Origin of the sequence: Novosphingobium sp., from assembly GCF_041905565.1 — a bacterium.
GTDB lineage: Bacteria > Pseudomonadota > Alphaproteobacteria > Sphingomonadales > Sphingomonadaceae > Novosphingobium.
Genome location: NZ_JAYRKX010000008.1, coordinates 84,371 through 139,647, shown reverse-complemented (window position 1 = coordinate 139,647; position 55,277 = coordinate 84,371). Strand labels below are relative to the sequence as shown.

The following is a 55,277-nucleotide window of genomic DNA, read 5'->3' as shown; positions in this document are numbered from 1 at the left end:
GGGGCAGGGGCGCCGCGCCCGCCCGGCTTCCACTCGCGCTGTTCGCGCCGGGGAAAGGCATAGGCGGAGAACCGTTCGAGCAATTCGCGGCGGTACAGCGCCTGAATGTCCTTGTCGGCGATGGTATCGACGTGGGCCATCAGCCGCGCCTTCAGGCCCGCCTTGTCTTCCGGCGTGGCGAGGGGGGCGGCATCGCGCTCGTGCTCCCACAGCACGTCGAGCAAGGTCGCGGGCTGGGCGAGCAGGGCTTCCATCGCCCGCACCCCGTCGCGCTTGATCAGGTCGTCCGGGTCCAGCCCGGCGGGCAGGCGTACGATCCGTAGGGAGTGGGCCGGGCGCAGCAGCGGCAGGGCGCGCGTGATCGCCCGCATCGCCGCGCGCTGCCCGGCGGCGTCGCCGTCGAAGCACAGCACCGGGGTTTCGACCAGCCGCCACAGCATCTCGATCTGCCGCTCGGTCAGCGCGGTGCCGAGCGGGGCGACCGCATCGGCGATCCCCGCCGCTGCCAGCGCGATCACGTCCATATAGCCTTCGACCACCACGATCCGCCCGGTCTGGCGGCTGGCCGGGCCGGCGCGGTGCAGATTGTAAAGCGTGCGCCCCTTGTCGAACAAAGGCGTGTCGGGGCTGTTGAGGTACTTGGGCGCATCGGTCTTGTGCGCATCCAGGATCCGCCCGCCAAACGCGATCACCCGCCCGCGCGCATCCTCGATCGGCAGCATCAGGCGGCCGCGGAACCGGTCATAGGGCTCTTTGTCGTCGACCGCGATGCGCAGGCCGGCCTCGATCAGCTGGGCTTCGGGAAAGGCCTTGAGCGCCTCCTTCAGTGCCTGCCTGCCTTCCGGCGCATAGCCGAAGCCGAAGCGCTGCACCGTATGCGCATCGAACCCGCGCGTGGCGAGATAAGTGCGCGCCCGCTCGCCCTCGGGCGCGGCGAGCATGGCGGCGAACCAGTCCTGCGCCGCCTTCATCACGTCATGCAGGCCGCCCAGCTGCTCGGCCTGCTTGGCCGCGCGCGGATCGGGGGCGGGGACTTCCATCCCGGCCTCGCTCGCCAGTTCCTTGACCGCGTCCATGAACGACAGCCCGCGCTGATCGGTCATCCAGCGGATCACGTCACCATGCGCGCCGCAGCCGAAACAGTGGTAGAACCCCTTCTGGTCGTTGACCGTGAAGCTGGGGCTTTTCTCGTTGTGGAACGGGCAGCAGGCCTTGAATTCATGCCCCGCCTTGGTCAGCCGCGTCGTCCGGGAAATGACGCTGGACAACGTCACCCGGGCGCGCAGTTCATCAAGCCATTGCGGGGTAAGCGCCATCAGCCAAGGGCAGCTTTGACCAGCCCGCTCGCCTTGCCCATATCAAGCTGACTGCCGTGCTTCGCCTTGAGCGCGGCGACGACCTTGCCCATGTCCTTCATGCCGGCAGCGCCGGTTTCGGCGATGATCGCGGCGATTGCGGCCTTCACTTCGTCCTCGCCCATCTGCTGGGGCAGGAATTCCTCGATCACGGCCAGTTCGGCCTTTTCGACTTCGGCCAGTTCCTGGCGGCCACCCTGTTCGTAGAGCGTGATCGACTCGCGGCGCTGCTTGGCCATCTTCTGCAGCACGTCGACCACCAGCACATCGTCATCGGGCAGCTGCGCGGCGGTGCGCAACTCGATGTCCTTGTCCTTGAGCTTGGCAAGGATGAGTCGCACGGCGGCCAGGCGGGTCTTTTCGCCGGCCTTCATCGCGGAAACCTGTGCGGACTTGATCGAATCGCGGATCATTGTTGGGACTGTTCCTCAAAAGAAAATCGGATGCGGTTGGGGAAAGCTGCGTCCTAGCCCAAAGATTCGCGTTTTGATAGGTTGACCTTGGCGGCCCACCGCTCTAGCGGCGGCGTCTTAGCGACATTGCTGGAAACCCTTCGAACGGAGCGCCCCTACCATGGCTGACGCCGCCACCTCGCACGCGCAGCAACCTGCTGGCGCGACGGGAGTCCTTGTGCTGGCCGATGGCCACGTGGCCTGGGGCCACGGTTTCGGCGCGGAAGGCGAAGCGGTGGGCGAAGTCTGCTTCAACACCGCGATGACCGGGTATGAGGAAGTGATGACCGATCCGTCCTATGCGGCGCAGATCGTCACCTTCACTTTCCCCCACATCGGCAACGTCGGCGTGAACGAGGAAGACCTCGAAAGCCACGTCGATGGCGCGGTCGGCTGCGTGGTGCGTGAAGACGTGACCGCGCCCAGCAACTTCCGCAGCCAGGGCACCTTTGGCGAATGGCTGGCGGGCAAGGGCAAGATCGGCCTGGCCGGGATCGACACCCGCGCGCTGACCCGCCGCATCCGCCTGTCCGGCGCGCCCAACGCGGTGATCGCCCATTCGGCCAGCGGCAAGTTCGACATTCCCGCGCTGCTGAAGCGCGCGCAGGACTGGCCGGGGCTGGAAGGCATGGACCTTGCCCGCGTGGTCAGCCGGACCGAAGTTGAAGGCTGGGAAGGCGGCACCTGGACGCTGGGCAAGGGCTATGCCCGCAGCCCGCGCGATGCCCGCCCGCATGTCGTGGCGATGGATTTCGGCGCAAAGGACAACATCTTCCGCAACCTGGTCAAGGCCGGGGCGCGGGTGACGGTGGTTCCGGCGCAGACCCCGCTCGACGGCGTGCTGGCGCTTGAGCCGGACGGCGTGTTCCTCTCCAACGGTCCGGGCGACCCGGCGGCAACCGGCAGCTATGCCGTGCCCGTGATCCAGGGCCTGCTGGAACGCGACATTCCGGTGTTCGGCATCTGCCTTGGCCACCAGATGCTGGCGCTGGCGGCGGGAGCCAAGACCACCAAGATGCACCAGGGCCACCGCGGCGCGAACCACCCGGTCAAGCGGCTGGAAGACGGCGTGGTCGAAATCACCTCGATGAACCACGGCTTCGCGGTCGATAACACCGCGCTGCCCGCCAATGTCATCGAAACCCACGTGTCGCTGTTCGACGGCAGCAACTGCGGCATCGCGATCAAGGGCAAGAAGGCCTTCGGGGTGCAATATCACCCCGAAGCGAGCCCCGGTCCGATGGACTCGTTCTACCTGTTCCAGAAATTCATTGAGGCCCTCGCGTAATGCCCAAGCGCACTGACATCTCGTCGATCCTTGTCATCGGCGCCGGGCCGATCGTTATCGGCCAGGCTTGCGAGTTCGACTATTCGGGCACGCAGGCGATCAAGGCGCTGAAGGAGGAGGGCTACCGGGTGGTCCTCGTCAACTCCAACCCCGCCACGATCATGACCGACCCGGACATGGCCGACGCGACCTATATCGAGCCGATCACGCCCGAGATTGTCGCCCGGATCATCGAGAAGGAACGGCCTGACGCCGTCCTGCCGACCATGGGCGGGCAGACCGCGCTCAACACCGCGCTGGCGTTGTTCAACGATGGCACGCTGGAAAAGTTCGGCGTGAAGATGATCGGCGCCGATGCCGATGCGATCGACAAGGCCGAAGACCGCCAGCGCTTCCGCGAGGCGATGGACAAGATCGGCCTCGAATCCGCGCGCAGCGGCGTGGCGCACACGGTGGAAGAAGCCTTCGCGGTGCTCGAACGCACCGGACTGCCCTCGATCATCCGTCCCAGCTTTACCCTGGGCGGCACCGGCGGCGGCGTGGCCTACAACAAGGCGGAATTCGAAGCGATCGTCCGTTCGGGGCTCGATGCCTCGCCCACCACCGAAGTGCTGATCGAGGAATCGCTGCTCGGCTGGAAGGAATATGAAATGGAGGTCGTGCGCGACCGCCATGATAACTGCATCATCATCTGCTCGATCGAGAATGTCGATCCGATGGGCGTGCATACAGGCGATTCCATCACTGTCGCCCCGGCGCTGACGCTGACCGACAAGGAGTACCAGATCATGCGCTCGGCCAGTATTGCCGTGCTGCGTGAAATCGGCGTCGAAACCGGCGGCTCGAACGTGCAGTTCGCGGTCAATCCCAAGGATGGCCGCCTGATCGTGATCGAAATGAACCCGCGCGTTTCGCGTTCGTCGGCGCTGGCATCGAAGGCCACCGGCTTCCCGATCGCGCGCGTCGCGGCCAAGCTGGCGGTAGGCTATACGCTGGACGAGCTGACCAACGAGATCACCGGGGCCACCCCGGCGAGCTTCGAGCCGAGCATCGACTACGTCGTCACCAAGATTCCGCGCTTTGCCTTCGAAAAATTCAAGGGTGCGCAGCCGCTGCTGTCGACCGCGATGAAGTCGGTCGGCGAAGTCATGGCGATTGGCCGCAACTTCAAAGAATCGATGCAGAAGGCCCTGCGCGGGCTGGAAACCGGGCTCGACGGGTTCAACCGTGTCCTGCACCTCGAAGGCGCGGGGCGTGACGAAATCACCGCCGCCCTGTCGAAGCAGACTCCGGACCGCCTGCTGATCGTCGGCCAGGCGTTCCGCGAAGGTTTCACGGTGGATGAAGTTCACGCGATAACCCATTACGACAAATGGTTCCTACGCCACATCCATGAAATCATCGCCGAAGAAGCGGCGATCATGGAAAACGGCCTGCCGACCGATGCGGCCGGGCTGCGCCGCCTGAAGGCAATGGGCTTTTCGGACAAGCGGCTGGCGGTGCTGGCTGTGCGCGGAATCCACGTGGCGGGCGGGCTGGGCGAAACCAGCGCGCGCCGTTCCGGCCTGCTCCACGATGCGCTGAAGGCGATGGCCGGCGCGACCAGCGAGGACGAGGTCCGCGCGCTGCGCAATCGCCTGGGTGTCCATCCGGTGTTCAAGCGGATCGACAGCTGCGCCGCCGAATTCGAAGCGGTCACGCCCTACATGTATTCGACCTACGAAGGCCCGCTGTTCGGCGAGCCGGAGTGCGAGGCCGCACCGTCTACCGCCAAGAAGATCGTCATCCTCGGCGGCGGTCCGAACCGGATCGGGCAGGGGATCGAGTTCGACTATTGTTGCTGCCACGCCTGCTTCGCGCTGGACGAGGTCGGGTTTGAAACGATCATGGTCAACTGCAACCCGGAAACGGTCAGCACTGACTATGATACGTCGGACCGGCTCTATTTCGAGCCGCTGACCGGCGAGGACGTGCTCGAAATCCTGCGGGTGGAACAGCAGAACGGCCAACTGGTCGGCGTGATCGTCCAGTTTGGCGGGCAGACCCCGCTGAAGCTGGCGCAGGCGCTGGAAGATGCGGGCATCCCGATCCTCGGCACCTCGCCCGATGCGATCGACCTCGCCGAAGACCGCGAGCGGTTTTCCGCGCTGGTCAACAAGCTGGGGCTGAAGCAGCCGCTCAACGGCATCGCCCGCAGCCGCGACGAGGCGGTCGCGGTGGCCAACCGCATCGGCTATCCGGTGTTGATGCGTCCCAGCTATGTGCTGGGCGGCCGCGCGATGGAGATCGTCGACAGCGAAGCGCAGCTCGATGACTACATCGCCACTGCGGTCCAAGTGTCGGGCGATTCGCCGGTGCTGATCGACCAGTACCTGCGCGATGCGATCGAATGCGACGTCGACGCGCTGTGCGACGGCGAGCAGGTCGTCGTCGCCGGCGTGATGCAGCACATCGAGGAAGCCGGGATCCATTCGGGCGACAGCGCCTGCACCCTGCCGCCCTACAGCCTGCCGGCCGAGATCATCGCCGAAATGGAACGCCAGGCCGAAGCCCTGGCGATGGCGCTGGGCGTGCGCGGGTTGATGAACATCCAGTTCGCGGTCAAGGACGGGGACGTCTACCTGATCGAAGTGAACCCGCGCGCCAGCCGCACCGTGCCGTTCGTCGCCAAGGCGATCGGCCAGCCGGTCGCCAAGATCGCGGCGCGGGTCATGGCGGGTGAAAAGCTCAGCACTTTCCCGCCGTTCAAGCGCGACCTCGATTACATGGCGGTCAAGGAAGCCGTGTTCCCGTTTGCCCGCTTCCCGGGGGTCGATCCGGTGCTCAGCCCGGAAATGAAGTCCACCGGCGAAGTCATGGGCATCGATAGCAATTTTGCCACGGCCTTTGCCAAGAGCCAACTCGGCGCGGGCACCCGCCTGCCCGATGGCGGGGTGGTGTTCGTCTCGGTCAAGGATACGGACAAGCCGGTGGTGCTACCGGCCGTGCGCAAGCTGGTGGAACTGGGTTTCACCTTGATCGCCACCGGCGGCACGCAGCGCTATCTGGCCGAAGCCGGAGTGCCGGTGGAGCTGGTCAACAAGGTGGCCGAAGGGCGCCCGCACATCGTCGACAAGATCATCGATGGCGATGTGGCGCTGATCTTCAACACCACCGAAGGTTGGCAGAGCCTGAAGGACTCGCAGTCGATCCGCGGTTCGGCGCTGACCGGCAAGGTCCCGTACTTCACGACCGCGGCCGCTTCGGTCGCGGCGGTGGAAGCGATTGCGGCCTTGCGCGGCGCAAAACTTGAAGTGCGCTCGCTCCAAGACTATTATGGGTAAGTAATCGCGCCTCCCCGACAATCGCGATAGCCTGAACCCGCGCCATGTCCGGCACGGGGCGGGCGACTAGTCGCTGGGGCGGCCCAGGAAGGAAATTGCGGACATGGCAAGTGTCGAAAAGTTGCCGATGCTGGCGGAAGGCTACGAAAGGCTGCTTTCCGAGCTGAAGGCGCTGCGCGAGGAGCGTCCCCGGATCGTTGACGCGATCGAGGAAGCGCGCGCCCATGGCGACCTGTCCGAAAACGCGGAATACCACGCCGCCAAGGAGCGGCAGGGCCAGGTTGAAGCCACCATCGCCGACCTTGAGGACAAGGTCAGCCGCGCCCAGATCGTCGATCCGACCACGCTGTCGGGCGACAAGATCATTTTCGGCGCAACCGTGACCCTGCTGGACGACGATGACAAGCCGGTGCGTTACCAGATCGTCGGCCCGTACGAAGCGGACGCCAAGATCGGGCGGATCAGCTACAATTCGCCGCTGGGCCGCGCGCTGATCGGCCGCGTGGTGGGGGATGAGGTCGAGGTTTCGGTCCCCGCCGGCGACCGGTTCTATGCGGTCGAGAAGATCGAATTCATCTGATACGAAAAGGCCCCGCGATTGGCGGGGCCTTTTCAGTTTGGCGGATCAGCGCTTCAGCATGTCTGGCTGGAGCAGGCGGTGCAGGTGCACCACCACGTATTTCATTTCCGCATCGTCGACCGTGCGCTGGGCGCGGTCGCGCCAGGCTTCCTCGGCCTCGGCGTAGTCGGCATAGACGCCGACCAGTTCGATCTTGGACAGGTCCGCGAATTCAAGGCCCTGGGGGTCCTTGACCCGACCGCCCATGACAAGGTGGAGTTTCTGTTCGCTCATGGTGTTCCCTGGGAGAGAGGAGCACCGCCCTTATGCAGAATGCGCCAAAATCGCAAGTTCGACCTTGGTGGCCCGCTATTCGAAAAGGCTAAGCCTTGCGCTTGCGGGTCGCCAGCTTGAGCGCCTCGCGGGCGATGACCAGCCCGGCGCCGCGCGCGCTTGCGCCGCCGCGGGCCGCACGCTGGCGCAGCGGCGCGGCGGCTTCGCCCATCCGGCGCAGCCCTTCGCGGCCGCTTTCACCGGCGGCATCGCCCGCCTTGCGCGACAGGGCCAGGCCCAGTTCCGCCGCGATCGAGGCGGCGGCGAAGGCGCGCTTGCCGAATTTGCCGCCAAGGCCCTTGGGTAGCATTGCCCCCACCAGCAGACCGGCGCCCAGTCCGGCGGCGACGGTCAGCCAGGGGTATTCCCCGGCCAGGCTGCGGTAATCTTCGGGCGGATAGCGATCTGGCAGGGTGGCGCGCGCCGGCAGCACCGGCGCATCGCGCTCGGCCTGGTTGTCGATCTGCTGGTCGGGCTGGTCTGCTGCGCTCACTCTGCGGGCTCCTCGAAGCTGTCTGGTTCGGCGGCGCTATCAGCCTGTTCCTGAACCGCGGCTGGCTTGAAAAGGCGGGCGGTGAGGGCGATCACCTGGTCGCGCAGGAACCACAGCGCCAGCGCGCCGACCGCGCCAGCAATGATCCCCTTGCTTTCGCGGGCCACGGCCACGGCCTCGCCTGCCAGGTCCAGCGCATCGTCCCGTGCCTTGTCGGCGATCCGGCCGCCAATGCTCCGCGCGGCAAGGTCGGCCTTGACCTGGGCGAGGTTGGCATCATGCGCCGCGCGCGCGGCGTTGCGGGCGGCGCGATCCTCGGCCAGGCGGCTCGCAAGTTCGCTCATGGCTGGGCGGCCTCGTCAGTGAGTTGGCGGGCAGTGGCCGACCAGCGCCGCGCCGCGATCCAGCCCGCCAGTGCGGCCCCGGCCAGCAGCACCGCGACCGTGATCAGCGTTGCCCACCATGGCCCCACCACACTGGCGAGGCCCAGGACCAGGCCAAAGGTCAGCGCCATCAACGCGAACAGCACCAGCACCAGCGCCAGCGCTCCCCAACCGGCCACGGCTTTCGCGCCCTGGCCAGCCACGGCGGCGCGGCTTTTCTGGTAGGCGAGTTCCGCCTCGAGCAAGGTGCGGCCATCGGTGACGAGCTGGCGCACGTCATCCACCAGCGAGCGGTCGGCCGCATCGCCGGGCTGATCCTTCACAAGGGGCGGTTCGCCATCGGTCATGGGCTAGAGACAGCAGTCCGGCAGCCCGGCGTCAATCTTCCGACGATCCACCCTTGAACAGGCGCGACAGCAGGAAGCCGGCCACCGCGGCCAGGCCGATTGCCAGGCCCGGGCTCTTGCGGACGAATTCCTTCGCGTCCGCGCTCAGCTCGTTCAGGTCCTTGGCCTCGATCTTCGCGGCGGTTTCCTGCATCGAGCGGGCGGCGGTGCGGGCATAGTCGCCATACTTGGCGCCCAGCTTCTCGTCGATCGTCCCGGCGCTGTCGGCCACGACCTTGCCCAGCGTCGCGATGGCGTCGCTGGTCTTGGCCTTGCCTTCGTGGGCCAGTTCGGCGGCGCGGTCCTTGGCCTGGGCGGCCAGGTCCTTGGCGTCGGCGGCCCAATCCCCGCTCTTGGCGGCGAGCTGGTCCTTGTAGGCACCAGCGCGGTCCTGCGCCTGCGAGGCGAGCGCCTGCGCACCGGCGCGGGCTTCCTCGATCGCCTTGGTGAACTTCGCCTTGGGATCGGCCGGGGCGGGGGCGGCGGCCGGCTCGGGCGCGGCCTTCTTCGCGGCGGGCTTCTTGGCGGGGGTGGTCTTGGCGGTAGCGGCGGGTGACTTGGCCATGGCTTTACCCTTTCTGCGCCCGGACGATCGGGCCATAACTATATCTGGTGTCACAATAGACCGGCTGCAAGGCCCTGTCATGCTGCATTGCAACTTGCCAGAGGGGCTTGCCCTGCTAAGGAGCCTGCCAACTGGCCCGCAGGAGATGAACCCGCCATGACCGCGATCATTGACATCCACGCCCGCGAAATTCTTGACAGCCGCGGCAATCCCACCGTCGAAGTCGACGTGCTGCTCGAAGACGGCAGCTTCGGCCGCGCCGCCGTGCCTTCGGGCGCATCGACCGGCGCCCACGAAGCGGTCGAACTGCGCGATGGCGACAAGTCGCGCTATCTCGGCAAGGGCGTGCTCAAGGCGGTTGCCGCCGTGAACGAGGAAATCCGCGAGGAACTGATCGGCCTGGATGCCGAAGACCAGCGCGACATCGACCTGACCATGATCGCGCTCGACGGGACCGAGAACAAGGGCCGCCTGGGCGCCAACGCCATCCTCGGTACCTCGCTCGCCGTGGCCAAGGCGGCCGCCAATGCGCGCGGCCTGCCACTGTACAGCTACATCGGCGGGGTTTCGGCCCATGTCCTGCCGGTGCCGATGATGAACATCATCAACGGCGGCGAACATGCCGACAACCCGATCGACTTCCAGGAATTCATGATCATGCCGGTCGGCGCCGGCAGCATTGCCGAAGCCGTGCGCTGGGGCGCGGAAGTGTTCCACACCCTCAAGAAGGGCCTGCACGACAAGGGCCTGGCCACCGCCGTGGGCGACGAGGGCGGGTTTGCGCCCAACCTGTCGAGCACCCGCGCCGCGCTCGACTTCGTGATGGAATCGATCGCCAAGGCCGGGTTCAAGCCGGGCGAGGACATCAAGCTGGCGCTGGACTGCGCGGCGACCGAATTCTTCAAGAACGGCAAGTATGAAATCAGCGGCGAAGGGCTGTCGCTCTCGCCGGTGCAGATGGCCGATTACCTGGCCGACCTGACCGCCGCCTACCCGATCATTTCGATCGAGGACGGGATGAGCGAAGACGACTTCGAAGGCTGGAAGGCGCTGACCGACAAGATCGGCGACAAGGTCCAGCTGGTTGGCGACGACCTGTTCGTGACCAACCCCAAGCGCCTCACCATGGGCATTGCCAAGGGCCTGGCCAATTCGTTGCTGGTCAAGGTCAACCAGATCGGCTCGCTGTCGGAAACGCTCGACGCGGTCAGCATCGCCAACCGCAATGGCTATACCGCCGTCATGTCGCACCGTTCGGGCGAAACCGAGGACGCGACCATTGCCGACCTGGCGGTGGCCACCAACTGCGGCCAGATCAAGACCGGCTCGCTCGCCCGTTCGGACCGGCTGGCCAAGTACAACCAGCTCATCCGCATTGAGGAAGAACTGGGCGATGCCGCGCATTACGCTGGCGCCGGGGCTTTCGGGCGCCTGGCCGGCTGACGCCGCAGGCACGCAGGCATGCTTCAGGCCCGCGCCGGCATCGCCGGGGCGGGCCTTTTGCGTTCGGGGGCAATCAGAAGTTGACCACGCCTTCGTTCAGCAGGGCGCGAAAATAGCAGGCCATCTTGCCGTAGCCATCCTCGGTCAGCTTCAGGAAGACGCGGCGCGCATCGGTGGGGTCATTCTCCCGCAGGACCAGGCCGCGATCTTCCAGGATCAGCAGCCAGCGCAGCGCGGTGCTGGTCGGCACGGCAGCGCCGATGCAGGCCGCGGTCACCGACAGGTGCTTGCCATCGGATTGGGCCACGAACAGATCGAGCAGCAGGTCCCAGGCCGGTTCGCCAAACAATTGGTCATCGCCGAACAGCCGCGATCGCATCCGCCGACTGCGATAGAAGCGCCGGGCCAGATCGACGATCCTTGGTAAGTCATCCGTCGCGGCCCGGGTGTATTCGCTCACGTCATTGGCGGGTGAGGCAATATCTTCGGTCGGAAACTGGAGATTTAACGCCGAGGCGAGGTTCTGCAGTTCTTCAGCGAGACTGCGTAGCTTTTCGGCTTCAATGCCGAGGCCCTGAGATGCCAGCAGTTTCGCCATGGTTTCCTGACGATAACAAGAATCGACCAAACGAAAATCAGGGCAAACCCCTATTCGTTTTTTAGGTAGATGCTGCGAATACTGATCCCGCCGATAAACAACGGGTCAGGCTATTAAGGTCAGGGTTTCCGAAACGGCCAGAAGAAACAGGCGTATTTCCGCCATTCTGGATCAATTTGCGCCCGCGTTTTACTCGGCTTCGGGGCGTGCTGAAGGTTCGGCGCGGTCGATCAAGGCATGGATTGCCGCATCGACATGGCAAGCGGCCAATTTTTCGCCAAGCGAATCAAGTGCTTTCAGGCATTGGACCAGTTGGTCGAGCACCGGGACAGACATTGCGACTTCCGTTTGTTTTGTTTGCAAGGCTGCTATTAACAGCCGTGTAACCAGCGATAAAGGGCCGAACCTGGTTAACCCCGGCCAATGGCGCACCAGTCCAGCAATGGGACACACGGCCAACAAGTCGTAAACTGCCCTGTGCATGCTGCGGCCGATCGTGCCGTCGCGGTGTCTGGGTTGCCAGTCGCATCGCCGTGCTTTAACCGTTCGCTTAAATAACAATGGGCGAGGGTGATGATGGCCGGGATTCCGACGCATCCGGACGAAATCGATGCCGCGTGGCTGACCGAGCGGCTGCGCGCCGCTGGCGTGATCGACGACCAGACGATCACCGGCTTCACCTGGGTGCCGATCGGCACTGGCCAGGTGGGCGATTCGGCGCGGCTGACGCTGAAATACGACCGCCCGGGCAAGGGGCCGGCCACCCTGGCGGGCAAGTTTCCCGCCGCCGATGCCACCAGCCGCCAGACCGCCGGCGCTCTGGGGCTCTATGCCAAGGAAGTGGGCTTTTACCGGGAACTGTGCCGCCAGGCCGCTGTCCGCGTGCCGGTCGCCCACGTGGCCGAAGTGGATGAAGGCGGCGCCGATTTCATCCTGATCTTCGAAGACCTGGGGCCGGCGCGCGGCGGCAACCAGCTGGCCAGCTGCAGCGCGGCCGATGCCCGCGCCGGGGTCCGCCAGGCTGCGGCGCTGCACGCGCCGACCTGGGAAAACCCGCAGGTCGTCGATCTGCCCTGGCTGGTCACGCCGCAGGCGGTGGTGGATCATATCCGCGCTGCTTACGATGGGGCGCAGGCGATCTTCCGCGGCCGCTACAAGGACCAGCTTGAACCCGAATTCATGCGCCTGTGCGATGAACTGAACGACATGCGCGAGCTGTGGTACGGCCGCGAACCGGGGGCGCGCTGCCTGATCCATGGCGATTTCCGGCTGGATAACATGCTGTTCGACATCCACGGCGGGGCCGAGGAAATCGCGGTGCTGGACTGGCAGACCGCTGGCGTCGGTAACGGGCTGACCGACATCGGCTATTTCCTCGGCACGGGCATCGGTGACGAGCTGCGCCGCGCCCACGAGGATGAGCTGCTTGACCTGTACTGCGCGGAAATGACCCGGCGCGGGGTGGCGATGACCCGCGATTCGATCTGGGACCAGTATGTGATCGGCGCGCTGCACGGGGTTTCGACCGCCGTGTTCAGCGCCGCCTTTGTCGAGCGCACCGCGCGCGGCGACGAGAATTTCCTGTCGATGGCCAGGGGCGGCTGTGCCCTGGCGCTGCAACATGGCAGCCTCAGCAAGCTCAAAGGATGAATGGCGATGGTCCTGACCAAGGGTGACGATTTCCCGCTCCACCAGACCCCCGAACCGGTCGCCTATGCGGGCACCGACCGGAATTTCTACGACCGCTATTTCTTCAACGGCTATGCGCCGGACGGCTCCGGTTTCTTTGCCGTAGCGCTGGGGATCTATCCGCATCTCAACGTGGCGGACGCGCATTTCAGCACGATCCGCGATGGGGTGCAGTACAACGTCCATGCCTCGCGCGAGCTCAACATGGAGCGGTTCGACCTGCAGGTCGGCCCGATCCGGATCGAGGTGCTGGAACCGCTGCACAAGCTGCGCGTCACGGTGGACGGGGAAGGGCTGAAGGCCGACCTGACCTTCGCCGGCCGCGCCTTTCCGATCGAGGAACCGCGCTTCATCCACCGCATCGGCCCGCGCACTTTCATGGATTACACCCGGCTGACCCAGAACGGCCACTACGAGGGCTGGATCGAGGTGGACGGCGTGCGCGAAGCCTGCGCCCCCGGCACGGCGGGCACCCGCGACCGCAGCTGGGGGGTGCGCCCGGTGGGGGCGAGCGACCAGCAGCCGCACGGCAGCGGGGTGGTCCACGGCTTCTTCTGGCAGTGGACGCCGATCAACTTTGCCGACCGGAGCCTGTTCTTCCACGTCAACGCCGATGCCAAGGGCAACAAGTGGAACACCCGCGCCGTGATCGCCCCTGATGGCGCCGGGGCGGACCAGCATTTCGACACCGATGGCGACATGACGTCACCGCTCGCCCCGGGCACTCGCTGGCCCGATGGCGGCGAACTGACGGTCGAGGGGCCGGACGGACCGGAAGTGCTGCGCCTTGAACCGCTCGGCCGGTTCCAGATGCGCGGGATCGGCTACACTTCGCCCAAGTGGGGCCACGGCCTCTACCACGGCCCGTTGGCGGTGGAGCGCGAGGATTTTGGCCTGGGCCAGTGCAACCCCGGCCAAATGGATAATTTCCACGTCCAGCTGCCATGCCGGGTGATCAGCGACAAGCATGGCGAAGGGATCGGCGTGTTCGAACAGCTGATCATCGGGCCTTACCAGCCCTATGGCCTCAAGGAGTATCTCGACCTTGGCTGAGCGATCATTCTCGCGCCGGGTGATGGCGCTGGTGGTGGTGGCCGGCCTGCTGGTCGGCGCCGGATCGGCCTGGCACACGATGAAGCGCGGGGGGCTGCGCGGCGCGGGCAGCACGGGCTGGGTCGGCAACACCTCGGCCGGCTCGGTCGATGCCGATCCCTGGACCCGCGCCCGCATCGCGCTGACCGGGCTGCTGGCGTTGACCCGCAGCCAGGCGATCTATTTCACCACCCAGACCGACAGCGCGGGCGCGCGGCTGACCGAAGGGTGCCGCTACCGCGTCACCGGCGGACCGATGCCGGCGCGGTGGTGGTCGGTGACGGTCTATGCCGACGATGATTACCTGCCGCAGAACGAGGACGACGCGCTGTCGTTCGACGCGACCGAGGTCAGGCCCGATGCGCAGGGCCAGTGGTCGGCGCTGGTCGCGAACAAGCCCGAGCCCGGGCAGCCCTGGGCGTCCAGCAACAAGGCGGGGCAATATACCCTGACCCTGCGGCTCTATAAGCCGGCGCAGAGCGCGCAGGACGATTTCGCCTCGATCCCGATGCCCAAGGTGACAAAGCTCGATTGCGGAGGCGCGGCATGAACCGGAAGGTGATCTATCTGCTGGGCTTCGCCGCAGCCGTGGGCCTGGGCCATGTCGGGACGATCCTGGGTGCCCCGCGCGCGATCATGCATGTGGCCATCCAGAAGATGTCGGACGGGGGCAAGCAGGTGAACCAGTTCACTTTCGGCCCGCGCACCACGTCGCATTCGCGCGGGGTGGTGCGGCCATCGCCGGACCTGCTCTATTCAAGCTGCGTCTACGATGTGTCGCGGGGGCCGATCCGCGTCAGCGCCGCCCCGTCGCCGGACAATGGCTATGTCTCGCTATCGGTGTTCGATGCGCGGACCGACAATGTCGCCGTGTTCGATTCGAACCAGTTCCCGCAAGGGATCGCCTTCGTGCTGGCCAAGGCGGGGCAGAAGGTGCCCGAAGGCATGCCGGTGGTCATTTCGCCATCGGACCGGGGCGTGATCCTCGACCGGCGGCTGGCGCCCAGCGCCGAACTGTTCGCCAAGGTCGATCCCGCCCGCCGCGCCGATAGCTGCGCGCCGCTGTGAAGCGGCGCGCAAGCCTGGCTTACCAGGCGGCGCTGAGCCGGGCGAGCTGATCGGGCGTCAGGTCCAGCTTGGTGGCGGCGCACAATTCGCGCACCTGTTCGGCACTGGTCGCGCTGGCGATCGGCGCGCCGATTCCGGGTTGCACACGCAGCCAGGCCAGCGCCACCTGCGCGTGGGTCCCGCCGGTTTCCTTCACCACCTCGTCCATCACCGCCAGCATCGGCGCGCCCTTGGTCAAAAGGTCGCCCATCCGTGCCCCGCGCGGCGATTTGCCGAGGTCCGCCTCGGTCCGGTACTTGCCGGTGAGGAAGCCCGAGGCAAGGCCGAAGAACGGCAGCATCGGAATGCCGCGCTGCTGGCACAGCGCCTGCAAGTCGGGCCCGTAGGCCTGCCGCGCGACCAGGTTATATTCGTTCTGCAGCACGCTGAACGGGGTCGCGCCTTGTGCCGCTGCGGCATCGAGCGCTTCGCTGAGCCGCGCGGCCGAGAAGTTCGAGGCGCCGAGCGCGCGAACCTTGCCACTGCGCACCGCGCCGTCGAACGCGGCGACGATGTCCGCCATCGGCAGTTCCTCGTAATCGCGGTGGGCGTAGTAGAGGTCGATGTAATCGGTCTGCAGCCGGTCGAGCGAGGCGTTGAGCGAGGCCAAAACGCGGGCCGGTTCGTACAGTTCCTGGCCGCCCAGCATCCCGGTCTTGGTGTGAAGCTTCATGTCGGCGCGCTTGCCGCTGGCGGCGAACCACTTGCCCAGCACGGTTTCGCTTTCGCCGCCCTTGTGGCCCGGCACCCAGGCCGAATAGACATCGGCGGTGTCGATCATCCGTCCGCCGGCGGCGTAGAAGGCATCAAGCACCGCGAAGCTGGCGTCCTCGTCCGCGGTCATGCCAAAGACGTTGCCGCCCAGCACCAGCGGAATGCCCGCGATGGCGCTGTTCTGGCTCATGCGAACTTTTCCTTCAGCGCGAGCAGGGCCATCGCCGCCTTGGCCGCTTCGCCGCCCTTGTCCTTCTGCGCGGGGTCGGCGCGGACGAGGGCCTGCTGCTCGTTCTCGACCGTCAAGATGCCGTTGCCGATCGCCACGCCGTCCATGGTCAGGGCCATGATCCCGCGCGCGCTTTCCCCGGCGACGATTTCGAAGTGATAGGTTTCGCCGCGGATCACCACGCCGATCCCGACATAGCCGTCATAATCGCCCGACTGGTCGGCCAGGGCGATGGCGCCGGGAATTTCCAGCGCGCCGGGGACGGTGATCACCTCCACCTGGTGCCCGGCAGACTTGAGCGCGGCGGCAGCGCCCGCGACCAGCATGTCGTTGAGGTGATCGTAGAAACGGGCTTCGACAATCAGGAACTTCGCCATCTCAATTCTCCGGGATCGGCCGTTCGCCGACAATGTTGATGCCATGCCCTTCGATGGCGACGATATTGCGGTGCGAATTGGTCAGCAGGATCATGTCCTGCACGCCAAGGTCGGTCAGGATCTGGGCGCCCAGGCCATAGGAGCGCAGGTCCATCGCCGGGCCATCGACCCCGCCGACTTCGGCGCTCAGTTCGCCCGGGGTGGTCGGCATCAGCAGCACGATCACGCCCGAACCGGCCTTGCCGATTTCCGCCATGGCGCGCTGCAGGATGCGCTTGCGCGGCCCCGGCTGGCCCAGCACGTCCGAGAAGATCGAGATGCCGTGCATCCGCACCAGGGTGGGTTCGCCCTGCTTCACGGCGCCCTTTTGCAGCGCGATGTGGACCGTGCCGTCAACCTTGTTGCGATAGGTCTTGGCGATCCAGTCCCCGCCGTAGTCCGAAGTAAAGGGCGCCTGCGCAACGCATTCGACCAGGTGGTCGTGCTTGCGGCGGTATTCGATCAGGTCGCGGATCGTGCCCATCTTCAGCCCGTGGCGGCGGGCGAAGGGGATCAGGTCATCCATCCGCGCCATGGTCCCGTCCTCGTTCATGATCTCGCAGATCACGCCCGAGGGATTGAGGCCGGCGAGCCGCGAGATATCGACCGAGGCTTCGGTATGGCCGGCGCGGACCAGCACGCCGCCGTCGCGGGCAATGAGCGGGAAGACGTGACCGGGGGTGACGATGTCGTCGCGGGTCTTGGTCGCGTCGATTGCCACGGCCACGGTGCGGGCGCGGTCACCAGCGGAAATCCCGGTGGTCACGCCTTCGCGCGCCTCGATCGAGACGGTGAAGGCGGTTTCGTGACGGGTGCCGTTGTTGCGGCTCATCAGTTCGAGGCCCAGCTGTTCAGTGCGCTGGCGGGTCAGGGTCAGGCAGATCAGCCCGCGGCCATAGGTGGCCATGAAGTTGACCGCATCGGGCGTGGCCATCTGCGCCGGGATGACCAGGTCGCCCTCGTTCTCGCGGTCCTCGTCATCGACGAGGATGAACATGCGGCCGTTGCGGGCTTCCTCGATAATGTCCTCGATCGGGACCAGCACCGGAGCCTCGTCGCTGTCCCACAGGAACGCTTCCAGCTTGCGCAGGGTGTCGGCGGTGGGGTTCCAGCCGTCCTCGGTGCAGTCGCGCAGGGTGTTGGCGTGAAGGCCGGCGGCGCGGGCCAGGCCCGCGCGCGACATGCCGCCATCGGTAACCAGCCGGCGGACGCGATCGATGATGTTCGTGCTCATGACTCGTCAATATCACACCGAAATGTGATTTCAACGATTATCACACTGCAATGTGATCAATCACCCTTGAACACCGGGGTGCGTTTTTCGAGAAAGGCGTTCACCGCTTCCTCGTGATCGCTGGTGGCATGGGCGACGGCCTGCATCGCGGCCGACATTTCCAGCACGGTGGCAAGGTCGCTGCGGCGGCCTTCCCACAGCAGGCGCTTGGCCATGCGCACGGCGAAGGGCGGATTGACGGCAACCCGTGCGGCGAGGGCGCGGGCGGCATCGAGCAACTGATCGTCCGGCACGACCTTGCTCACCAGGCCGCAGGCCAGCGCCTCGGCCGCGTCGATGGTATCGCCGGTCAGCGACATTTCTGCCGCCTTGGCAAAGCCGACCGCGCGTTGCAGCAGCCAGGCTCCGCCATCGCCAGGAATGATCCCCAGCTTGACGAAGCTTTCCGCGAACTTGGCGCTTTCATTGGCGATGCGCAGGTCGCACATGCAGGCTAGGTCCAGCCCCGCACCGATCGCCGGGCCGTTGACCGCCGCGATCACCGGCACTTCCAGCGCCGCGAAAGCGAGCGGGAGGAGCTGGATGCCGCGCTTGTAGTTGCCGCGCGTGCGCGCCGGCAGCCCGGCATTGAGCCCCGCGCCGGGCTTCATCTTGTTGATGTTCCCGCCCGAGGAGAACGCCTTGCCCGCGCCGGTCAGGATCGCCACGCGCGCGCTGGCATCGCCTTCCAGCCGATCCAGCGCGGCCAGCAGCGCCTCGACCACGTCCGGGTCGGAAATGGGATTGCGCATTTCCGGGCGGTTGAGCGTGATGGTGACGATGCCCTGGGCATCGGCTTCATACAGGACGGGGCTATCCATCTGGTCGAATCCTCTCGTTGCTTGGCCACGGCCATAGGGCCAAGCCGAAGGTCAGGGCAACAGCCGCTGCAGGAACCAGAAGCTGGCGGTAATGCCGATGCCATAGGTTGCGGCCAAGGTGGCCGGGCGCAGCAGGTGCGGGGCCAGACGGCGCAGCGCGGTGATGATTGCCAGGCAGGCGGCGATGATCACCAGCTGGCCCAGTTCCACCCCCAGGTTGAAGGTCAGCAGTGCCATCGGTACATCGGTTTCGGGCAGGCCGATCTCGCGCAGTGCCCCGGCAAAGCCAAAGCCGTGGAGCAGCCCGAACAGGAAGGCGACCACCCAGGGGATCCGCTCCGACAGGCGCGGTGCGCCTTCGCGCTGCTTGGCGATTTCGACTGCCAGGAACATGATCGACAGCGCGATCAGCGCTTCGACCGGGGCCTGGGCCAGCCCGATCAGCCCAAGGCTGGACCCGATCAGCGTGATCGAATGGGCCAGGGTAAAGGCGGTGGCAGCGCGCACCACCACCCATGGCCGTCCGAGCAGCAGGACCAGCGCGACGACGAACAGCAAGTGATCGTAACCCGCCAGGATATGTTCCACCCCCAGCACCAGGTAAGTCTGCGCCACCTGCCAGCGGTCGGGCCGGGCGGTGACGGTGACCATCGGGCGGTCCTGGGTCAGCCGTTCCGCCTGGACCGGACGGCCCAGCGGGGCAATGCGCAGCAGGGCGTCGGTAAAGCCCGCCTCGATCCCGGCCAGTCCCACCTGTTGCCCCTCGACCGGGGCGGTGCAGGTGAACCGGCCGGTCACGATCACGCTGCCGCCGTCGAGCCGGCTTTCGCCCGGTTCCAGCTTGCAGAAGGCGGGCATCGTGGGCCGCGCGCGGGTGGCGAGTCCGCCCAGGATCGGGGCCTTCCACACCATCTTCCAGTGGCTGGCGTCCTGCTGGGTCAACTCGAGATAGCCGGGGCGCAGTTCATCCGCGCGGGCGGGGGATGCGCCCAGCAGTGCCAGCGCCAGCAGCAACAGGAAGGCACGCAGGCTCATTTCGGCTGCTCGATCACCACGTCGTAATTGGCCAGCACCTTGCGATAGGCCTCATCCTCGGCCTTGCGGCGCTGGGTGTTGTGCCAGTCGTTCGTGACTTGCTGGCGGACCTTGTCGAGGCTGGGCGGGGTGGGGGTGGAGCGCGCGCCGATCTTGACCAGGTGCAGCCCCAGGCCCGAGGCGACCGGACCGCTCCATTGCCCCAGCGGCAGGCCGCGCAAGGCATCGGTAAACGGCCCGCCGAACTGCGCGGCAACATCGCTGGCCGCATTCTGGCTGTAGCTGGCGGGGATCGGGGCGGGTTGGGTCAGGTCCGTGGCCGGCTTGCCCGCGCGCAGCAATTGCAGCGCGGCCTGGGCGGCGGCGCGGGCCGGGGGTGTGTCCGCCCCCAGGTAAACCTGATCGAAGCTGTAGGTCACTTCCGGGGCATAGCGGGCCGGGTCCTGGTCGATCAGCTTTTGCAGGTCGGCATCGCTGGGCGTCGCCGCCTCGGCCTCGCTGGTGGCCAGTGCGATCATCTTGTTGCGCATGCGCCGCATGACAACCTCGTCGTCCTGGTCCAGCCCCAGCCGCAAGGCTTCGCGGTAATAGACCTGGTCGCGCACATATTCGCTGATGATCCCGTCCAGTTCCTGCTGGCTGGGCGCGCGGCGGAAGCTTTCGGTCCAGCGGTTGGCCAGCCGCGCGACCACCGCTTCGTTGACCACGATCCGCCGTTCCCCGACATCGGGCGCGCGGCCGGCCATCGCGACATAGACCAGCGCGCCCGCCAGCATGAATTGCACCAGGGGTTCGCGCAGCAGATGGGCCGCGCCGATTCGCCAGTTCACTTGTAGGTTTCCGTCAGCTTGGGTTGAACCAGATCGGCGAGGTATAGGCGCGTTCCTGCTGCTTGAGCGGGATATCCGCCGGCAGCGTCAGGTTGAAGCGCACCTTGTCGAAATTGACCCAGGTCGGCGTCGGGATTTCCAGCACGCGCAGGTAGTAGAACGCGCGCTGGCCCGGATCGAAGCTGGGGTCGGTCCACACCGTGGTCAGCGCCGGGGCGCCGATGGTGTTCTGGTAAGTGGCGTTGGCGGTGTTCACCGTATCGCCGACCGGGGCCAGCTTGCCGCCCGTCAGCTTGCGGGCTTCGGGGCTGGACCAGACCACGTCGAACACCTGTTCGTGGCTGGCGCCGGCCTGGTCGACCCAGCCCTTGACCACCTGGACGCGGTCAAGGTTGGCGCCGATCGGATCCTTCAGCGCGGAAATGAGGAAGCTGGGCTTGGCGCCCGCCTTGGCGGTCAATTGCCCGCCCATCGGCACGCCGCGGGTGTAACCGGCCTTGACCCAGTCACCCTTGAAATCGGCTGCGGTGAAATCCCATCCGGCAAAGAAGCGCACGACCATGCGCGGGCCGGTCGTGGCATAGACTTCGCGCCGCTTCAGCGCGTCCCAGATCGAACTGCGGGTGTTGGCCTTGGCCCAGACCGCCGCATAGCCGCTGGCCAGGTAGTTCCATCCGAAGCGCCCCTCACGCGTGCCCAGGTTCTGCGCTTCGGCCGCGCGGTCCGGGCGCGGTTCCACGCCCGAATGCTTGCCGAAATAGTTGTTGTCCTCGATGGTAGAGAGGCCGGTATGGCTGTCGGTCGAACCGATCACCCCGAACTTGTAGGGGTTCTCGCCGGTGCGCTGTTCGATCTGCAGCCCGCGCTTGAGCGCTTCGCGGACATAGGAGCCAGCCTGCATTTCCGGCGTGGTCTTCTCGGTCATCATCAGGTTGCCGAGTTCCCACCCGGCCACGCCGTAACCGGCGAATTCGTCGCTGGCGGACATGAAGGGGTGAGCTTCGCTGTCACCCTTGATCTGGGTGATTTCGACCACCGGTTCGTGCGCCGCACGGCGCTTGGCATAGGCGGCGGTCATCGGCCCGCCATTGGGTTCGGTCAGCATGAACATCTGGCCGTTCGACATGTTCGAATTGTGCGGGATCGCCAGCACCTTGCCGCCGGTCTTGCGCTCGTACCCGTCCATGTAGTTCCACAGATCGTCCGGCCGGATCGTGCCGAAGGAATCGATCGGGAAGGTCTGGCGGACCTTGTCCGGCCCGTCGCGGAAGATGACGTTGCGGTGCAGGTTGTTGCCGCCGTTCATCAGCGTGTATTCGAAGCCGAAGAAGGCGGTGAACTTGCCCGGGTGGTTATACCGCTCGACCGTCTTGATGTGGCGTTCCCAGGTCGAGACGATCCGGTCGTGGTTGCCTTCGGGGTTGAGCAGTTCGGGCGGCAGCGAATTGTTGGCCTTGGCGTCGATGATTTCGGCCACGGCTTTCTGGCTGCCTTCGCGGCCCGAATGCATCATGTCGTACCAGCGCACCATGGTCTTGTGCGGGATCAGCATGCGCGGGGCATTGTAGAGGTCGAGCATCGAGCCCAGCCCGTCCGAGTGATCGGCGATCACCAGGAAGTCGAGCGGGCGTTCCAGCTTGGCCTTTATCCCGGTCGAGGAAGTGACTTCCTGCCCCAGGGCAAAGCGCAGCGCATCTTCGGGCGAAAGCCGCGCGCCGAACCCGAAGGCGTCGGGCGAATTGGCGGTGTGAAGGTGCGTGTCGCCCCAATAGACCCGCTCGGGATAGGCCGCTTCCGGCACGTCCGCCTCGGTCGTCTTGCCGAACAACACGTGCCGGGCCTGCTCGCACCCGCCCAGCAGCAGGCTTGACCCCAGCAGCAAGGCGGCGGCCAGTTTCATCTTGCGCATGACTTGCTTTCTCTCCCGCAGTTCAGCCCGGCGTGAACCAGATCGGCGAGGTATAGGCCCGTTCCTGCTGCTTGAGCGGGTAGTCCGCGGGCAGCTTGGTCTTGAACTTGACCATGTCGTAGTTCAGCCAGGTCGGCGTCGGGATTTCCAGCACGCGCAGGTAGTAGAAGGCGCGCTGGCCCGGATCGAAGCTGGGGTCGGTCCAGACCGTGGTCAGCGCCGGAGCGCCGATGCTGTTCTGGTAAGTCGCGGTGGCAGTGTCCACCGTGTCGCCGACCGGGGCCAGCTTGCCGCCCGCGATCTTGCGGGTTTCGGGGCTGGACCAGACCACGTCGAACACCTGTTCGTGGCTGGCGCCGGCCTGATCGACCCAGCCCTTGACCACCTGGACGCGGTCAAGGTTGGCGCCGATCGGATCCTTCAGCGCGGAAATGAGGAAGCTGGGCTTGGCGCCCGCCTTGGCGGTCAACTGCCCGCCCATCGGCACGCCGCGGGTGTAACCGGCCTTGACCCAGTCACCCTTGAAATCGGCGGCAGTGAAATCCCACCCGGCAAAGAAGCGCACGACCATGCGCGGGCCGGTCGTGGCATAGACTTCGCGCCGCTTCAGCGCGTCCCAGATCGAACTGCGGGTGTTGGCCTTGGCCCAGACCGCCGCATAGCCGCTGGCCAGCGACTGCCAGTTCATTTTACCGGTGTTTCGGCCCGGGATGAACCCATCGGTCGCGCGGTGCGAATTGGGCTCAACCCCCGGGTGTTTGCCGAAGTAGTTGTTTTCTTCCACCCCGGCCAGGCTGGTGTGGGCGTCGGTCGATCCGATCAGACCGAACTTGTAAGGATTTTCGCCGGTCTTCGCCTCGATCAGCAGACCGCGCTTGAGCGCTTCGCGGACATAGTTGCCAGCATATTGTTCGGGCTTGGTCGGTTCGTTGCCGATCAGGTTGTTCGTGTCCCACCCGGCCGTGCCATAGCCCGAGAATTCGTCGTTCGGAGACAGGAACGGGTGGGCTTCGCTGTCACCCTTCATCTGGGTCACTTCGACCACGGGTTCATGCGCGGCGCGACGCTTGGCATAGGCCGCAGTCATCGGGCCGCCGTTGGGTTCGGTCAGCATGAACATCAGCCCGTTCGACAGGTTGCTGTTATGCGGGATCGACAGGACCTTGCCGCCGGTCTTCTGCTCGTAGGCGTCCATGTAGTCGTACAGCTTGTCCGCCCAAAGTTCCTTCTGCGGGTCGAGCGGTTCGACCTGCCGCACCTTGTCCGGTCCGTCGCGGAAGATGACGTTGCGGTGCAGGTTGTTGCCGCCCTGCATCAGGGTGTATTCAAAGCCGAAGAAGGCGGTGAACTTGCCCGGGTGGTTATAGCGTTCGACCGTGGTGATGTGTTCCTGCCAGATCTTGGCAGTGCGTTCGGCGCCCTTGACCGGATCGTTCATCGCCGCCGGCAGCTTGTTCGCGCCGCGCGCCTGGAGGATTTCCGACATCGCCTTGAGCGATTCGGCCGGGCCCTGGTGCATCATGTCGTACCAGCGCAGCATCATCGGGTCTTTGACCATCATCCGCGGCGCATCATACAGCGCCTTGGTCGAACCCAGCCCTTCGGCGTGGTCCGCGATCACCAGGAAGTCGAGCGGGCGTTCCAGCTGGGCCTGCAGCCCGGTCGAGCTGGTCACTTCCTGCCCCATGGCAAAGCGCAGTGCCTCTTCCGGCCCGAGCCGGGCGCCAAACCCGAACGCATCGACCGAATTGGCGGTGTGGAGGTGGGTGTCGCCCCAGTAGACCCGCTCGGGATAGGCGGTTTCCGGCACGTCCGCCTCGGTTGTCTTGCCGAACAGCGTCCGCTTCGCCTGGTCGCAGCCCGCCGTCAACGTGGTTCCGGCAAGCAGCACGGCCGCCAGCATCACTTTGCCCCGCATCCTATCCTCCTGTCCCCCAAAATGCGTTTTACTTCGCAATCGACCTACAATGACACGGCGCGCGCCCCCGTCAACTAGCTCAATTGTCGCAATCGCTTCGGACCTGAACTTTTCCCCGTCGCGGTCGTTCTTCGCGCGTGCCAGGCAAAGGAAGGGAACCCGGATGGCCAAGTTCGATTTCGTGGTGCTGGGCAGCGGCCCGGCCGGTCGCCGCGCGGCCGTGCAGGCAGCCAAGCTGGGCAAGAGCGTGCTGGTGATCGACAACCGCGAGCGGGTCGGCGGGGTCTCGGTCCATACCGGCACCATCCCCAGCAAGACCCTGCGCGAAACCGCGCTGAACCTGTCGGGTTGGCGCGAGCGGGGGTTTTATGGCCGCTCCTACCGGGTCAAGCGCGATATTGAGGGCAGCGACCTGACCGAACGCCTGGGCAAGACCCTGGGCCACGAGATCGAGGTGCTGGAACACCAGTTTGCTCGCAACGGGGTGCGCACCATGATCGGCGCGGCGCGCTTTGTCGGCCCGCACATGCTGGCGGTGCGCAGCGGTACCGGCAGCGCCATGTCCGAACAGCAGGTCGAGACCGAGCGCGTGCTGATCGCCGTGGGGACCGAGCCTTACCGGCCCGAGGGCATCCCGTTCGATGGCCGGCGCGTGCTCGACAGTGACCAGTTCATCCTCGCGCCGCGCGTGCCGCGCAGCCTGACGGTGGTTGGCGGCGGGGTGATCGGGCTGGAATATGCCACGATCTTCGCCGCGCTGGACGTGCCGGTGACCCTGGTCGAACCGCGCCCGCGCCTGCTGGAATTCATGGACCAGGAAGTGGTCGATCACTTCGTCTACCAGCTGCGCGACCACGGCATGACCCTGCGCCTGTCGAGCGAGGTCGACCGGATCGAGTTGGGGGACGACGATTGGCCGGTCTGCGTGCTGTCCGACGGGCGCGAGCTGCGCAGCGAGATGGTGCTTTACACCGCCGGGCGGCGCGGCGCGACTGCCAGCCTGAACCTGGGCGTCACCGGCATCGAAACCGACGAGCGCGGGCGGATCCGGGTCGATTCGGGCACCTTCCAGACCAGCGCGGCGTACATCTATGCCGCTGGCGACGTGATCGGCTGGCCGAGCCTGGCCTCGACTTCGATGGAGCAGGGCAGGGCGGCGGCGTGCCACGCCTTTGACCAGCCGCTGCCGAAAAGCGGTTCGAACTTTCCGATCGGGATCTACGCCGTGCCCGAATTGTCGAGCGTGGGCCTGACCGAGGAGGAGGCGCGGCGGCTCGGGATCGCGGTGGAATGCGGCATCGCCCGGTTCCGCGAAACCTCGCGCGGGCACATCATGGGGGTCGAATCCGGGATCGTGAAGCTGGTGTTCGAATTGGCCACCCGCCGTCTGCTGGGCGTCCACATCATCGGCGAAGGCGCGACCGAACTGGTCCACATCGGCCAGGCAGTGATCGAGCTGGGCGGCACGATCGACTATTTCATCGACAACAGCTTCAACTATCCGACCCTGGCCGAAGGCTACAAGGTGGCCGCGCTGGATGCGTGGAACCGCCTGCGCCACCGGGAAGGCGCGGTGCTGGCCTTCCGGGGGCGCGCGGCCGGCTAAACCCGGGCGATCACATCGTCGGCAAACCGCTTCATCAGGTCGATCTTGTCCTGCAGCGGCTGGCTGTCTTCCTCGACCGCGTAGAGGTTGCGGAAGGCGACCGGCATGTCGGTGACCCCCAGGTCCTCCATCCGCTTGACCGTATCGGGCGTCACTTCGCCCATTTCGGTGGCGAACAGGCGGAACGGCTTGGCGCTGGTGCCCAGTTCGTCGCGGTAGCGGTTGATCTCGGCCACCATCGGCGCGAGCACTTCGTGGCCGCCGCCGGCGAACATGAAGCCGTCATGCTTCGCCGCGCGCTTGAACGCGGCGTCGGAATGGCCGCCGATCAGGATCGGCAGCGGCTTGCCCGGCAGCGGGTTCAGCTTGACCGGCGGAATGTCATAGAATTCGCCGTGGAATTCGAAATAGCCGCCCGCGCACAGCCCCTTCACGATGGCGATGCATTCATCGAAGCGCTTGCCGCGCTTGGCATAGTCCACGCCCATCGCCGCATAGTCTTCCGGCCAGACCGACAGGCCGACGCCGAAGTTGAACCGGTCCCCGGTGATCGCCGCGACCGACGCGGCGAGCTTGGCCGAATAGAGCGGCGGGCGGACCGGCAGCTTGACCACGTTGGTGGTCAGTTCCAGCGTCTTCGTGCTGGCGCCGATCGCGGTCGCCAGGATGAAGCTTTCGACGAAGGGCTTGTTTTCGAGGAACGTGCGCCCGCCATCGTCGGTATAGGAATAGTTGGTGTCCGACGCCTTGGGATAGATCAGGCTGTCGGGAATGGTGAACCCGGCGTAGCCGTTGGCTTCGGCCGCCTGGGCGAGGGGGACGTAGTTGGTGATCGCCGTCATCGATTCGGCATAATGGAAACGCATGGGGCATCTTCTCCGCAAGATCCGTTGCCCAAGGGGTAGCAGCGGCCCGCGCCGAGGCAAGGGAGCGCTGGCGCTCATGGCCGAAGCTGTTCCTTGCCGTCAGCAGGTGACTTGGCCGCCGCATCGGCTAGGATCGCATCATGGCTGATCCGCAATCCGATCCCGATCGCGGCGTTTCCCCCTCGGTCTGGCGCTTTGTCCGCGCCAGCCGCGCCCACGTGGTGATCGATGCGGCGGACTATTTCGAAGTCATGCAGGTGGCGATGCGCCGCGCGCGCCAGCGGATCATGGTGATCGGCTGGGATTTCGACACCCGCATCCACCTCGGCCCGGGGCGGCGCTGGTGGCACCGGCCAAGCAAATTGGCCATGCCGGCGCGGCTGGGGGCGTTCATCGTCTGGCTGTGCAAGCGTACGCCCGATCTGGAAGTGCGGCTGCTGAAATGGAATTTCGGCGCGCTGAAGTTCATTTTTCGCGGCTCGATGGCGCTCGACCTGCTGCGCTGGCTGTTCCACCGCCAGATCACGATGAAGTTCGACGCGGCCCATCCTTTGGGGTGCAGCCATCACCAGAAGATCGTGGTGATCGACGACAAGTTCGCGGTGTGCGGGGGGATCGACATGACGTCCGACCGCTGGGACACGCCCGAGCACCGCGAGAAGGATCCGCGCCGCCGCCTGCCCTATGCCAAGCGGATCCACGAACCCTGGCATGACCTGACCATGCTGGTCGAAGGGGAAGCCGCCGCCGCGCTGGGCGAACTAGGCCGGCAGCGCTGGGCCATGGCGGGGGCGGGGACGATGGAGCCGTGCTGGCCGCAGTCCGCCTCGCCCTGGCCGGCGGAGCTGAAGGCCGAGTTTACCGATGTCGAAGTGGGCATCGCCCGCACCCGCGCGGCGTGGAACGACTATGCCGAGCAGCGCGAGGTCGAGGAGCTGTTCGTCGAACATATCGGCCGCGCCCGGCGCTTCATCTATGCCGAAAGCCAGTATTTCGCCGCCCGCGCCGTGGCCGAGGCGATTGCCCGCAAGGTGGCCGAACCGGACCCGCCGGAAATCGTCCTGATCAACCCGCTGACCGCGTTCGGCTGGCTGGAGCAGAAGGCGATGGACGGCGCGCGGGTGCGGCTGAGCCATGCGATTGCCGAGCGCGACCACCGGCAGCGCTTCCGCATTTTCGTGCCGCGCAACGCCGCCGGCACGCCGATCTACGTCCATGCCAAGATGATGATCGTCGATGACGAGGTGGTGCGGATCGGCTCGGCCAACATGAACAACCGCTCGCTTGGCCTGGATAGCGAGGCGGACCTGTTCATCGATGCCGCGCGCCCGGGCAACGGCCACGCCCGGGCGGCGATTACCCGCCTGCGTCACCGCTTGCTTGCCGAACATCTTGGCATGCGGATGGAGGACGTGAAACAGGCGCTGGACGCCGACCCGTCGATGGTCGCGCTGATCCAGAATGCGCCAAAAAGCGGCAAGCGGCTCGACGCTTTGGACTTGCCTCCGCTTAGCGAAGCGGAGAAAGCGGTGGCCGACAACGCGCTGCTCGATCCCGAGCGGCCGGAAGAGCTGTTCGAACCGCTCAGCAGGCGGCGCGGGCTGTTTCGCCGGGGCGGCTGGCTACGCCGCCCGCGCTGAGGGAGATCTGGGCGAATGAGTTGCGATTCCGATGTGGGCGATGGCGGTCCGATGGCCAAGCTGCCGGTGCCTGACGACGTGCAGGATGCGATCCGCACCCTGATCCGCTGGTCGGGCGACGATCCGCAGCGCGAAGGGCTGATCGACACCCCGGCGCGGGTGGCGCGCGCCTGGCGCGAATACTGCCAGGGTTACGGCGATGATCCCGCCATTCACCTGTCGCGCCAGTTCGAGGAAGTGGGCGGCTATGACGAGCTGGTCCTGCTCAAGGACATTCCGTTCCAGTCGCACTGCGAACACCACATGGCCCCGATCACCGGCAAGGCGGCAATCGCCTATATGCCGCGCGATCGGGTGGTCGGCATTTCCAAGCTGGCGCGCGTGCTGCACGGCTTTGCCCAGCGCCTGCAGATCCAGGAACGGCTGACCGCCGAAGTGGCGCAGTGCATCTGGGACAACCTCAACCCGCACGGCGTGGCCGTGGTGATCGAGGCACAGCACGGCTGCATGACCGGGCGCGGGGTCAAGACCCCGGGCGTCGGCATGGTCACCAGCCGCCTGCTGGGCTGCTTCCTGGACGATCACCGCAGCCGCAAGGAAGTGCTCAGCCTGATGGGGTATTGATCGTGCGCAAGGGCTTGCTGGGTGCGGGACTGGTAATGGCGCTGGCGGGCGGAGCCACGCTCTATGCCGCCGCCGCATCGCCGATGGCGGGCCTGGCCGGCTCCTATGCCCGGACCTGGCAAAGCGGCGACATGGGCGGCGGCAAGTTCGATGTCACCGATGAAGTGACGATCGAACCGATCGACGCCCGGCACGCGCGCATCACTTTCGGGCTCAATTTCTTCAACGGCCACACCTGCGATCTGGAAGGCACGGCGGAACTGAAGGGCAACAAGCTGGTCTTTACCGACCCAGACGGCTGGGACGGCAAGGTCTGCCGGCTGGAAATCTGGCGCCAGGGCAAGGACCTGCGCTGGACCGACCGCGACAACGGCTGCCATTCCTATTGCGGGATGCGCGGGAACCTGACCGGCGGGCGGATGGCTCTGAAATACCGCCAGCCGCTGCCGCAGCCGCACAAGGATTGACCCGGCGCGCTCAGCGCCTGTGTCAGCGCGGCCTTAGCTGCGCGTCCAGCGCAGACCCGGCGCGCTTAGCGCCTGTCAGCGCGGCCTTAGCCGCGCGTCCAGCGCAGACCCGGCGCGCTCAGCGCCGGGTGGCCATGTCGTACCAGGCGTCCAGATCGTCCTTCATCGCGCCCAGCGCCGGCTGGCTGAGATAGATCATGTGCCCGCTCTGGTAATATTTGAAGCTGATGTTGCGGCGCAGCTCCGGCGTCAGCCCCATGTGCGCGGCGTCGAATTCGGTGCTGTAGAACGGCGTCGCGGCGTCGTAATAGCCGTTCAGGAACAGCACTTTCATGTGTGGGTTCGTGCGCATGGTGTAGGCGAGGTCCACGCCGGTATTGGGCGAGGTCTGCACGCCGCGTTCACCCGGCGCGCGGTGGCGCCAGTCCCAGTCGAAGCCGCTGTCGCGGGCCGACAGCTTGTAGGGCATGTCGGTCTTGTAGCCCAGCGTGCGCGCCGCATAGTCATGGAAGCTGGCGATATAGGCGCCGGTGATCGCTGTGCTGGCCGGATCGTCGTCCGGGCTGTCGGCATTGGCATCGCCCACGTTAAGCAGGTAGCGCGTGTCGAGCCGCCCGGTGGCAAGGCCCCGGTCGCGCAGCAGCTCGGTCTGGAAATGGCCCAGGCTGACCCGCAGCCGGGCGCGCAGGATGAATTCCTCGGACAGGCCGGTAAAGCGCGCGATTTGCGCCGCCACCCGCTTCGCCTCGTCCGGGCCGATCTCGTCGCCCTTGGCCAGCGCGGCGGCATAGGGACCGGCCACGAAGGCGCGGACCTGGGCCATGAAGGCATCGAAGCTGGCCGGGCGGTCGGGCACACGGTTATGGTGCCAGGCGGTGGCCGCGAAAGTCGGCAGCAGGATCATCGTGTTCTGGTCATAACCAGGCTGGCGCACGCCGTAGTTCATGATGGTGGAGAGCAGGACGATGCCGTCCAGGCTCATCCCCCGGTCCTCCAGCAGCGCGCCCACCGCGCCCGAGCGCAGCGTGCCATAGCTTTCGCCGAACAGCACCTTGGGGCTGGTCCAGCGGTTGTTCTTGGCGACATAGCGCATGATTGCGCGGGCAAAGGCATCGGCGTCCTGGTCCACGCCCCAGAAATCCTTGCCGGTCTTGTCGCCCAGCGGGCGCGACCAGCCCGCGCCGATCGCGTCGATGAACACCAGGTCGGTCTTGTCGATCAGGCTGTCGGGGTTGGGGCGCAGGGCATACTGGGAAGGCGCCACGTAAACCGGATCGTTGGTCTGGACGCGCACCGGGGCAAAGCTGCCCATGTGCAGCCAGATGGTGGGCGAACCGGGACCGCCGTTATAGAAGAAGCTGACCGGGCGGTTGCCGCCGCCATCCTTGGTATAGGCGGTGTAGAACAGGCTGGCGGTTGGCTTGCCTTCATCGTCGCGGATCGTCAGCGTGCCGGCGGTGGCGGTATAGGCGATCTTCGCCCCGCGCACGGTGACGCTGCCTTTGCTGATGGCGCTGGCTTCCTCGACCGGGGGCTTGACCCAGGCCTGCTCGACCTCGGCGACCATCGCTTCCTTGCGGGGCTGGGGCTTGGCGGCGTCGGGCTTCCTGTCCTGCGCGGCAAGCGGCATGGCAATGGCGGCGGTGAACAGCAGCAGGCTGGCGGCAAGGCGCATGGTTCTAAATTCCCCCTTGGTGGCGTTGCGCCAGCGATGCCGCGTTGTGGCGCGCATCGCAAGGTATCGGGGCGGGGCGATCCGCGAACCGCCGATCCGGCTCGACGCAGGGCGTGGCCTTGGCCATTGCCGATCGGACGCTGCGCGGCCTATGCAACGCGCATGACACCGATGATGACGATCGAGCAACTGGCGGCCTTCTTCGTCGAGGCCTTTCCCGGCATCGCGACCGAACGCCATGCCGGGATCGTCGAAATCGCGCCGGGCCGGGTGCGGCTGCGGCTGGAGCCGGACGATGCCAGCCTGCGTCCCGGCGGGATCGTCTCCGGCCCGACCCAGATGGGCCTGGCCGACCGCGCCGCCTATGCCGCGATCCTCGCCCATATCGGCCCGGTCGCCATGGCGGTGACCAGCAACCTCAACATGAGTTTCCTGCGCGCGGTGGAATATGCGCCGGTGATGGCCGATGCGGAATTGATCAAGCTGGGCCGGCGGCTGGCCACGGTCGACGTGCGGCTGTGGCAGGACGATCCTGGCAGGGTGCTGGCGCAGGCCACCGTGACCTATGCCATTCCGGGCTAAAAGTTAGACTGGCAGGCCCCAGCGCCGCCCGGCCCAGATCAGCAGCAGGTAACCTGCGATTGCCGCCAGGCAGCCCAGCGCGAAGGCGGGGGCAAAGCCCAGGCCGCGCCGCAGCAGCGCGGCAATCAGCAGGAACGAGGGCAGGGCGGCCGCCACGTAAAGAGCGGTGCCGGTGAGGAAATCGGCGGCCCGCGCCGGGTCATGGGTGTCGCGCCACAGCCACAGCAGCGCGACCAGGCTGGTCAGCGGCAGCGAGGCGACCAGCCCGCCCCAACCGGGGTTGCGGCGGGCCAGTTCGGAGGCGGCGGCAATCAAAAGGCCCGAAAGCGCGGCCTTGATCGCCAGTTGCCCCCACATCATCAGACTTACAGCTGGTCGATCATGTAGTCGGCCGCGCTGACCTTGAATTCGCCCGGCGCTTCGACGTGGAGCTGTTCGACCACGCCGTCGTTGACCACCATCGAGAAGCGCTGGCCGCGCTTGCCCAGGCCAAAGCCCGAACCGTCCATGGTCAGCCCCAGCGCTTCGGCCAGATCGCCGTTGCCATCGGCCAGCATGGTCACATCGGCGCTGCCGGCTGACTTGCCCCAGGCGCCCATCACGAACGGATCGTTGACCGCGGTGCAGGCGATTTCGTCGATACCCTTGGCCTTGAGGTCCGCAGCATGTTCGACATAGCCCGGCAGGTGCTTGGCCGAGCAGGTCGGGGTGAACGCGCCCGGGACCGAGAACAGCGCAACGCGCTTGCCCTTGAAATAGTCTGCCGACTGGACCTGTTCGGGGCCGTTTTCGCCGGCCTTCACCAGCTTCACGTCGGGCAGCTTGTCGCCAACAGCAATCGTCATGGTCACTCTCCTGTGTGGAATTTGCGAGTCTCTCGCAGGATATAGGCACGCTGCGCCGCAGGGCAACGCCCGGACATGGTAAAATTCGCTTTACCGGGCCACTTTAAGAATGAGTAAAGCGATTGGGCGAGCATGTCTTTCGCGGGGGTCGCCCCGCCGGGAGACTGCGAGATGAAGATTGCACAGACACTTGCGGCCGGGTTGGCCGCCTTCGGCCTGCTGGCCTCCGTGCCGGCCAGCGCCGCGCCGATGAGCAGCGCCGAGAAGCTGCGCCGGCTGGACATCATGCTGATGGTCACGGGCCTGCGCTGCCGGACCACGGCGGACAATTTTCAGGCCGATTACGGACGGTTCACCACCAACCACATCGCCGAACTCAACGCCGCCAGCAATGCGATGAAAGCCGAACTGGCCGGTCGCCACGGGGCGGCCGGGGCCACCCGCGCGCTTGACCGGCTGAGTGTGATCATGGCTAATTCCTATGGCCAGGGGCATCCCTGGCTCGATTGCCGCCAGCTCAAGCAGGTCACTCGCGGGCTGGCCGATGCGCGCGGGTCCGAACCGCTGGTCGCGGCGGCAGACCAGCTGCTGGAAAGCACCGGCACCCCTCAATTCGCCTGGTTGCGGCGCTAGGATAGCGAAAGCGATATAAAGGCAGCTCTATATTTGCCTCCACCCGGATGAGCAGGTAAGGGGCGGCGCAGACCAGGCGCTGCCCCTTATTGCTGCGGGCGGCGCTTCCCGTGACAGGAGTTGCCGCGTGACCACCGCCCAGACCGAACATGACTATGTGATTGCCGATATTGGCCTCGCTGATTTCGGCCGCGCCGAAATTGCCATCGCCGAAACCGAAATGCCCGGCCTGATGGCGCTGCGCGAGGAATTCGGCGCTGCCCAGCCGCTCAAGGGTGCGCGGATCACCGGCTCGCTGCACATGACGATCCAGACCGCGGTGCTGATCGAAACGCTGGTCGCGCTGGGCGCCGAAGTGCGCTGGGCAACCTGCAACATCTTTTCCACCCAGGACCACGCCGCCGCCGCTATCGCCGCGCGGGGTATCCCGGTGTTCGCCGTCAAGGGCGAAAGCCTGGCCGAATACTGGGACTATGTCGGCCGGATCTTTGACTGGGACGACGGTTCGGGCCGCACTGCCAACATGATCCTGGATGATGGCGGCGACGCCACCATGTTCGCGCTGTGGGGCGCGCGGGTTGAAGCGGGCGAAGACCTGTTCGAACCCAGCAACGCCGAGGAAATCGAATTCGTCCGCGCGCTGAAGGAATTCCTCAAGCGCAAGCCGGGCTACCTCACCATGTCGGTCGCCCACATCAAGGGCGTGTCGGAAGAAACCACCACCGGCGTCCACCGCCTTTACCAGATCGCCAAGGACGGCAAGCTGCCGTTCCCCGCGATCAACGTGAACGACAGCGTTACCAAGTCGAAGTTCGACAACCTGTACGGCTGCAAGGAATCGCTGGTCGACGCGATCCGCCGCGCGACCGACACCATGCTGGCTGGCAAGGTCGCCTGCGTGGCGGGCTTCGGTGATGTGGGCAAGGGCAGCGCCGCTTCGCTGCGCAACGGCGGCGCGCGCGTAATGGTCACCGAAATCGACCCGATCTGCGCGCTGCAGGCGGCGATGGAAGGCTATGAAGTCGTCACCATGGAAGAAGCCGTGCAGCGCTGTGACATCTTCGTCACCGCCACCGGCAACGAGGACGTGATCACCGCCGAGCACATGAAGGCGATGAAGCCGATGGCGATCGTCTGCAACATCGGCCACTTCGACAGCGAAATCCAGATTTCGGCCCTGTCGAACTACAAGTGGACCGAAGTGAAGCCCGGCACCGACCTGGTCGAATTCCCCGACGGCAAGCAGATCATCATCCTGGCCAAGGGCCGCCTCGTGAACCTGGGCTGCGCCACCGGCCACCCCAGCTTCGTGATGAGCAGCAGCTTCACCAACCAGACCCTGGCGCAAATCGAACTGTTCACCAAGAACAGCGAATACAAGAACGAGGTCTATGTCCTGCCCAAGCACCTCGACGAGAAGGTTGCGGCGCTGCACCTCGAAAAGCTGGGCGTGAAGCTGACCAAGCTGAGCCAGAAGCAGGCCGACTATATCGGCGTTTCGGCGCAGGGCCCGTTCAAGCCGGACCACTATCGCTATTGATTGTTCACGAAGTGCGATTAGGTTGCCCCGCGTGATGGTCGATGATCAAAATCCTTATCCCGCTTGGGCTGAGAACGCGACAAAGGGCGACTTAATTCGCGCGGTTGTATACATGCGGTCAAATATGACGGCTCTCGCGAGTGTGGTCATAGCCTTGGCGGCGAATAATGAGGAAGAAGCTCGATCACGCATGAGCACGTACTTCACTACGAACGCAGAACTTGATCGCGTAATGAATGAGATTGCGGGAAGGCCCTGATGGCTACGAACCCGATTGACGATCTTGCGGCGGTGAGAAAACTGAAGGCAGAAAATGAAGCGCTGATGCGCGAGAATGAGACCTTGAAAAATGGGAGCGGAGGGGGCACCTCTGGTGGCATGGAAGGCCGCGTAGCCAAACTTGAAGCGCTTGTTGAGACGCTTCGTTCCGACGTCACGTCGATCAAAAAAGACGTTGGCGATATGCGGGTTAGCATCGCCACGCTTGTTGAACGTGTTGCCCACCTCCCCGGGAAGGGTTTCGTTATAACTGCGACTACAACGACCATTGCAATGTTGACTGGCGTTGTTGTTTTTGGCGAAAAAATTCGATCACTTCTCGGGCTTGGTTGAGGCAATTTCAATCTAAAGCCTCTTGCGGCATTGTAATCTAGCTGCAGCCCGAATAGCTGGAAAGCATGACGCTGACCCCCACCGCCGCGATGCTGATCGCCCTGCTGCTGGCGGGGTGGACGATCGCGGCCGCCTGGGCGTGGCAATCCGCGCGGCGGCGCGAGCGCAAGGCCGAGGCCGGGCAGCGCCAAGCCCGGCGTCTCGCCAAGATGGTCGATGAAAGCCCGGCGTTGCCGCTGCTGGTCCGCGCCGACGGCAAGATCGAGGCGCCGCAGCGGCTGGCCAACTGGCTGGGGCTGGAACGCGTGCCCCAGTTCCTGACCGAGCTGGACGGCGGGCGGATCGACGGCGGCGGCGGCGGGCTGACCCGCGAGCAGCTTGAACAACTTAGCGAGGCGGTGCGCCGCACGCAGAAAACCGCCGCGCCGTTCCGCATGGTCGTCACCCCGCGCGGCTCGAACCGCAGCCTGGCGCTGCGCGGCCACCTGGCCGATCCGGCGGTGTCGCCGGGCGGGGCGGCGCTGGTCTGGGTGTTCGATTTTTCCGACAGCGAAAGCGAACTGGTGCAACTGCGCGCCGAAGCTGCCCGCGCCCGCAGCGATTTTGCCGCGCTGGTCGGCCTGATCGAAGCCGCGCCGATGCCGATGTGGTTCCGCGCCCCAGATGGCGCGCTGCAGCTGGTCAACCACGCCTATGTCAGCGCCGTCGCCGGCAAGGACGCCCGCGCCGTGGTGGCCGACGGGGTGGAACTGGTCGAAAGCGTCGACGGGCTGACCGCCAAACAGGTCGCCCTGCAAGCCGCCGCCAAGCAATTGCCGATCGAACGGATCGTCGCCGCGACGATCGACGGCGCGCGCCGGGCGCTGCGCGTGTCCGACCTGCCGCTGGGCGAGGAAGGCATCGCCGGTTACGCCGTCGACATCGAGGACATGGAGGAACAGGCCCGCGCTTTCCGCGCCTTCCGCGATGCCCAGCGCGCGATGCTCGACCAGCTGTCCGCCGGGGTCGCCCAGTTCGATGCCAAGCGCCAGCTGACCTTTGCCAACCAGCCATTCCAGCGCCTGTTCGCGCTGAAGCCTGCCGTGATGCTCGATCCGCCGCCGTTCGAACGCCTGCTCGACATGGCGCGCGATGCCGGGCGGGTGCCCGAAGCGCGCGATTTTCCCGCCTGGCGGCGCGAGCGCGTGGCCTGGTTCCTGGCCAGCGCGGCGCAAGAAGAAGCCTGGGTCCTGGCCGATGGCACGCACCTGCGCGTGGTCGCCCAGCCGCTGCCGGATGGCGGGATGCTGCTGATTGCCGAGGACCGGACCGAACAACTGCGCCTGTCCGCCGTGCGCGACACCCTGCTGCGCACCCGCACCGCGACGTTCGACAGCCTGTTCGAATCGGTCGCGGTGTTCGCCCCCGACGGCCGCCTGCAACTGTGGAACCGCCGCTTTGCCGCCGATTGGGGGCTGGATGAAAGTCATCTGGACGGCCACCCACGGGTCGACAGCCTGCTCGAACGGATCGCGCGCCGCCTGGCCAAGCCGGTCAAGGCCAAGGCCGTGGGCGACGTGGTCCGCGCCGCGACGCTGGACCGCAAGCAGACCGGCGGCCGCGCGCTGCTGGCCGATGGCCGCACGCTGGAATTCGCCGGGGTGCCGCTGCCCGATGGCAACGGCCTGCTGACCGTGCTCGACATCACCGATTCGCAGATGGCCGAGGAAGCCCTGCGCGAACGCAATGCCGCGCTGGAAGAAGCCGACGCGATGAAGACCCGCTTCCTCGCCAACATGAGCTACGAATTCCGCACCCCGCTGACTTCGATCGGCGGCTTTGCCGAACTGCTTGAAGCGGGACTGGGCGGCGACCTGTCGGACCAGGGCAAGGAATATGTCGGCGCGATCCTGACTTCGGTCGAGCGACTGGGCGAACAGATCGAAAGCGTGCTCGACCTGTCGCAAAGCGAAGCGGGCATGTTGCCGCTGGCGCGCGACGAGATCGAGCTGTTCCCGCTGGTCACCAAGCTGGTCGAGGACCGCGCCCAGCGCATCCGCGACGCCGGCCTCTCGCTCGACCTGCGCGGTGACCGGGGCGTGGGCCGGATCTCCGGCGATCGCCGCCGCCTGGCCCGCGCGATCGGCCATGTGATCGACAACGCGATCACCGCCACGCCGCAGGGCGGGCGCATCCTGGTCGAACTGTCGGGCCGCAAGGGCCACGCGCAGATCGTCATTTCCGACAACGGCCCGGGGATGGACGCGGCCACGCTCGCCCGCGCGCTCGACGGGTTGAAGCTGACCGCCGATGGCAAGATGGTGGAACGCCGCCAGGGCCTTGGCCTGCCGCTCGCCCGCCAGCTGGTCGAAGCGCATGGCGGCACGATGACCATGCATAGCGAACCGGGGCAGGGCACTGCCGCGATCATCGAGCTGCCGTGATCGTTGCCTTGCCCGATCTGGCTGCCACTGCGGCGTTTGGCGAGCGGATCGCCGCCGCCCTGCAACCGGGCGACGTGGTGGCGCTGGAAGGCGGGCTGGGTGCGGGCAAGACCACGCTGGCCCGCGCGATCATCGCCGCGCTGGGCCATCAGGGCGAAGTACCCAGTCCCAGCTTCGCGATCATCGAAACCTACGAGGTGCCGCAGGTTCGCCTGCCGCTGGTCCATGCCGATTTCTACCGGCTGAATGCCCCGCACGAGGCCGAGGAGCTGGGGCTGGAGGACTATCGCGACGGCGCGGCGCTGCTCGCCGAATGGCCTGATAAGGCGGGCGGATTCGCCCACGAGCCGGGCTGCCTGTCGATCCGGCTGGAAACTGCGGACAGCGGGCGGATTGCCATTGTCGAACCCGGTTCCGATTGGCTAGTGCGCGAGGGATGGAACTGAACCTGCCCGCCGGGCTCGACGCCTTTCTCGCCACTGCCGGATGGGGCGATGCCGCCATCGAACCGCTGGCCGGGGACGCCTCGTTCCGCCGCTATTTCCGCCTCCGCCGCGACAGTGGCAAGACCGCGATGCTGATGGACGCCCCCCCGCCGAACGAGGATCCGCAGCCGTTCCTGCGCGCCGCCCGGTGGCTGGACGCCAACGGCCTGCGCGCGCCGCGCGTGCTGGCTGATGACGCCGCGCGCGGCCTCGTGCTGCTGGAAGATTTCGGCGAGGTGCGGATGCGCGAATACCTCGACGAATGGCCGGCGGACGAGCGCGAGGTTTATACCGCCGCGATCGACGCGCTGATCGAATTGCACCGCCTGCCGGCCGGGCCGTTCGTCGACTATTCGATGCAGGAATACCAGCGCGAGGCGAAGCTGTTCGTTGACTGGTATTGCCCGGCGCAGAACCTCTATGTCGACGGGCCGGGCTATGCCGCCGCGTGGGAACAGGTGCTGGCGCCGATGCTGCCGCGCCAGCGCCCCGGGGTGACGGTGCTGCGCGATTACCATGCGGAAAACATCATGCTGCTGGGCTCGCTGCGCGAGCAGGGGCTGCTCGACTTCCAGGACGCGCTGGTCGGCCATCCGGCCTATGACCTGGTGTCGCTGCTGCAAGATGCACGGCGCGACGTTTCGCCCGAGCTGGAAGCGGAAATGTTCGATTACTACGCCGGCAAGACCGGGGCGGGCGATGATTTCCTGGCCGACTATGCCCGGCTGGGTGCGCAGCGCAACGCCAAGATCGTCGGCATTTTCGTCCGCCTGTGGAAGCGTGACGGCAAGCCGAAATACCTCTCGTACATCCCGCGCGTCTGGCAGGCGCTGGAACGCGACCTGACCCACCCGGCGCTGGAACCGGTGGCGCAGTGGTTCGCCGCCAACGTGCCCGCCGCGCTGCGCGAGGGCCACGGGGGCAGCTTCGCGGCATGAACAGCGCGGTTCCGGGCACGGCGATGATCATGGCTGCGGGCAAGGGCACGCGGATGATGCCGCTGACCAGGACCCGGCCCAAGCCGCTGGTCGAAGTGGCCGGCAGCACTCTGCTCGATCACGTGCTGGACCTGCTGCGCGGTGCCGGGGTGGGGCGGATCGTGGTCAACGTCCACTACCTTGCCGACCAGATCGAGGCGCACCTGGCCGAACATGCCGGCGATTTTGCCGTGGCCATTTCGGACGAACGCGCATTGCTGCGCGATACCGGCGGCGGGCTGGTCAAGGCGCTGCCCCTGATCCCGGACGATCCGTTCTTCTGCATCAATGCCGATAACTGGTTCACTGATGGCGGCGAAAACCTGCTCCGCCGCATGGCGGCTGCCTGGGACGCCGAGCGGATGGACGTGCTGATGCTGGTCGTCCCGTTCGATCGGGCGGGCAACACGCAGGGGACCGGCGATTTCGACCTGGCCGCCGATGGCCGCCTGTCACGCGAAGGGGGCAAGCGCGCACGGCCCTATGTCTGGACCGGGGTGCAATTGCTGGCCCGCCACGTGGTGACCGATCCGCCGGCTGACGTGTTCTCGACCAACGTGTTCTGGGACCGGGCGATTGCCAAAGGGCGCTGCTACGGTCTGGTGCATGATGGCGGCTGGTTCGATGTCGGCTATCCCGAAGCGATCGGCCTGACCGAGTCGGCGCTGGCCCGTGGCTGAGGCGGTCCATCCGCAAGTCTACTCGATCGCCGCGCACCGCGGCTTTGCCGATGCGCTGGTGGCGGGGCTGATCCCGCGTTACGCGGCGGGCGATCTCGGCCTGGCGCGGCTGACCCTGCTGCTGCCCAGCCGCCGCGCCGAACGGATCATTACCGAGGCTTTCGTGCGCCTGTCGGGCGGGGGGATGCTGCTGCCGCGCATGGCGGTGGTGGGCGACCTTGATCTGGACGAGACGCTGGGGCCGCTGCTCGATCCGCTGGGTGCGGGCAGCGCGATTCCGCCCGCTGCCAATCCGACGCGCCGCTGGCTGCGCCTCGCCGCGCTGCTGGCCGAGGAAATGGGCGACAGCGCGCCCAAGGCCCCCGGCCTGCTGCGTCTGGCCCAGGAAATGGCGCGGACCATGGACCGGCTGGCGGTGGAAGGGATTGGCCTGGGCGATCTGCTCCAGGACCGGGTTGCCGGGATCGTCGGCGATCTGGCCGATCACTGGCGCGAATCGACCCGGCTGTTTGCCCGCGTCCAGGCACGCTGGCAGCTTGAACTGGACGCGCGCGGCGAGGTCGATCCGCCCGAGCGGCGCAACCGCCTGTTCGAACACGCCGCGCGGCGCTGGCGCGAACAGCCGCCCGCGCACCCGGTCGTCGCCGCCGGGGTGACCAGCGCCTCGCCCGCGCTGGCGCAGCTGCTGCGCACCGTGGCCATGCTGCCGCGCGGGGCGGTGATCCTGCCCGACCTCGATCTCGATCTGGACGGTGCGGTGTGGGACGCGCTTGGCACCGCGGGCGCGCCGGCCGGGCCGGACGATCCGCCGTTCGGCGCGGGTGATGCCGTCACTCACCCGCAATACCACCTCAAGCTGCTGCTCAACCGCATGGGGGTGCAGCGCGGCGAAGTGCAGCCGTGGCACCGCGCCGGCCTGTCCGCTGCCCGGCCCGAGCGTAGCCGCGCCATCTCCAACCTGTTCCTGCCGCCCCAGGCCAGCGCGGGCTGGGTGGACCTGCCCGCCGCCCAGCGCCGCCTTTCAGGCGTGCGGCTGATGCAGACCGCTCACCCGGACGAGGAAGCCCAGGCCGTGGCGATCCTGGTCCGCCAGGCGCTCGAAGCGCCGGAACGCCGCGTCGCCGTGATCACGCCCGACCGGGGGCTGGCTGGGCGCGTTGTCGCCCATTTGCGCCGCTGGGGGATCGTGGCGGACGATTCCGCCGGGCGGCCCTTGCCGCAGACCACGGCGGGCCGCGTGCTGTTGCTGCTCGCCGAAGTGGTTGCCCAGGCCGCCGCGCCGGTGCCCTTGCTTGCGCTGTTGCAGCACCCGCTGGTGCGGCCCGGCGAAGGGCGCGCCGCCTGGCTTGAGGCGAGCCGCGCGCTTGACCTCGCGCTGCGCGGGCCTCGCCCCGCACCCGGCCTGCCCCCGCTGCGCGCCGCGATCGACAAGCTGGCCAAGCGTGCCAACGGCGCGGCAATCGCCGCCTGGTGGGCCGAGGTGGAGGAAGTGCTTGCGCCCCTGCTCGACTGGCCCGAACGCCTGCCGCTGGCCGAAGCGTTGGCCCGTCTGGCCAGCGCGGGCGAGGCGCTGTGCGGCGAAGCGCTGTGGGGCAATGCCGATGGCCGCGCTCTGGCCGCTCTGGTCGAGGAACTGCGCGGCGCCACCGCCGAAGTCGGTACGCAGCTTGCCCCCGCCGACCTGCCCGCAGTGCTGCGCGACGCGCTGGACCGCGTGGCCGTGCGCCCGCCGTGGGGCGGCCACCCGCGCGTGGCGATCTATGGCCTCCTCGAAGCGCGGATGAGCCGCGCCGAACTGGTGATCTGCGCCGGGCTGACCGAGGGCGTCTGGCCCGCCAGCCCGAGCCCCGAACCGCTGTTGCCCCCCGCCGTGCTGCGCGCGCTGGGTGTGCCCGGGGCGGAATTCCGCATCGGCCTGTCGGCGCACGACCTCGCCGGTGCGCTTGGCGCGCCCGAAGTGGTGCTGAGCTGGGCGCAGCGCGACGAAGGCGCGCCGGTGATCCCCAGCCGCTTCGTGCTGCGGGTCGAAGCGATGCTTGGCGAGCTGGCCGAGGCGCACCGCGAGGTCGAGGCGGTCGATCTGGCCCGCCGGATCGACCTTGGCAGTCCCGCCCGCCCGGCAGCGCGGCCCGCGCCCGATCCAACCCCCGCTCAACGCGATGTTGCCCTGGCGGTGACCGCGATCGACCGTTTGCTGGGCGATCCCTACCAGTTCTATGCCCAGGCGATCCTGCGGCTGCGGGTGCTCGATGCGCTCGACGCCGAACCGACCGCCGCGTGGAAGGGCACCGTGGTCCACCGCGTGCTGGAGCGCTGGCACAAGGCCGGTGAAGGGCCGGGCGAACTGCTCAGCCTCGCCGCGCAGGAACTGGCCGAAATGCGCGCGCACCCGCTGGTCCGCAGCCTGTGGTGGCCGCGCCTCGCCAAGGCGCTCGAGTGGGTCGACGCGGAGATCGCCCGGCTGGCCGCCGAAGGCCGCCACGTCCTGGCCAGCGAAGTGAAGGGCGAGATGACCTTTCGCGGCGTGCGCGTCCACGGTCGCGCCGACCGGATCGACCGGATGGCCGACGGCACGCTGGGGATCGTCGATTACAAGACCGGCATTCCCCCCAGCCGCAAACGCGTGGCCGATGGCTATGCGCTGCAACTGGGGGTGATCGGCCTGATTGCGGCGGCGGGCGGCTTTGCGGGCGTCGCGGGTAGCCCCGAATGGTTCGAATACTGGTCACTCGCCAAGCGCCCGCGCAGCGAGGACAAGGCCGCCTTCGGCCATGCCCTGGCTCCGTTCAAGACGGAAAAATCAGCCGGTTTGGCGCGCGAGGACTTCCTCGACAAATCCGCCGCTGACCTGGGCAAGGCGATTGACCTGTTCATTCGCGGCACGGCCCCGTTCGAGGCCAGCCTGCAGCCCGACCTTTATGGCTACCACGATTACGACCAGCTGATGCGGCTGGACGAATGGCAGGCGCGCGGCCGCGCCGATGGGGATGCGGCATGAGCGGCGGCAAGCGCCTGTTCCCGCTGACTGACGAGCAGCGCCCGGCGGTCGATCCGGGTGAGGTGGTGTGGCTGTCCGCCTCGGCCGGGACCGGCAAGACCCAGGTGCTGTCGGCCCGCGTGCTGCGGCTGCTGCTTCAGCCCGATGTCACCCCCGGCCAGGTGCTGTGCCTGACTTTCACCAAGGCCGGCGCGACCGAAATGGCCGCGCGCATCAACGAGGTGCTGGCGCGCTGGGTGCGGGCCGATGACACCGCCCTGTTCAACGATCTTGAGGCGATCGGCGCGCCCTCCGGCCCGGAAGCGCGGGCGCGGGCGCGCACGCTGTTTGCCGAAGTGCTCGATTGCCCGGGCGGCGGCCTCAGGATCGATACGATCCACGCCTTCGCCCAGTGGCTGCTCTCGGCTTTCCCGCACGAGGCCGGGCTGGTCCCCGGCACCCGCGCGATGGAAGATCGCGACCGCGAGATGCTGCTGCGCGAAGTGCTGGCCGACCTGCTGGTCACGGCCGAGCGCGAGAACGACGCGGCGACGCTCGATGCGCTGGCGCAGCTGTCGGTCCGGCTCGGACCCGATGCGGTGCAGGGCTACCTGCTGCGCTGCGCCGCCGCGCGCGAGGCGTGGGAAGGGCCGGGCAGCTGGCAGCCGCCGATGCGCGCCAACGTGCTGCGCCTGATCGGCCTGCCGAGCGATGCGAGCGAGGCCGACCTTGCCGCCCTGTGCGCCGATGATGTGTTCGATACCGATGCCTTGCACTGCTGCCTGTCGGCCTATTCGCAGTGGAACGGCAAGAAGGGCATGGCCGGGCGCGCGGTGATTGCCGACTGGCTGTCCGCGGGGGCGGCCGAACGGCTTGAGCGGCTGGATGAACTGCACAAGGTGCTGTTCACGCAGAAGGACACGGTGCGCGACGTGTCCTCGCTCGAAAAGTTCGAAAGCCATTTCGGGCAGGCGGCGGAAAGCGTGCTGGCCTGTTCGCTGGCGGTGCGCGAACGCCGCGCGCTGCTCGAACTGGCCGATTTCCTGGTCCCCACGCTGGAACTGGGCCGCAAGTTCGCGCTGGCCTGGGCCGAGGCCAAGGCCCGCGCCGGGTTCATCGATTTCGACGACCAGATCCGCAAGGCCGCCGCGCTGCTGACCCGCAGCGAGCTGGCCGACTGGATCCGCTACAAGCTGGACCGCCGGTTCGACCATATCCTGGTCGATGAGGCCCAGGATACCAATGCCGCGCAGTGGCGCATCATCAGCGCGCTGACCGAGGATTTCTTCGCCGGCGAGGGCGCCCGGGCGGACAAGCTGCGCACGCTGTTCGTGGTCGGCGATTACAAGCAGGCGATCTTCCGTTTCCAGGGCACCAGCCCGGAAAACTTCGAGCAGGCCCGCCGCCGGGTGAAGCAGGCGATGACCGGCCTTGCTGAAAACGTCGTCATGCTGCGCCGCGACGGCATGGCGCGGGACCTGCGCGAACTTGGGCTGGGGCGCAGCTTCCGCACTGCGCGGGCGATCCTGCACTTCGTCGACCTCGCGATCGGGCGGATCGGCCATGCCGCCTTCGGCCTGGCGCAGCAGCCCGACCCGCACGTGGGCGAGGACCGCCCGGGCCTGGTCACGCTGTGGCAGGTGGTCGGCGCGCCCAGCGGCAGCGAGGATGACGGCGACGAGGGCGAGGAAGACTGGATGGCCCGGTCCGACCGCCAGCTGGCTGACCGGATCGCCCGGCAGGTGCGCAGCTGGCTGGATGAGGGCTATCCGCTGGTCAAGGGGACCACGCGCCGCGCGGGGCCGGGCGACGTCATGGTGCTGGTGCGCAAGCGCAAGGAACTGGCCGGGCTGATCGTCGCGCGGCTCCATGCCGCCGGGGTGCCGGTGGCCGGGGTCGACCGGCTGCGGCTCGCCGCGCCGCTCGCAGTGCGAGACCTGATGGCGGCGCTGCGCTTCGCCGCTCAGCCGCTCGACGATCTCAACCTCGCCTGCCTGCTGATCTCGCCCTTGATCGGCTGGGACCAGGACGATCTGCTGGAATACGGCTATCGCGGCGAAGGCGTGGCGCTGTGGGATCACTTGCGCCGCCAGCGCGGGGGCAAGGTCGATCCGGCGCTGGCCGCGCTGCTCGAACTGCTGCGCAGCGCCGATTACGATTCGCCGCAGGCGCTGCTGCAATGGCTGCTGACCGGTCCGTGGCAGGGCCGGCGCAAGCTGGTCGCGCGGCTGGGGCGCGAAGCGAACGATCCGATTGACGAATTGCTCAACGCCGCCAGCGCCTTTGCCGCGAACGAAGTGCCCAGCCTGCAGGGCTTCATCCGCTGGTTCGACGCGGGCGAGGGCGAGCTGAAGCGCGAGGCGACCCAGGGCGGCAACGAAGTGCGGGTGATGACCGTGCACGGATCGAAAGGCCTGCAAGCGCCGATCGTCATCCTGGCCGATGCGGCGGACAATCCCAATTCCTCGCGCCCCAGCCCGCTCGACCTGGTCGATCCGGCGGGCGAGGGCACGCGCAAGTTCCCGCTGCCCGCGCTGTCGAAAGACGAGAAGCTGGGCCGCCTGGCCGAAGCCGAAGCCCAGGTCCGCGCCGAGGAAATGCAGGAACACTGGCGGCTGATGTATGTCGCCATGACCCGTGCGGAAGAAGCGCTGTTCATCGCCGGGGCGCTGGGCGCTAAGGAAAAGGAACCCGCGCCCGACAGCTGGTATGCCCGCCTGTCCGGGCTGTTCCAGGCCGAGGAATGGGTCGAGGACGAGCTGTGGGGCGCGCGCGCCGAACATGGCGAGCGCCCGGCCATCGCGGTGCCGGCGAAGGTCACGCGGATTGCCGAATTGCCGCTGCTGCCGCCCTGGCTGGATCGCGGCGCACCCGCCGAACCGCGCCCGCCGCGCCCGCTTGCCCCGTCGGCGCTGGGCGAGGAGCAGAGCGCCGATCCGCCCTGGCCACCGGGTGCCGGAAAGGCGGCGGCGCGGCGCGGGGTGCTGCTGCACCGCCTGCTCGAACGCCTGCCCGAAGTGGCCGAGGGCGAGCGCAGGACCGCGGCGCAGGCCTGGCTGGCCCGCGCGGCAAGCGATCTCGATGCCCAGGCCCGCGCAGAAATTGTTGCTTCTGCTCTCGCAGTGGTCGCGGACAAGCGCTGGGCGGAGCTGTTTTCGGCTGAGGCGCTGGCCGAAGTGCCGATTGCTGCTGCGGTGGGCGATCAGGTGGTGGCCGGGACCATCGACCGGCTGCTGCTGCGTGATGAGCGCATCCGGCTGATCGATTTCAAGACCGCCCGCCGCCCGCCCGCCAGTCTGGACGAGGTGCCGGTGGCGATCCTGCGGCAGATGGCGGCCTATGCCGCCGCGCTGGAAGCGACCTATCCGGGCCGCACGGTGGAAGCCGCCCTGCTCTATACCCAGGTGCCGCGCCTGATCGAGATTCCGCCCCGGTTGCTCGCTGTCCACAAGCAGGCATTGACCGGCGCGCAGGAATCCTTTTGATCCGGGCCAATTGCCAAGCCCGCAGCCGTGCCTAGATTGGCTGCAACACAACAGGAGATTCCCATGGCTACCAAAGCCGTTACCGATGACAGCTTCGCCGCCGACGTGCTGGGTTCCGACAAGCCGGTGCTGGTCGATTTCTGGGCCGACTGGTGCGGCCCGTGCAAGATGATCGCCCCCGCGCTCGAAGAAATCAGCGACGAGCTGGCTGAGCAGGTGACCATCGCCAAGGTCGACATCATGGAAAACACCGACATCGCCGCCAAGTATGGTGTGCAGTCGATCCCGCTGATGGTGCTGTTCAAGAACGGCGAACCGGTCGCCCAGAAGCTGGGCGCCGCGCCCAAGAGCCAGCTCAAGGGCTGGCTGGAAAGCGTCCTTTAAGCCGTCACATCCCGGCCATGCGTTCGGCCAGTTCGTCCCACAGGGCCGGACTGGCCGCACCGATCAGGCTGGGCCGCAGGTGTTCGTCGACCAGGTAGGGCGAACCATCGGGCCGGGCGACCTTGCCGCCCGCCTCGTTGAGGAACAGCACGCCGGCGGCATGATCCCAGGCGAGCGTCCGCTCGAAGATCGTGATGTCGTTTTCGCCCAGCACGATGCGCGGGTACTGTTCGGCCGCGCAGCGCGGGATGTCGACCAGGGTGTAGTGCGGGGCGATGTGCGTCTTCAGTGCCTCGCGCCGGTTCTGGTCGGCGAAGACCAGCGAGATCGCGGCAATCGGCGGCGTTTGCCCGCTGGCGCGCGCGGCAATGCGCTCCCCGTCGATCCAGGCGCCCTGGCCGCGTTCGGCCGAGCAGAATCGCCGGCGCAGCGGATCATAGATCCACCCGCCAATCGTCTCGCCCGCTTCGGCCAGCGCCACCAGGATGCCGAACGGCGGCTTGCCGGCGGCGAAATTGTTGGTTCCGTCGAGCGGATCGATGATCCAGCACAGCGCATCGCCCAGCCGGTCCAGCACCGCCGGGTCGGCATGGGCGGCTTCCTCGCCGACGATGGCGGCTTCGGGCAGCAGGCGGGCCAGCATGTCCGACAGGATCTGCTCGCTTTCGTGGTCGGCCACGGTCACCGCGTCGTCCGCCGCCTTGGCGACGATCTGGTCGCTGGTCAGCGACTGGTAGTGCGGCAGGATCGCGCGCTCCGCCGCCTCGCGCATGATCGCCTCGACCGCCTTGCTCAGGCTCACGAGCGGTAGTCCGCGTTGATCGAGATGTAGCCGTGGGTCAGGTCGCAGGTCCACACCGTGGCGCGGCCTTCGCCCAGACCCAGGTCAACCTCGATGCTGATGTCCTGCCCCTTGAGGTGCGCGGCAACCGGCGCTTCGTCGTAATCGGGCAGGGGCTGGCCCTCGCGTGCGGCCCAGGTGCCGCCGAAGCCGATCGACAGTTTGTCGCGGTCAGCCGGTTCCCCGGCCTTGCCTACTGCCATGACCACGCGGCCCCAGTTGGCGTCCTCGCCGGCGATAGCGGTCTTGACCAGCGGGGAATTGGCAATGGACAGGCCGACCCGGCGCGCGCTTTCGTCGCTGACCGCGCCGGTCACGCTCACCGCGATGAACTTCTGCGCGCCTTCACCGTCGCGCACCACCAGGTGGGCGAGCTGGCGGCACACGTCCTCCAGCGCGGCGGCAAAGGCATCGGCGCCGGGGCAGCCGGAGCAATTGATCTGCTGGTTGCCCGCCTTGCCGGTGGCAAAGGCCAGCACCGTGTCACTGGTCGAGGTGTCGCTATCGACCGTGATGCACGAGAAGGTACGCTGGTTGGCCGCGCTGAGCAGTTCCTGCAAGTAGTCGGGCGCAATCGCGCAGTCGGTGAAGATGTAGCCCAGCATGGTTGCCATGTCGGGCGCAATCATCCCGCTGCCCTTGATGATCGCGGCCAGGGTCACGGTCTTGCCGTCGACCACGGCCTGCGCCATCGCGCCCTTGGCGAAGGTATCGGTGGTGCCGATGGTATTTGCGGCGTCCTGCCAGCCGCACGGCTCGGCCTGCAAGGCGGCCTCGATCCCGGCCTTGGCCTTGTCCTTGGGCAGGGGCACGCCGATTACCCCGGTCGAGGAGACGAACACCTGGTCCTGCGGGCAGCCCAGATGCCCCGCAACCTGCGCCATGATCGCTTCCACCGCCTCGCGCCCGCGATAGCCGGTGAAGGCGTTGGAATTGCCGGCATTGACCACCAGCGCCCGGGCGCGGCCCTGCTTCACCCCGATCCGGCCCAGTTCGACTTCGGACGAGCAGCAGACGTTGCGGGTGAACACCCCGGCCACTGCGGTGCCTTCGGCCAGTTCGACATAGGTCAGGTCGCAGCGCCCCCAGTCCTTGTAACCGGCGCGGGCGATGCGGGGGACGACCCCGGCAATCGCGGGGAGCGACGGGAAGGGGCGGGCGAGGGGGGACACGGCATGGCTCATGCCTGCCCCCTAACCCCGCTTGGCCCGCTTGGCTAGTTCGCCAGCTTCACCAGCGCGGTCGGCGCCGCTGTGGTGCGCTGGGTGACCTTCCATTCCAGCTTCTTGCCATTGGGTACGGGCTGGGGGCCTTCATCGGTGTTGTTGGCCAGCACTTCGGCATCGGTGGTGAAAGTGAACGTGCCGTCCAGCTGCGGCAGGTTGGGGCTGTCAGCGCCGTCCTTGCCATCCTTGCCGGCCTTGTCCATCGCCGCGCCCATCGCGGCCAGCTGGGCAAAGCTGTTCATCCCGCCGCCGCTGCCCTGGGCAAAGCCCGGCGCATCCAGCCGGATCGAGCCATCGGTGCGGCGCACCAGCGTGACGAAGGCATTGGCCATCGGGAAGCGTTCCATGGTGGGATAGACGAAATCGTGATCCAGCGTGCCGCTGATCGCGAAATCGACCTGGTACAGCCCGTCGCCCTTATAGATCACGCTTTTCCACCCAGCCTGGCGACGCAGGCGGGCGGCGAATTCCTCGGCCGCCTTGGGATCGGTCGGATCGAGCCCGCCGAACATCGCCTTGGCCATTTCGCCATCGCGCTTGTCCTTGTCGGCCTTGGCCTGCTGTTCGCTCTCCCAGTCGGACTTCTGCTGGGCGAGTTCGTCCTTGGTGCAAGGGCGTTCGTCCATCGAATCGTCCTTGTAGCAGGTCATCGCCTCGAACACCGGGGCGTCCTTGGCGTTCTTGCCCATTTCCGCCAGCTTCGACATGCCCAGCATGTAGATTTCGCCCGTGTAGGTATAGGTGAAGCGCCCGTCCTTGCGGATGTCGAGGGTCGAGGCGAACTTGCCGGGCGAGATCAGGCACGCGGCGAGCAGTGCACTAAGGCCGGCCGCCAGCGCGGCGGCCATCATGCGGCGCGGGTTGAACTGGGCAGTCATGGTTCCCTCCTGTGGGATCACCCGCGCGTGGCGATGGCGTAAAGCGCGATCGCGGCGGCGTTGGAGACGTTAAGGCTTTCAATTGCACTGGATATTGGCAGCCGGGCCAGTGCATCGCAATGCTGCATCACGTTGTGACGCATGCCTTCGCCTTCGGCCCCGAGCACCAGCGCGATCGGACCGGCCGGCAGCGCCTCGCCCAGGGTGGTGGGGCCATCGCCGTCGAGGCCGATCCGCCAGTAGCCCGCTTCGGCCACTTCATCGAGCGCGCGGGCCAGGTTCACCACCCGCACCCACGGCACCACTTCCAGCGCGCCCGAGGCGCTTTTCGCCAGGGTGCCCGATTCGGGCGGGGCATGCCGGTCCTGGGTGAGAATCGCGCAGGCATTGAACGCGGCAGCGCTGCGCATGATCGCGCCAACGTTGTGCGGATCGGTCACCTGGTCGAGAATCACCAGCGGCCGGGCCGGATCGCCGGTCAGCACATCTTCCAGGAACATGTCTTCCAGCGGCGCGCATTCCAGCACCAGCCCCTGGTGCGGCGCATCGCGCGCGACCAGCCGGGCCAGATCGGCGCCCTGGGCGTATTCAATCGGGAAATCTGCCGGCAATTCGCCGTCCAGCGAGGCGATTCCCTCACGCGTGGCCCACAGCTTGCGGTGGTTGCGCTCGGGGTTCTTGAGCGCGGCTTCGACCGCGTGGCGGCCCCACAGGCGCACGGTTCCGGCGCTGCCACGGCCAGAACCGCGCCCGCCCTGCATGCGCCCGGCGCGCCCGCGCAGGGCGCGGCTGGGTTTGTTGTCGGGATGGCGGCTCATGATGGGAAATCCTGTTTCATCGCGCCTCCCTGCCAGTCACCCCATTGACAGGCAAGAGTTGGGAGGGCATTGGCGCGCTTCCTCGGCCGGATGGCTCCTTCGGGAGCTGCGCAATCGGGGCGACCCGACACCGGCAAGCTGGTGTGGACAGGTGGCCGAGTGGTTAAAGGCAGCAGACTGTAAATCTGCCCGCGCAAGCGTACGCTAGTTCGAATCTAGCCCTGTCCACCACCAACCCTCCTTTCAGTCAGAGCCCCCCCGGGGGCCAAGGCTGTCGGCCAGTTCCTTGAGCCTGGCCGCGCGCCGGCCGCTGCGGCAGAAGCCCAGCACCGGGCCGGGCGCGGTGGTCAGGGCGGCACGCAGCTTGCGCGCTTCAGTTTCAGTCGGGCCGCTCGGGGCGACCGGGATGTGGTGGTAGGTCAGCCCCAGGCGGTGGGCTTCGGCTGCGAGCTCCTCCGCTTCCGGCTGGCCGGGCTCCTCGCCATCGGGGCGGCTGTTGATCACGGTGCGAAAGCCCATCGCCGCCAGCCGGGCCAGGTCGCCCGCCGTGATCTGCGCGCGCACGGCATAGCCGGGGCTGATCTGTTCCACGGTCAGCGCGCCCGATTCGGCATCGGCAGCCAGCGCCGCCGGGGCGGACAGCGCCAGCAGCAGCGGCGCCAGGACAAGTCGGGCAGGGCGGTGCATGATGCTTGCAGTCTCCTTTGGGTCAGGGACAGATGTGGTCTTGCCCTTGTGGTCTGGCAAGGGCGCGACTAGACCGGCGCCCCATGAGCGAAATCATCCCCGTCATCTCGGCCACCGGGCTCTACACGCCGCCCGAATCGATCTCGAACGAAGAACTGGTCGAAAGCTTCAACGCCTACGTCGCCTTGCACAACGTGCGCCATGCTGCGGAAATCGCGGCGGGCACGGTGCAGGAACTGGCGCCGAGTTCAGCCGAATTCATCGAGAAGGCGAGCGGGATCAAGAGCCGCTTCGTCGTGGCCAAGGCGCCGTTGCTCGATCCCGAGATCATGGCCCCGCGCTGGCGCGAGCGGTCGAACGACGAGTTGTCGGTGCTGGCCGAAATCGGGGTGAAGGCCGCGCAGGACGCCTTGCAGCGCGCCGGGCGCTTGCCACAGGACGTCGATGCCGTGCTGTGCGCCGCGTCCAACATGGAGCGGCCCTATCCGGCCATGGCGATCGAGATCCAGCACGCGCTGGGGATCGAAGGGTTCGCCTTCGATATGAACGTCGCCTGTTCCTCGGCCACGTTCGGCATCCAGACTGCGGCGGATTTCATCCGCGCCGGCCATGCCCGCTCGGTGCTGGTGGTCAGCCCGGAAATCTGCACCGGCCACAACAATATGAAGAACCGCGACAGCCACTTCATCTTCGGTGACGTGGCCACCGCCGTACTGGTCGAGGCCAAGGACATCGCCCCGGCCGATCACTGGGAAATCGTTGGCACGCGGCTCAAGACCGTGTTCTCGAACAACATCCGCAACAATTTCGGCTTCCTCAACTGCGCCTCGCCCGAAGGGATCGGCGCGCCGGACAAGCTGTTCGTCCAGGAAGGGCGCAAGGTGTTCAAGGAAGTTGTGCCGATGGTCGCCAGCATGATCGTCGCCGAAGCCGAACGGCTGGGGATCGAGGCGGCGGCGCTGCGGCGGCTGTGGCTGCACCAGGCCAACCAGGGGATGAACCGCCTGATCGCCCAGCGCGTGCTGGGGCACGAGGCGAACGAGGATGAAAGCCCGACCGTGCTCGATACCTATGGCAACACTTCGTCGGCGGGTTCGATCATCGCCTTTCACAAGCACAGCGCCGATCTGGCGGCGGGCGACCTGGGCGTGATCTGCTCGTTCGGGGCGGGCTATTCGGCCGGCACCGTGTTCGTGCGCAAGGCGGCCTGAACCATGGCAAACGAAATTCTCGACAATCGCGGCCGGGGCGAAGCGACCTGGCATTTCCCGGCGTTCCACCCGGAAAGCCACAAGTTCGCGATCGCCGCCGCCGCGCTCAGCGGCTTGTGCGCCTTCTTCGCGTGGGAAACGCTGGCCTGGCCGGTCGCCGCACTGGTGCCGTGCATCCTGGCCTTCTTCCGCGATCCCAAGCGCGTCACACCGCAGGGCGACAAGTACATCGTCTCGCCCGCCGACGGGCTGATCACGCTGATCCAGCAGGTCGATCCGCCGCGCGAACTGGTGATGGACGATGGCAGCGGGGTTCCGGGGCTCGTGCCGGGGCCGGTCACCCGCCTGTCGATCTTCATGTCGGTGTTCGACGTCCACATCAACCGCGCCCCGATTGGCGGCACGGTGCGCCGGGTGGTCTATATCCCCGGCAAGTTCATGAACGCCGACCTCGACAAGGCGAGCGAGGAAAACGAGCGCCAGCACATCCTGATCGAGCGCGGGGACGGGGTGAAGATCGGCTTCACCCAGATCGCCGGGCTGGTGGCGCGGCGAATCGTGCCCTTCGTCAAGCCGGGCGACCTGCTCGCTGCTGGCCAGCGCGTTGGCCTGATCCGCTTTGGCAGCCGGGTCGACGTTTACCTGCCCGCCGGGACCGAACCCAAGGTGCTGATGGGCCAGCGCGTGATTGCGGGTGAAACCGTGCTGGCCGAAATCGGCCAGGCCGCGCTGATCGAAGGGGTCAGCCAGTGAGCGATGCCGGCCCGCGCCTGCCGAACGGATTGACGCTGCGGGCGCTGGTGCCCAACGCGATCACCGCGGCGGCGCTGTGCATGGGACTGACCGGTATCCGCTTTGCGATCATGGGCGATTTCGAAAAGTCGGTGCAGGCGGTGATCATCGCCGGGATGCTCGACGGGATCGACGGCCGGATCGCCCGGCTGCTTAAAGCGCAGTCGAAATTCGGGGCCGAGCTGGACAGCCTGGCCGACAACGTTTCCTTCGGGGTCGCCCCGGCGCTGATTTTGTTCATGTGGTCGCTGCAGGAACTGCCGCGGATCGGCTGGTTCGCCGCGCTCGCCTTTGCCGTGTGCATGGCGCTGCGCCTGGCGCGCTTCAATGCCCGGATCGAAATGCCCGATGAGCCGCGCAAGGCCGCTGGCTTCCTCACCGGGGTGCCCGCGCCGGTCGGCGCGGGGCTGTCGTTCCTGCCGATCTACCTGTGGCTGGTGACCGGGGAGACGTTCTTCCGCGCGCCACTGGTGGTGGGCATCTGGCTGGTGGTGGTGGCCTTCCTGCTGATCTCGGCGGTGCCGACGCTCAGCTGGGGCAAGCTGCGTCCGCGCCGCCATGTCCGGCTGGAAGTGATCGCCTTCTTCGGGCTGGTCGGCGCGGCGCTGCTGACCGAACCATGGTGGACGCTGATTGCGATCTGCGTGGTCTATGTTGCCCTGCTGCCAGTAGCGATGGTGCTCTATGCCCGCGTCAGGCGGCAGCGCGCGGCCCGTGCAGCGGAGCAGGCCCCCGCGGCGTGACCGGCAGCGCGATGACGTTGACCCGGCTGACATGGCGCGGGGCGCGGATCGCATAGCGCAGTTCCCGCGTGGCGGGGCAATCGGCCAGTTCCCGGCGCAGTGCGGCAATCGCGGGCAAGGCGTTGCGCACCGTGGTGGCCAGTGACCAGATCGTCACCATGGTCAGGATCGCAAAGGGAAGCAGCTGTTCGAAACCGGCCATTGTCCTGGTCCTTCCTGTGCGCAGCCCTGTGGAGGGGCTTGTGGATAACTTGCGATTCGGCTAGGTGAGTTCCTGTTCCGTTCGGCTTGAGCAAAGTGTTCTCTATTTGTTCCATCCGGTCAAGCGCTATTTTTCACCTCGCATGATTTTTTGTGCGCGATCTGTGGTCGCGGGGCAGCCGATTAGGGCTGGATTTTTTCCGGCAGGCGGGTTAGGGGCGCGCCGCCCGGACGGGGATTTCCCCTGTCCATGGCAAATCCACATGGGAAGCACCGATACCGGTTCCGCAGCGGAATGTGCCGCACGGTTCCTGCTTCCCAGAGGTTTAAACCGGAAAGGAACGTATTATGGCGGCTCCCGTCGTAACCATGCAGCAGTTGATCGAAGCCGGTGCCCACTTCGGCCACCAGACCCACCGCTGGAACCCGCGGATGAAGCCGTACATCTTCGGCGCCCGCAACGGCATCCACATCCTTGACCTGTCGCAGACCGTGCCGCTGATGGCCCGCGCGCTCGACTTCGTCTCGGCCACCGTGCAGCGCGGCGGCAAGGTCCTGTTCGTCGGCACCAAGCGCCAGGCGCAGGAACCGATCGCCCAGGCGGCGCGCCAGTGCGGCCAGCACTTCGTCAACCACCGCTGGCTGGGCGGCATGCTGACCAACTGGAAGACCATCTCGGGCTCGATCAAGCGCCTCAAGTCGATGGAAGAACAGCTGTCGGGCGACACTTCGGGCTTCACCAAGAAGGAAGTCCTGCAGATGACCCGCGAACGCGACAAGCTGGAACTGTCGCTGGGCGGCATCCGCGACATGGGCGGCATCCCGGACGTGATGTTCGTGATCGACGCCAACAAGGAAGAACTGGCGATCAAGGAAGCCAACGTGCTGGGTATCCCGGTCGTCGCGATCCTCGATTCGAACGTCTCGCCCGATGGTATCGCCTTCCCGATCCCGGCCAACGATGACGCCAGCCGCGCCATCCGCCTGTACTGCGACGCCGTGGCTGCTGCCGCGACCAAGGGTCACCGCGAAGGCGTGGTCGATTCGGGCGTCGATGTCGGTGCGCTGGAAGAAGCGCCGGTGGAAGAAGCCGCCATCGTGGAAGCCGCTGCCGAGGCCTGAGCCCGGCCGGCGTCATGAAATTGTCGCGGGGGCGGGGCACGCTAGC

General features: G+C 66.9%; 54 protein-coding genes and 1 tRNA gene (1 of these 55 cut by a window edge). 28 read left to right on the top strand and 27 right to left on the bottom strand.

From position 1 onward, the window contains the following. Together dnaG and ACE3N9_RS08795 are read right to left on the bottom strand one after the other, a co-directional pair. On the bottom strand, positions 1-1,316 hold the 5' portion of the coding sequence (dnaG, locus tag ACE3N9_RS08800; RefSeq protein ID WP_374282919.1) for a DNA primase. It extends 556 nt beyond the left edge of the window; the window shows 1,316 of its 1,872 coding nt (coding positions 1-1,316); its start codon is at positions 1,314-1,316; the stop codon falls past the left edge of the window. Beyond that, complete coding sequence (locus tag ACE3N9_RS08795) at positions 1,316-1,768, bottom strand: GatB/YqeY domain-containing protein (protein WP_374282917.1); 453 nt, start codon at positions 1,766-1,768, stop codon at positions 1,316-1,318. Before ACE3N9_RS08795 ends, dnaG begins: the two co-directional genes overlap by 1 nt. 160 nt (positions 1,769-1,928) lie before the next feature. Here ACE3N9_RS08795 and carA point away from each other — a divergent pair, with 160 nt between their 5' ends. From carA to greA, 3 genes are all read left to right on the top strand, one after another. After that, complete coding sequence (gene carA / locus ACE3N9_RS08790; protein ID WP_374282915.1) at positions 1,929-3,095, top strand: glutamine-hydrolyzing carbamoyl-phosphate synthase small subunit; 1,167 nt, start codon at positions 1,929-1,931, stop codon at positions 3,093-3,095. Then, positions 3,095-6,418 carry a carbamoyl-phosphate synthase large subunit gene (gene carB / locus ACE3N9_RS08785; RefSeq protein ID WP_374282913.1) on the top strand — a complete coding sequence of 1,108 codons (3,324 nt, stop codon included), beginning with the start codon at positions 3,095-3,097 and terminating at the stop codon, positions 6,416-6,418. Before carA ends, carB begins: the two co-directional genes overlap by 1 nt. Positions 6,419-6,521: 103 nt before the next feature. Continuing rightward, positions 6,522-6,998 (top strand): transcription elongation factor GreA, encoded by a 477-nt coding sequence (greA, locus tag ACE3N9_RS08780; RefSeq protein ID WP_374282911.1) that lies wholly within the window; start codon positions 6,522-6,524, stop codon positions 6,996-6,998. Positions 6,999-7,043: 45 nt separating this feature from the next. On the opposite strand, the gene ACE3N9_RS08775 is transcribed toward greA, so the two are convergent. From ACE3N9_RS08775 to ACE3N9_RS08755, 5 genes are all read right to left on the bottom strand, one after another. Next, on the bottom strand, positions 7,044-7,271 hold the full coding sequence (locus ACE3N9_RS08775; protein WP_374282909.1) for a DUF4170 domain-containing protein: 228 nt from the start codon (positions 7,269-7,271) through the stop codon (positions 7,044-7,046). An 88-nt stretch (positions 7,272-7,359) separates the two neighbouring features. Next, entirely contained in the window at positions 7,360-7,803 is a 444-nt protein-coding gene (locus tag ACE3N9_RS08770; protein WP_374282907.1) for a hypothetical protein, read from the bottom strand. Continuing rightward, positions 7,800-8,147 (bottom strand): hypothetical protein, encoded by a 348-nt coding sequence (locus ACE3N9_RS08765; RefSeq protein ID WP_374282905.1) that lies wholly within the window; start codon positions 8,145-8,147, stop codon positions 7,800-7,802. The genes ACE3N9_RS08770 and ACE3N9_RS08765 overlap by 4 nt, the downstream gene beginning before the upstream one ends. Continuing rightward, positions 8,144-8,533 carry a phage holin family protein gene (locus ACE3N9_RS08760; RefSeq protein WP_374282903.1) on the bottom strand — a complete coding sequence of 130 codons (390 nt, stop codon included), beginning with the start codon at positions 8,531-8,533 and terminating at the stop codon, positions 8,144-8,146. Before ACE3N9_RS08760 ends, ACE3N9_RS08765 begins: the two co-directional genes overlap by 4 nt. A 31-nt stretch (positions 8,534-8,564) precedes the next feature. Then, complete coding sequence (locus tag ACE3N9_RS08755; protein WP_374282901.1) at positions 8,565-9,137, bottom strand: hypothetical protein; 573 nt, start codon at positions 9,135-9,137, stop codon at positions 8,565-8,567. 156 nt (positions 9,138-9,293) lie between these two features. Between ACE3N9_RS08755 and eno the strand changes: the two genes are divergently transcribed. Further along, positions 9,294-10,580, top strand: a complete 1,287-nt coding sequence (gene eno / locus ACE3N9_RS08750) for a phosphopyruvate hydratase (RefSeq protein ID WP_374282899.1) — start codon at positions 9,294-9,296, stop codon at positions 10,578-10,580. Between the two features lie 73 nt (positions 10,581-10,653). Here eno and ACE3N9_RS08745 read toward each other — a convergent pair whose 3' ends face one another. Continuing rightward, positions 10,654-11,178 (bottom strand): MarR family transcriptional regulator, encoded by a 525-nt coding sequence (locus tag ACE3N9_RS08745; RefSeq protein ID WP_374282897.1) that lies wholly within the window; start codon positions 11,176-11,178, stop codon positions 10,654-10,656. A 189-nt stretch (positions 11,179-11,367) separates the two neighbouring features. Continuing rightward, the gene (locus ACE3N9_RS08740; protein WP_374282895.1) at positions 11,368-11,502 is read right to left on the bottom strand and encodes a hypothetical protein; all 135 of its coding nucleotides are present in this window, start codon (positions 11,500-11,502) and stop codon (positions 11,368-11,370) included. Between the two features lie 249 nt (positions 11,503-11,751). On the opposite strand from ACE3N9_RS08740, the gene ACE3N9_RS08735 reads away from it, so the two are divergent. Genes ACE3N9_RS08735 through ACE3N9_RS08720 form a run of 4 tightly spaced genes read left to right on the top strand, consistent with a single transcriptional unit; the run spans position 11,752 to position 15,027 of the window. Next, positions 11,752-12,828 (top strand): phosphotransferase family protein, encoded by a 1,077-nt coding sequence (locus ACE3N9_RS08735; RefSeq protein ID WP_374282893.1) that lies wholly within the window; start codon positions 11,752-11,754, stop codon positions 12,826-12,828. Then, positions 12,829-13,920, top strand: coding sequence for a hypothetical protein (locus tag ACE3N9_RS08730; RefSeq protein ID WP_374282891.1), 1,092 nt, complete (start codon positions 12,829-12,831; stop codon positions 13,918-13,920). Continuing rightward, a complete protein-coding gene (locus ACE3N9_RS08725) occupies positions 13,913-14,509 on the top strand; it encodes a DUF1214 domain-containing protein (protein WP_374282889.1) in 597 nt (198 codons plus the stop codon). The genes ACE3N9_RS08730 and ACE3N9_RS08725 overlap by 8 nt, the downstream gene beginning before the upstream one ends. Continuing rightward, on the top strand, positions 14,506-15,027 hold the full coding sequence (locus ACE3N9_RS08720) for a DUF1254 domain-containing protein (protein ID WP_374282887.1): 522 nt from the start codon (positions 14,506-14,508) through the stop codon (positions 15,025-15,027). Before ACE3N9_RS08725 ends, ACE3N9_RS08720 begins: the two co-directional genes overlap by 4 nt. 19 nt (positions 15,028-15,046) lie before the next feature. Here ACE3N9_RS08720 and ACE3N9_RS08715 read toward each other — a convergent pair whose 3' ends face one another. Genes ACE3N9_RS08715 through ACE3N9_RS08680 form a run of 8 tightly spaced genes read right to left on the bottom strand, consistent with a single transcriptional unit; the run spans position 15,047 to position 24,211 of the window. Beyond that, positions 15,047-15,970, bottom strand: a complete 924-nt coding sequence (locus ACE3N9_RS08715; protein ID WP_374282885.1) for an aldo/keto reductase — start codon at positions 15,968-15,970, stop codon at positions 15,047-15,049. Further along, positions 15,967-16,386, bottom strand: coding sequence for a 6,7-dimethyl-8-ribityllumazine synthase (gene ribH, locus ACE3N9_RS08710; RefSeq protein ID WP_374282883.1), 420 nt, complete (start codon positions 16,384-16,386; stop codon positions 15,967-15,969). Before ribH ends, ACE3N9_RS08715 begins: the two co-directional genes overlap by 4 nt. A gap of 1 nt (position 16,387) precedes the next feature. Next, on the bottom strand, positions 16,388-17,659 hold the full coding sequence (gene ribB, locus ACE3N9_RS08705; protein ID WP_374282882.1) for a 3,4-dihydroxy-2-butanone-4-phosphate synthase: 1,272 nt from the start codon (positions 17,657-17,659) through the stop codon (positions 16,388-16,390). Positions 17,660-17,715: 56 nt separating this feature from the next. Next, positions 17,716-18,519, bottom strand: coding sequence for a crotonase/enoyl-CoA hydratase family protein (locus ACE3N9_RS08700; protein WP_374282880.1), 804 nt, complete (start codon positions 18,517-18,519; stop codon positions 17,716-17,718). Positions 18,520-18,570: 51 nt separating this feature from the next. After that, positions 18,571-19,554, bottom strand: a complete 984-nt coding sequence (locus ACE3N9_RS08695) for a HupE/UreJ family protein (RefSeq protein WP_374282878.1) — start codon at positions 19,552-19,554, stop codon at positions 18,571-18,573. Beyond that, complete coding sequence (locus ACE3N9_RS08690) at positions 19,551-20,384, bottom strand: peptidyl-prolyl cis-trans isomerase (protein ID WP_374282876.1); 834 nt, start codon at positions 20,382-20,384, stop codon at positions 19,551-19,553. Before ACE3N9_RS08690 ends, ACE3N9_RS08695 begins: the two co-directional genes overlap by 4 nt. 13 nt (positions 20,385-20,397) lie before the next feature. After that, positions 20,398-22,293, bottom strand: coding sequence for a DUF3604 domain-containing protein (locus ACE3N9_RS08685; protein WP_374282874.1), 1,896 nt, complete (start codon positions 22,291-22,293; stop codon positions 20,398-20,400). 22 nt (positions 22,294-22,315) lie between these two features. After that, complete coding sequence (locus tag ACE3N9_RS08680) at positions 22,316-24,211, bottom strand: DUF3604 domain-containing protein (RefSeq protein ID WP_374282872.1); 1,896 nt, start codon at positions 24,209-24,211, stop codon at positions 22,316-22,318. A 163-nt stretch (positions 24,212-24,374) separates the two neighbouring features. Here ACE3N9_RS08680 and sthA point away from each other — a divergent pair, with 163 nt between their 5' ends. Next, the gene (gene sthA, locus ACE3N9_RS08675) at positions 24,375-25,817 is read left to right on the top strand and encodes a Si-specific NAD(P)(+) transhydrogenase (RefSeq protein ID WP_374282870.1); all 1,443 of its coding nucleotides are present in this window, start codon (positions 24,375-24,377) and stop codon (positions 25,815-25,817) included. Here the strand turns inward: sthA and ACE3N9_RS08670 are convergent. Next, positions 25,814-26,683, bottom strand: coding sequence for an LLM class flavin-dependent oxidoreductase (locus ACE3N9_RS08670; RefSeq protein WP_374282868.1), 870 nt, complete (start codon positions 26,681-26,683; stop codon positions 25,814-25,816). The genes sthA and ACE3N9_RS08670 overlap by 4 nt on opposite strands. Before the next feature lie 140 nt (positions 26,684-26,823). Here ACE3N9_RS08670 and ACE3N9_RS08665 point away from each other — a divergent pair, with 140 nt between their 5' ends. Genes ACE3N9_RS08665 through ACE3N9_RS08655 form a run of 3 tightly spaced genes read left to right on the top strand, consistent with a single transcriptional unit; the run spans position 26,824 to position 29,414 of the window. Next, positions 26,824-28,323, top strand: coding sequence for a phospholipase D-like domain-containing protein (locus ACE3N9_RS08665; protein ID WP_374282866.1), 1,500 nt, complete (start codon positions 26,824-26,826; stop codon positions 28,321-28,323). Positions 28,324-28,338: 15 nt separating this feature from the next. Then, complete coding sequence (gene folE / locus ACE3N9_RS08660; RefSeq protein WP_374282863.1) at positions 28,339-28,947, top strand: GTP cyclohydrolase I FolE; 609 nt, start codon at positions 28,339-28,341, stop codon at positions 28,945-28,947. A gap of 2 nt (positions 28,948-28,949) precedes the next feature. Continuing rightward, positions 28,950-29,414, top strand: a complete 465-nt coding sequence (locus tag ACE3N9_RS08655; protein WP_374282861.1) for a hypothetical protein — start codon at positions 28,950-28,952, stop codon at positions 29,412-29,414. Between the two features lie 118 nt (positions 29,415-29,532). Here ACE3N9_RS08655 and ACE3N9_RS08650 read toward each other — a convergent pair whose 3' ends face one another. Beyond that, positions 29,533-31,089, bottom strand: coding sequence for a S10 family peptidase (locus ACE3N9_RS08650; protein ID WP_374282859.1), 1,557 nt, complete (start codon positions 31,087-31,089; stop codon positions 29,533-29,535). Between the two features lie 162 nt (positions 31,090-31,251). Between ACE3N9_RS08650 and ACE3N9_RS08645 the strand changes: the two genes are divergently transcribed. Beyond that, complete coding sequence (locus ACE3N9_RS08645; protein ID WP_374282858.1) at positions 31,252-31,671, top strand: PaaI family thioesterase; 420 nt, start codon at positions 31,252-31,254, stop codon at positions 31,669-31,671. 3 nt (positions 31,672-31,674) lie between these two features. Here the strand turns inward: ACE3N9_RS08645 and ACE3N9_RS08640 are convergent, their stop codons facing one another. Both ACE3N9_RS08640 and ACE3N9_RS08635 read right to left on the bottom strand, forming a co-directional pair. Then, entirely contained in the window at positions 31,675-32,031 is a 357-nt protein-coding gene (locus tag ACE3N9_RS08640; RefSeq protein ID WP_374282856.1) for a DUF3147 family protein, read from the bottom strand. A gap of 5 nt (positions 32,032-32,036) precedes the next feature. Next, a complete protein-coding gene (locus ACE3N9_RS08635) occupies positions 32,037-32,516 on the bottom strand; it encodes a peroxiredoxin (RefSeq protein ID WP_374282854.1) in 480 nt (159 codons plus the stop codon). A 171-nt stretch (positions 32,517-32,687) separates the two neighbouring features. On the opposite strand from ACE3N9_RS08635, the gene ACE3N9_RS08630 reads away from it, so the two are divergent. The 10 genes from ACE3N9_RS08630 to trxA all read left to right on the top strand — a co-directional run bounded on the left by ACE3N9_RS08630 (position 32,688) and on the right by trxA (position 46,712). Further along, positions 32,688-33,149 (top strand): S-adenosyl-L-homocysteine hydrolase, encoded by a 462-nt coding sequence (locus tag ACE3N9_RS08630; RefSeq protein ID WP_374282852.1) that lies wholly within the window; start codon positions 32,688-32,690, stop codon positions 33,147-33,149. A gap of 127 nt (positions 33,150-33,276) precedes the next feature. Continuing rightward, positions 33,277-34,689, top strand: a complete 1,413-nt coding sequence (ahcY, locus tag ACE3N9_RS08625) for an adenosylhomocysteinase (RefSeq protein WP_374282850.1) — start codon at positions 33,277-33,279, stop codon at positions 34,687-34,689. A 258-nt stretch (positions 34,690-34,947) separates the two neighbouring features. Further along, positions 34,948-35,301, top strand: coding sequence for a hypothetical protein (locus ACE3N9_RS08620; RefSeq protein ID WP_374282848.1), 354 nt, complete (start codon positions 34,948-34,950; stop codon positions 35,299-35,301). A gap of 65 nt (positions 35,302-35,366) precedes the next feature. Next, positions 35,367-37,724 (top strand): PAS-domain containing protein, encoded by a 2,358-nt coding sequence (locus tag ACE3N9_RS08615; protein ID WP_374282847.1) that lies wholly within the window; start codon positions 35,367-35,369, stop codon positions 37,722-37,724. After that, positions 37,721-38,170 carry a tRNA (adenosine(37)-N6)-threonylcarbamoyltransferase complex ATPase subunit type 1 TsaE gene (gene tsaE / locus ACE3N9_RS08610; protein WP_374282845.1) on the top strand — a complete coding sequence of 150 codons (450 nt, stop codon included), beginning with the start codon at positions 37,721-37,723 and terminating at the stop codon, positions 38,168-38,170. The genes ACE3N9_RS08615 and tsaE overlap by 4 nt, the downstream gene beginning before the upstream one ends. Beyond that, positions 38,161-39,147, top strand: coding sequence for an aminoglycoside phosphotransferase family protein (locus ACE3N9_RS08605; protein ID WP_374282843.1), 987 nt, complete (start codon positions 38,161-38,163; stop codon positions 39,145-39,147). Before tsaE ends, ACE3N9_RS08605 begins: the two co-directional genes overlap by 10 nt. Then, positions 39,144-39,866: a nucleotidyltransferase family protein gene (locus ACE3N9_RS08600; RefSeq protein ID WP_374282841.1), complete on the top strand. Its 723-nt coding sequence runs from the start codon at positions 39,144-39,146 to the stop codon at positions 39,864-39,866. The genes ACE3N9_RS08605 and ACE3N9_RS08600 overlap by 4 nt, the downstream gene beginning before the upstream one ends. Next, a complete protein-coding gene (gene addB / locus ACE3N9_RS08595; protein WP_374282839.1) occupies positions 39,859-42,864 on the top strand; it encodes a double-strand break repair protein AddB in 3,006 nt (1,001 codons plus the stop codon). Before ACE3N9_RS08600 ends, addB begins: the two co-directional genes overlap by 8 nt. Further along, entirely contained in the window at positions 42,861-46,328 is a 3,468-nt protein-coding gene (addA, locus tag ACE3N9_RS08590; protein ID WP_374282837.1) for a double-strand break repair helicase AddA, read from the top strand. The genes addB and addA overlap by 4 nt, the downstream gene beginning before the upstream one ends. 63 nt (positions 46,329-46,391) lie before the next feature. Beyond that, complete coding sequence (trxA, locus tag ACE3N9_RS08585) at positions 46,392-46,712, top strand: thioredoxin (protein ID WP_374282835.1); 321 nt, start codon at positions 46,392-46,394, stop codon at positions 46,710-46,712. 4 nt (positions 46,713-46,716) lie between these two features. Here trxA and ACE3N9_RS08580 read toward each other — a convergent pair whose 3' ends face one another. From ACE3N9_RS08580 to rlmB, 4 genes are read right to left on the bottom strand one after another with little or no spacing between them, the layout of a single operon-like run. Beyond that, positions 46,717-47,484 carry an inositol monophosphatase gene (locus tag ACE3N9_RS08580; RefSeq protein ID WP_374282960.1) on the bottom strand — a complete coding sequence of 256 codons (768 nt, stop codon included), beginning with the start codon at positions 47,482-47,484 and terminating at the stop codon, positions 46,717-46,719. 26 nt (positions 47,485-47,510) lie between these two features. Then, a complete protein-coding gene (gene argJ / locus ACE3N9_RS08575) occupies positions 47,511-48,737 on the bottom strand; it encodes a bifunctional glutamate N-acetyltransferase/amino-acid acetyltransferase ArgJ (RefSeq protein ID WP_374282832.1) in 1,227 nt (408 codons plus the stop codon). 32 nt (positions 48,738-48,769) lie between these two features. Beyond that, positions 48,770-49,657, bottom strand: a complete 888-nt coding sequence (locus ACE3N9_RS08570) for a hypothetical protein (RefSeq protein ID WP_374282830.1) — start codon at positions 49,655-49,657, stop codon at positions 48,770-48,772. A 17-nt stretch (positions 49,658-49,674) separates the two neighbouring features. Continuing rightward, entirely contained in the window at positions 49,675-50,475 is an 801-nt protein-coding gene (gene rlmB / locus ACE3N9_RS08565) for a 23S rRNA (guanosine(2251)-2'-O)-methyltransferase RlmB (protein ID WP_374282827.1), read from the bottom strand. Between the two features lie 145 nt (positions 50,476-50,620). Between rlmB and ACE3N9_RS08560 the strand changes: the two genes are divergently transcribed. Then, positions 50,621-50,706, top strand: a tRNA-Tyr gene (locus ACE3N9_RS08560). 12 nt (positions 50,707-50,718) lie between these two features. Here the strand turns inward: ACE3N9_RS08560 and ACE3N9_RS08555 are convergent. After that, positions 50,719-51,162 carry a TIGR01244 family sulfur transferase gene (locus tag ACE3N9_RS08555; RefSeq protein WP_374282825.1) on the bottom strand — a complete coding sequence of 148 codons (444 nt, stop codon included), beginning with the start codon at positions 51,160-51,162 and terminating at the stop codon, positions 50,719-50,721. A gap of 83 nt (positions 51,163-51,245) precedes the next feature. Here ACE3N9_RS08555 and ACE3N9_RS08550 point away from each other — a divergent pair, with 83 nt between their 5' ends. From ACE3N9_RS08550 to ACE3N9_RS08540, 3 genes are read left to right on the top strand one after another with little or no spacing between them, the layout of a single operon-like run. Continuing rightward, entirely contained in the window at positions 51,246-52,373 is a 1,128-nt protein-coding gene (locus ACE3N9_RS08550; RefSeq protein WP_374282823.1) for a beta-ketoacyl-ACP synthase III, read from the top strand. A 3-nt stretch (positions 52,374-52,376) separates the two neighbouring features. Further along, the gene (locus ACE3N9_RS08545) at positions 52,377-53,126 is read left to right on the top strand and encodes a phosphatidylserine decarboxylase (protein ID WP_374282821.1); all 750 of its coding nucleotides are present in this window, start codon (positions 52,377-52,379) and stop codon (positions 53,124-53,126) included. Further along, positions 53,123-53,908, top strand: a complete 786-nt coding sequence (locus tag ACE3N9_RS08540) for a phosphatidylcholine/phosphatidylserine synthase (RefSeq protein ID WP_374282819.1) — start codon at positions 53,123-53,125, stop codon at positions 53,906-53,908. Before ACE3N9_RS08545 ends, ACE3N9_RS08540 begins: the two co-directional genes overlap by 4 nt. Here ACE3N9_RS08540 and ACE3N9_RS08535 read toward each other — a convergent pair. Further along, on the bottom strand, positions 53,859-54,110 hold the full coding sequence (locus ACE3N9_RS08535) for a hypothetical protein (RefSeq protein ID WP_374282817.1): 252 nt from the start codon (positions 54,108-54,110) through the stop codon (positions 53,859-53,861). The two genes, ACE3N9_RS08540 and ACE3N9_RS08535, sit on opposite strands and share 50 nt — an antisense overlap. A gap of 347 nt (positions 54,111-54,457) precedes the next feature. Between ACE3N9_RS08535 and rpsB the strand changes: the two genes are divergently transcribed. Continuing rightward, on the top strand, positions 54,458-55,231 hold the full coding sequence (gene rpsB / locus ACE3N9_RS08530) for a 30S ribosomal protein S2 (protein WP_374282814.1): 774 nt from the start codon (positions 54,458-54,460) through the stop codon (positions 55,229-55,231). The last annotated feature ends 46 nt before the right edge of the window (positions 55,232-55,277 follow it).

Bases quoted from the DNA above. Each gene is read 5' to 3' on its own strand.
- ACE3N9_RS08795 (WP_374282917.1), bottom strand. From the start codon at position 1,768: ATGATCCGCGATTCGATCAAGTCCGCACAGGTTTCCGCGATGAAGGCC.
- carA (WP_374282915.1), top strand. From the start codon at position 1,929: ATGGCTGACGCCGCCACCTCGCACGCGCAGCAACCTGCTGGCGCGACG.
- carB (WP_374282913.1), top strand. From the start codon at position 3,095: ATGCCCAAGCGCACTGACATCTCGTCGATCCTTGTCATCGGCGCCGGG.
- greA (WP_374282911.1), top strand. From the start codon at position 6,522: ATGGCAAGTGTCGAAAAGTTGCCGATGCTGGCGGAAGGCTACGAAAGG.
- ACE3N9_RS08775 (WP_374282909.1), bottom strand. From the start codon at position 7,271: ATGAGCGAACAGAAACTCCACCTTGTCATGGGCGGTCGGGTCAAGGAC.
- ACE3N9_RS08765 (WP_374282905.1), bottom strand. From the start codon at position 8,147: ATGAGCGAACTTGCGAGCCGCCTGGCCGAGGATCGCGCCGCCCGCAAC.
- ACE3N9_RS08760 (WP_374282903.1), bottom strand. From the start codon at position 8,533: ATGACCGATGGCGAACCGCCCCTTGTGAAGGATCAGCCCGGCGATGCG.
- ACE3N9_RS08755 (WP_374282901.1), bottom strand. From the start codon at position 9,137: ATGGCCAAGTCACCCGCCGCTACCGCCAAGACCACCCCCGCCAAGAAG.
- eno (WP_374282899.1), top strand. From the start codon at position 9,294: ATGACCGCGATCATTGACATCCACGCCCGCGAAATTCTTGACAGCCGC.
- ACE3N9_RS08745 (WP_374282897.1), bottom strand. From the start codon at position 11,178: ATGGCGAAACTGCTGGCATCTCAGGGCCTCGGCATTGAAGCCGAAAAG.
- ACE3N9_RS08735 (WP_374282893.1), top strand. From the start codon at position 11,752: ATGATGGCCGGGATTCCGACGCATCCGGACGAAATCGATGCCGCGTGG.
- ACE3N9_RS08730 (WP_374282891.1), top strand. From the start codon at position 12,829: ATGGCGATGGTCCTGACCAAGGGTGACGATTTCCCGCTCCACCAGACC.
- ACE3N9_RS08720 (WP_374282887.1), top strand. From the start codon at position 14,506: ATGAACCGGAAGGTGATCTATCTGCTGGGCTTCGCCGCAGCCGTGGGC.
- ACE3N9_RS08715 (WP_374282885.1), bottom strand. From the start codon at position 15,970: ATGAGCCAGAACAGCGCCATCGCGGGCATTCCGCTGGTGCTGGGCGGC.
- ribH (WP_374282883.1), bottom strand. From the start codon at position 16,386: ATGGCGAAGTTCCTGATTGTCGAAGCCCGTTTCTACGATCACCTCAAC.
- ribB (WP_374282882.1), bottom strand. From the start codon at position 17,659: ATGAGCACGAACATCATCGATCGCGTCCGCCGGCTGGTTACCGATGGC.
- ACE3N9_RS08700 (WP_374282880.1), bottom strand. From the start codon at position 18,519: ATGGATAGCCCCGTCCTGTATGAAGCCGATGCCCAGGGCATCGTCACC.
- ACE3N9_RS08695 (WP_374282878.1), bottom strand. From the start codon at position 19,554: ATGAGCCTGCGTGCCTTCCTGTTGCTGCTGGCGCTGGCACTGCTGGGC.
- ACE3N9_RS08685 (WP_374282874.1), bottom strand. From the start codon at position 22,293: ATGCGCAAGATGAAACTGGCCGCCGCCTTGCTGCTGGGGTCAAGCCTG.
- ACE3N9_RS08680 (WP_374282872.1), bottom strand. From the start codon at position 24,211: ATGCGGGGCAAAGTGATGCTGGCGGCCGTGCTGCTTGCCGGAACCACG.
- sthA (WP_374282870.1), top strand. From the start codon at position 24,375: ATGGCCAAGTTCGATTTCGTGGTGCTGGGCAGCGGCCCGGCCGGTCGC.
- ACE3N9_RS08670 (WP_374282868.1), bottom strand. From the start codon at position 26,683: ATGCGTTTCCATTATGCCGAATCGATGACGGCGATCACCAACTACGTC.
- ACE3N9_RS08665 (WP_374282866.1), top strand. From the start codon at position 26,824: ATGGCTGATCCGCAATCCGATCCCGATCGCGGCGTTTCCCCCTCGGTC.
- folE (WP_374282863.1), top strand. From the start codon at position 28,339: ATGAGTTGCGATTCCGATGTGGGCGATGGCGGTCCGATGGCCAAGCTG.
- ACE3N9_RS08650 (WP_374282859.1), bottom strand. From the start codon at position 31,089: ATGCGCCTTGCCGCCAGCCTGCTGCTGTTCACCGCCGCCATTGCCATG.
- ACE3N9_RS08645 (WP_374282858.1), top strand. From the start codon at position 31,252: ATGACACCGATGATGACGATCGAGCAACTGGCGGCCTTCTTCGTCGAG.
- ACE3N9_RS08640 (WP_374282856.1), bottom strand. From the start codon at position 32,031: ATGATGTGGGGGCAACTGGCGATCAAGGCCGCGCTTTCGGGCCTTTTG.
- ACE3N9_RS08635 (WP_374282854.1), bottom strand. From the start codon at position 32,516: ATGACGATTGCTGTTGGCGACAAGCTGCCCGACGTGAAGCTGGTGAAG.
- ACE3N9_RS08630 (WP_374282852.1), top strand. From the start codon at position 32,688: ATGAAGATTGCACAGACACTTGCGGCCGGGTTGGCCGCCTTCGGCCTG.
- ACE3N9_RS08620 (WP_374282848.1), top strand. From the start codon at position 34,948: ATGGCTACGAACCCGATTGACGATCTTGCGGCGGTGAGAAAACTGAAG.
- ACE3N9_RS08615 (WP_374282847.1), top strand. From the start codon at position 35,367: ATGACGCTGACCCCCACCGCCGCGATGCTGATCGCCCTGCTGCTGGCG.
- ACE3N9_RS08605 (WP_374282843.1), top strand. From the start codon at position 38,161: ATGGAACTGAACCTGCCCGCCGGGCTCGACGCCTTTCTCGCCACTGCC.
- ACE3N9_RS08600 (WP_374282841.1), top strand. From the start codon at position 39,144: ATGAACAGCGCGGTTCCGGGCACGGCGATGATCATGGCTGCGGGCAAG.
- addA (WP_374282837.1), top strand. From the start codon at position 42,861: ATGAGCGGCGGCAAGCGCCTGTTCCCGCTGACTGACGAGCAGCGCCCG.
- trxA (WP_374282835.1), top strand. From the start codon at position 46,392: ATGGCTACCAAAGCCGTTACCGATGACAGCTTCGCCGCCGACGTGCTG.
- ACE3N9_RS08580 (WP_374282960.1), bottom strand. From the start codon at position 47,484: ATGCGCGAGGCGGCGGAGCGCGCGATCCTGCCGCACTACCAGTCGCTG.
- argJ (WP_374282832.1), bottom strand. From the start codon at position 48,737: ATGAGCCATGCCGTGTCCCCCCTCGCCCGCCCCTTCCCGTCGCTCCCC.
- ACE3N9_RS08570 (WP_374282830.1), bottom strand. From the start codon at position 49,657: ATGACTGCCCAGTTCAACCCGCGCCGCATGATGGCCGCCGCGCTGGCG.
- rlmB (WP_374282827.1), bottom strand. From the start codon at position 50,475: ATGAGCCGCCATCCCGACAACAAACCCAGCCGCGCCCTGCGCGGGCGC.
- ACE3N9_RS08555 (WP_374282825.1), bottom strand. From the start codon at position 51,162: ATGCACCGCCCTGCCCGACTTGTCCTGGCGCCGCTGCTGCTGGCGCTG.
- ACE3N9_RS08550 (WP_374282823.1), top strand. From the start codon at position 51,246: ATGAGCGAAATCATCCCCGTCATCTCGGCCACCGGGCTCTACACGCCG.
- ACE3N9_RS08545 (WP_374282821.1), top strand. From the start codon at position 52,377: ATGGCAAACGAAATTCTCGACAATCGCGGCCGGGGCGAAGCGACCTGG.
- ACE3N9_RS08535 (WP_374282817.1), bottom strand. From the start codon at position 54,110: ATGGCCGGTTTCGAACAGCTGCTTCCCTTTGCGATCCTGACCATGGTG.
- rpsB (WP_374282814.1), top strand. From the start codon at position 54,458: ATGGCGGCTCCCGTCGTAACCATGCAGCAGTTGATCGAAGCCGGTGCC.